This is a genomic window from Vagococcus silagei (genome assembly GCF_004795745.1).
GTDB classification, from domain to species: Bacteria; Bacillota; Bacilli; order Lactobacillales; family Vagococcaceae; genus Vagococcus; species Vagococcus silagei.
In genome coordinates, this window is sequence record NZ_SDGV01000018.1 from 1 (window position 1) to 57,671 (window position 57,671).

49 protein-coding genes and 1 other RNA gene (1 of these 50 running past the window's edge) are annotated in these 57,671 nt (G+C 36.0%); 17 read left to right on the plus strand and 33 right to left on the minus strand.

Annotation, left to right across the window (positions count from 1 at the left end):
• Positions 1-68: 68 nt before the first annotated feature.
• The 6 genes from ESZ54_RS08640 to gpsB all read right to left on the minus strand — a co-directional run bounded on the left by ESZ54_RS08640 (position 69) and on the right by gpsB (position 5,613).
• On the minus strand, positions 69-959 hold the full coding sequence (locus ESZ54_RS08640; RefSeq protein WP_239433786.1) for a fructose bisphosphate aldolase: 891 nt from the start codon (positions 957-959) through the stop codon (positions 69-71).
• A 190-nt stretch (positions 960-1,149) separates the two neighbouring features.
• Positions 1,150-2,016 (minus strand): ROK family protein, encoded by an 867-nt coding sequence (locus ESZ54_RS08645; RefSeq protein ID WP_136137278.1) that lies wholly within the window; start codon positions 2,014-2,016, stop codon positions 1,150-1,152.
• Positions 2,017-2,046: 30 nt separating this feature from the next.
• Complete coding sequence (locus ESZ54_RS08650) at positions 2,047-3,546, minus strand: carboxypeptidase M32 (RefSeq protein WP_136137279.1); 1,500 nt, start codon at positions 3,544-3,546, stop codon at positions 2,047-2,049.
• A gap of 1 nt (position 3,547) precedes the next feature.
• Complete coding sequence (locus ESZ54_RS08655) at positions 3,548-4,699, minus strand: THUMP domain-containing class I SAM-dependent RNA methyltransferase (protein ID WP_136137280.1); 1,152 nt, start codon at positions 4,697-4,699, stop codon at positions 3,548-3,550.
• 82 nt (positions 4,700-4,781) lie between these two features.
• An RNA gene (rnpB, locus tag ESZ54_RS08660) (RNase P RNA component class B) lies at positions 4,782-5,155 on the minus strand.
• A 29-nt stretch (positions 5,156-5,184) separates the two neighbouring features.
• A complete protein-coding gene (gene gpsB, locus ESZ54_RS08665) occupies positions 5,185-5,613 on the minus strand; it encodes a cell division regulator GpsB (RefSeq protein ID WP_136137281.1) in 429 nt (142 codons plus the stop codon).
• Between the two features lie 231 nt (positions 5,614-5,844).
• On the opposite strand from gpsB, the gene recU reads away from it, so the two are divergent.
• Together recU and ESZ54_RS08675 are read left to right on the plus strand one after the other, a co-directional pair.
• Positions 5,845-6,456, plus strand: coding sequence for a Holliday junction resolvase RecU (gene recU, locus ESZ54_RS08670; protein WP_420824363.1), 612 nt, complete (start codon positions 5,845-5,847; stop codon positions 6,454-6,456).
• A gap of 2 nt (positions 6,457-6,458) precedes the next feature.
• Positions 6,459-8,636: a PBP1A family penicillin-binding protein gene (locus ESZ54_RS08675; protein ID WP_136137283.1), complete on the plus strand. Its 2,178-nt coding sequence runs from the start codon at positions 6,459-6,461 to the stop codon at positions 8,634-8,636.
• A gap of 204 nt (positions 8,637-8,840) precedes the next feature.
• On the opposite strand, the gene ESZ54_RS08680 is transcribed toward ESZ54_RS08675, so the two are convergent.
• The gene (locus ESZ54_RS08680; protein ID WP_136137284.1) at positions 8,841-13,106 is read right to left on the minus strand and encodes a 2-hydroxyacyl-CoA dehydratase; all 4,266 of its coding nucleotides are present in this window, start codon (positions 13,104-13,106) and stop codon (positions 8,841-8,843) included.
• Between the two features lie 170 nt (positions 13,107-13,276).
• On the opposite strand from ESZ54_RS08680, the gene ESZ54_RS08685 reads away from it, so the two are divergent.
• Positions 13,277-13,888 (plus strand): TetR/AcrR family transcriptional regulator, encoded by a 612-nt coding sequence (locus ESZ54_RS08685; protein WP_204249537.1) that lies wholly within the window; start codon positions 13,277-13,279, stop codon positions 13,886-13,888.
• 61 nt (positions 13,889-13,949) lie between these two features.
• Here the strand turns inward: ESZ54_RS08685 and nth are convergent, their stop codons facing one another.
• The 8 genes from nth to ESZ54_RS08725 all read right to left on the minus strand — a co-directional run bounded on the left by nth (position 13,950) and on the right by ESZ54_RS08725 (position 20,965).
• On the minus strand, positions 13,950-14,603 hold the full coding sequence (gene nth, locus ESZ54_RS08690; protein WP_136137286.1) for an endonuclease III: 654 nt from the start codon (positions 14,601-14,603) through the stop codon (positions 13,950-13,952).
• Positions 14,604-14,623: 20 nt separating this feature from the next.
• Complete coding sequence (locus tag ESZ54_RS08695) at positions 14,624-15,316, minus strand: DnaD domain-containing protein (RefSeq protein ID WP_204249529.1); 693 nt, start codon at positions 15,314-15,316, stop codon at positions 14,624-14,626.
• Between the two features lie 90 nt (positions 15,317-15,406).
• Positions 15,407-16,036 (minus strand): uracil phosphoribosyltransferase, encoded by a 630-nt coding sequence (upp, locus tag ESZ54_RS08700; RefSeq protein WP_136137288.1) that lies wholly within the window; start codon positions 16,034-16,036, stop codon positions 15,407-15,409.
• A gap of 80 nt (positions 16,037-16,116) precedes the next feature.
• Positions 16,117-17,355 carry a serine hydroxymethyltransferase gene (glyA, locus tag ESZ54_RS08705; protein WP_136137289.1) on the minus strand — a complete coding sequence of 413 codons (1,239 nt, stop codon included), beginning with the start codon at positions 17,353-17,355 and terminating at the stop codon, positions 16,117-16,119.
• Positions 17,356-17,403: 48 nt separating this feature from the next.
• Positions 17,404-18,429, minus strand: a complete 1,026-nt coding sequence (locus tag ESZ54_RS08710) for an L-threonylcarbamoyladenylate synthase (RefSeq protein ID WP_204249530.1) — start codon at positions 18,427-18,429, stop codon at positions 17,404-17,406.
• Positions 18,430-18,444: 15 nt separating this feature from the next.
• Positions 18,445-19,287 (minus strand): peptide chain release factor N(5)-glutamine methyltransferase, encoded by an 843-nt coding sequence (prmC, locus tag ESZ54_RS08715; protein ID WP_136137291.1) that lies wholly within the window; start codon positions 19,285-19,287, stop codon positions 18,445-18,447.
• Positions 19,280-20,350 carry a peptide chain release factor 1 gene (prfA, locus tag ESZ54_RS08720; RefSeq protein ID WP_136137384.1) on the minus strand — a complete coding sequence of 357 codons (1,071 nt, stop codon included), beginning with the start codon at positions 20,348-20,350 and terminating at the stop codon, positions 19,280-19,282. Before prfA ends, prmC begins: the two co-directional genes overlap by 8 nt.
• A 33-nt stretch (positions 20,351-20,383) precedes the next feature.
• A complete protein-coding gene (locus tag ESZ54_RS08725; RefSeq protein ID WP_136137292.1) occupies positions 20,384-20,965 on the minus strand; it encodes a thymidine kinase in 582 nt (193 codons plus the stop codon).
• Positions 20,966-21,162: 197 nt separating this feature from the next.
• Between ESZ54_RS08725 and ESZ54_RS08730 the strand changes: the two genes are divergently transcribed.
• The gene (locus tag ESZ54_RS08730; RefSeq protein WP_136137293.1) at positions 21,163-21,774 is read left to right on the plus strand and encodes an FMN-dependent NADH-azoreductase; all 612 of its coding nucleotides are present in this window, start codon (positions 21,163-21,165) and stop codon (positions 21,772-21,774) included.
• 377 nt (positions 21,775-22,151) lie between these two features.
• On the opposite strand, the gene ESZ54_RS08735 is transcribed toward ESZ54_RS08730, so the two are convergent.
• A complete protein-coding gene (locus ESZ54_RS08735; protein ID WP_136137294.1) occupies positions 22,152-23,360 on the minus strand; it encodes an AI-2E family transporter in 1,209 nt (402 codons plus the stop codon).
• A gap of 11 nt (positions 23,361-23,371) precedes the next feature.
• A complete protein-coding gene (locus ESZ54_RS08740) occupies positions 23,372-23,725 on the minus strand; it encodes a PTS glucitol/sorbitol transporter subunit IIA (RefSeq protein WP_136137295.1) in 354 nt (117 codons plus the stop codon).
• A gap of 198 nt (positions 23,726-23,923) precedes the next feature.
• Between ESZ54_RS08740 and ESZ54_RS08745 the strand changes: the two genes are divergently transcribed.
• Together ESZ54_RS08745 and ESZ54_RS08750 are read left to right on the plus strand one after the other, a co-directional pair.
• Positions 23,924-24,958 (plus strand): lactonase family protein, encoded by a 1,035-nt coding sequence (locus tag ESZ54_RS08745; RefSeq protein WP_136137385.1) that lies wholly within the window; start codon positions 23,924-23,926, stop codon positions 24,956-24,958.
• A gap of 13 nt (positions 24,959-24,971) precedes the next feature.
• Positions 24,972-25,520 (plus strand): TIGR01440 family protein, encoded by a 549-nt coding sequence (locus tag ESZ54_RS08750; RefSeq protein ID WP_136137296.1) that lies wholly within the window; start codon positions 24,972-24,974, stop codon positions 25,518-25,520.
• A gap of 84 nt (positions 25,521-25,604) precedes the next feature.
• Here the strand turns inward: ESZ54_RS08750 and ESZ54_RS08755 are convergent, their stop codons facing one another.
• Positions 25,605-26,414: a LysR family transcriptional regulator gene (locus tag ESZ54_RS08755; protein ID WP_136137297.1), complete on the minus strand. Its 810-nt coding sequence runs from the start codon at positions 26,412-26,414 to the stop codon at positions 25,605-25,607.
• Between the two features lie 113 nt (positions 26,415-26,527).
• On the opposite strand from ESZ54_RS08755, the gene ESZ54_RS08760 reads away from it, so the two are divergent.
• Positions 26,528-27,544, plus strand: coding sequence for a YeiH family protein (locus ESZ54_RS08760; RefSeq protein WP_239433787.1), 1,017 nt, complete (start codon positions 26,528-26,530; stop codon positions 27,542-27,544).
• Positions 27,545-27,700: 156 nt separating this feature from the next.
• Here ESZ54_RS08760 and ESZ54_RS08765 read toward each other — a convergent pair whose 3' ends face one another.
• The 4 genes from ESZ54_RS08765 to ESZ54_RS08780 are packed head-to-tail and all read right to left on the minus strand — an operon-like array spanning position 27,701 to position 29,701.
• Positions 27,701-28,246, minus strand: a complete 546-nt coding sequence (locus ESZ54_RS08765; protein WP_136137299.1) for a cysteine hydrolase family protein — start codon at positions 28,244-28,246, stop codon at positions 27,701-27,703.
• A 12-nt stretch (positions 28,247-28,258) separates the two neighbouring features.
• Positions 28,259-28,948 carry a 5'-methylthioadenosine/adenosylhomocysteine nucleosidase gene (locus tag ESZ54_RS08770; protein ID WP_136137300.1) on the minus strand — a complete coding sequence of 230 codons (690 nt, stop codon included), beginning with the start codon at positions 28,946-28,948 and terminating at the stop codon, positions 28,259-28,261.
• Positions 28,949-28,961: 13 nt separating this feature from the next.
• A complete protein-coding gene (locus ESZ54_RS08775) occupies positions 28,962-29,144 on the minus strand; it encodes a hypothetical protein (RefSeq protein ID WP_136137301.1) in 183 nt (60 codons plus the stop codon).
• On the minus strand, positions 29,144-29,701 hold the full coding sequence (locus ESZ54_RS08780) for an NUDIX hydrolase (RefSeq protein WP_136137302.1): 558 nt from the start codon (positions 29,699-29,701) through the stop codon (positions 29,144-29,146). Before ESZ54_RS08780 ends, ESZ54_RS08775 begins: the two co-directional genes overlap by 1 nt.
• 178 nt (positions 29,702-29,879) lie before the next feature.
• On the opposite strand from ESZ54_RS08780, the gene ESZ54_RS08785 reads away from it, so the two are divergent.
• Positions 29,880-30,581 (plus strand): 5-bromo-4-chloroindolyl phosphate hydrolysis family protein, encoded by a 702-nt coding sequence (locus tag ESZ54_RS08785; RefSeq protein WP_136137303.1) that lies wholly within the window; start codon positions 29,880-29,882, stop codon positions 30,579-30,581.
• A complete protein-coding gene (locus ESZ54_RS08790) occupies positions 30,582-31,793 on the plus strand; it encodes a toxic anion resistance protein (RefSeq protein WP_136137304.1) in 1,212 nt (403 codons plus the stop codon). It begins immediately after the preceding gene.
• Positions 31,794-31,834: 41 nt separating this feature from the next.
• On the opposite strand, the gene dinB is transcribed toward ESZ54_RS08790, so the two are convergent.
• The 6 genes from dinB to lepB (ESZ54_RS08820) form a co-directional block, all read right to left on the minus strand.
• Positions 31,835-32,962 carry a DNA polymerase IV gene (gene dinB, locus ESZ54_RS08795; RefSeq protein WP_136137305.1) on the minus strand — a complete coding sequence of 376 codons (1,128 nt, stop codon included), beginning with the start codon at positions 32,960-32,962 and terminating at the stop codon, positions 31,835-31,837.
• A 240-nt stretch (positions 32,963-33,202) separates the two neighbouring features.
• Positions 33,203-33,994, minus strand: a complete 792-nt coding sequence (locus ESZ54_RS08800) for a DUF975 family protein (RefSeq protein ID WP_136137306.1) — start codon at positions 33,992-33,994, stop codon at positions 33,203-33,205.
• A 66-nt stretch (positions 33,995-34,060) separates the two neighbouring features.
• Entirely contained in the window at positions 34,061-37,822 is a 3,762-nt protein-coding gene (addA, locus tag ESZ54_RS08805; RefSeq protein ID WP_136137386.1) for a helicase-exonuclease AddAB subunit AddA, read from the minus strand.
• Positions 37,794-41,366 carry a PD-(D/E)XK nuclease family protein gene (locus ESZ54_RS08810; RefSeq protein ID WP_136137307.1) on the minus strand — a complete coding sequence of 1,191 codons (3,573 nt, stop codon included), beginning with the start codon at positions 41,364-41,366 and terminating at the stop codon, positions 37,794-37,796. Before ESZ54_RS08810 ends, addA begins: the two co-directional genes overlap by 29 nt.
• Before the next feature lie 114 nt (positions 41,367-41,480).
• Complete coding sequence (gene lepB / locus ESZ54_RS08815; RefSeq protein WP_136137308.1) at positions 41,481-42,050, minus strand: signal peptidase I; 570 nt, start codon at positions 42,048-42,050, stop codon at positions 41,481-41,483.
• Between the two features lie 89 nt (positions 42,051-42,139).
• The gene (gene lepB, locus ESZ54_RS08820) at positions 42,140-42,697 is read right to left on the minus strand and encodes a signal peptidase I (protein ID WP_136137309.1); all 558 of its coding nucleotides are present in this window, start codon (positions 42,695-42,697) and stop codon (positions 42,140-42,142) included.
• A 215-nt stretch (positions 42,698-42,912) separates the two neighbouring features.
• Here lepB (ESZ54_RS08820) and ESZ54_RS08825 point away from each other — a divergent pair, with 215 nt between their 5' ends.
• Entirely contained in the window at positions 42,913-44,223 is a 1,311-nt protein-coding gene (locus ESZ54_RS08825) for an APC family permease (RefSeq protein ID WP_275426551.1), read from the plus strand.
• 52 nt (positions 44,224-44,275) lie between these two features.
• On the opposite strand, the gene tkt is transcribed toward ESZ54_RS08825, so the two are convergent.
• Together tkt and ESZ54_RS08835 are read right to left on the minus strand one after the other, a co-directional pair.
• A complete protein-coding gene (gene tkt, locus ESZ54_RS08830) occupies positions 44,276-46,270 on the minus strand; it encodes a transketolase (RefSeq protein WP_136137311.1) in 1,995 nt (664 codons plus the stop codon).
• A gap of 99 nt (positions 46,271-46,369) precedes the next feature.
• Positions 46,370-46,612, minus strand: a complete 243-nt coding sequence (locus tag ESZ54_RS08835; protein ID WP_136137387.1) for a DUF896 family protein — start codon at positions 46,610-46,612, stop codon at positions 46,370-46,372.
• Positions 46,613-46,726: 114 nt separating this feature from the next.
• Here ESZ54_RS08835 and lexA point away from each other — a divergent pair, with 114 nt between their 5' ends.
• From lexA to ESZ54_RS08860, 6 genes are all read left to right on the plus strand, one after another.
• On the plus strand, positions 46,727-47,386 hold the full coding sequence (lexA, locus tag ESZ54_RS08840) for a transcriptional repressor LexA (RefSeq protein WP_420824362.1): 660 nt from the start codon (positions 46,727-46,729) through the stop codon (positions 47,384-47,386).
• A gap of 74 nt (positions 47,387-47,460) precedes the next feature.
• The gene (locus tag ESZ54_RS12575) at positions 47,461-47,637 is read left to right on the plus strand and encodes a hypothetical protein (RefSeq protein ID WP_204249531.1); all 177 of its coding nucleotides are present in this window, start codon (positions 47,461-47,463) and stop codon (positions 47,635-47,637) included.
• A gap of 75 nt (positions 47,638-47,712) precedes the next feature.
• Positions 47,713-48,738, plus strand: a complete 1,026-nt coding sequence (locus tag ESZ54_RS08845; protein WP_136137313.1) for a M42 family metallopeptidase — start codon at positions 47,713-47,715, stop codon at positions 48,736-48,738.
• A 338-nt stretch (positions 48,739-49,076) separates the two neighbouring features.
• Positions 49,077-49,694: a 50S ribosomal protein L25/general stress protein Ctc gene (locus tag ESZ54_RS08850; protein ID WP_136137314.1), complete on the plus strand. Its 618-nt coding sequence runs from the start codon at positions 49,077-49,079 to the stop codon at positions 49,692-49,694.
• A gap of 162 nt (positions 49,695-49,856) precedes the next feature.
• The gene (locus ESZ54_RS08855) at positions 49,857-51,023 is read left to right on the plus strand and encodes a hydroxymethylglutaryl-CoA synthase (protein WP_136137315.1); all 1,167 of its coding nucleotides are present in this window, start codon (positions 49,857-49,859) and stop codon (positions 51,021-51,023) included.
• Positions 51,024-51,032: 9 nt separating this feature from the next.
• Entirely contained in the window at positions 51,033-52,313 is a 1,281-nt protein-coding gene (locus tag ESZ54_RS08860; protein ID WP_239433788.1) for a hydroxymethylglutaryl-CoA reductase, degradative, read from the plus strand.
• 205 nt (positions 52,314-52,518) lie between these two features.
• On the opposite strand, the gene ESZ54_RS08865 is transcribed toward ESZ54_RS08860, so the two are convergent.
• Together ESZ54_RS08865 and ESZ54_RS08870 are read right to left on the minus strand one after the other, a co-directional pair.
• Positions 52,519-52,971 (minus strand): hypothetical protein, encoded by a 453-nt coding sequence (locus ESZ54_RS08865; protein ID WP_136137316.1) that lies wholly within the window; start codon positions 52,969-52,971, stop codon positions 52,519-52,521.
• 569 nt (positions 52,972-53,540) lie between these two features.
• Positions 53,541-53,987, minus strand: coding sequence for a hypothetical protein (locus tag ESZ54_RS08870; protein ID WP_136137317.1), 447 nt, complete (start codon positions 53,985-53,987; stop codon positions 53,541-53,543).
• A gap of 365 nt (positions 53,988-54,352) precedes the next feature.
• Here ESZ54_RS08870 and ESZ54_RS08875 point away from each other — a divergent pair, with 365 nt between their 5' ends.
• Entirely contained in the window at positions 54,353-54,658 is a 306-nt protein-coding gene (locus tag ESZ54_RS08875) for an IS30 family transposase (protein WP_136137318.1), read from the plus strand.
• 258 nt (positions 54,659-54,916) lie between these two features.
• Here ESZ54_RS08875 and ESZ54_RS08880 read toward each other — a convergent pair whose 3' ends face one another.
• Positions 54,917-57,671, minus strand: partial view of a SpaA isopeptide-forming pilin-related protein gene (locus ESZ54_RS08880; protein WP_136137319.1) — the 3' portion only. The gene runs 962 nt beyond the window's last position; only the last 2,755 of its 3,717 coding nucleotides appear in the window; the start codon falls outside the window, past its right edge; its stop codon occupies positions 54,917-54,919.

Genomic DNA, 57,671 nt, shown 5'->3' on the forward strand with positions numbered 1-57,671 from the left:
GTCCAGTTTGACAAAGAGCCTCAATTTGCTATCGGTTTTACAGTTTACAATTTATTATAATATTATTATTAAATGCGTGACGCCTCATCAATTTGATCAATCGCTTGATGAAGATATAAATCAAATTCAAAATCCGTCTCTTGATACGACAAATCTTCAAGTAAAGCACGTGAGAAACTAGCAATCATCCCATGATTTTCGGCTAATTTTTGATCGGCTTCAGTACGAGAGAATCCACCAGAAAGTGCAACTAATCGGACAACTTGTTCATAGTCCATTAGTTCACGATAATAATCTGGTTTGGAAGGTAGACTCAGTTTTAATAAAATTTTCACTTCTTTTGGTAGTACGTTTAATTCAGCAATAATAGCTTTTTTTAGGATTTCTTCTGCTTGCGCTTTATCCTTTGCATGAATATCAATTTCAGGTTCAATCGTTGGAACTAAACCTAAATGAAAGACTTTTTTAGCTAGTTCAAATTGTTGCGCGACAACAGCTTTGATACCTTCTTCATTAGCATGATGAATGAAGGAACGTTGTTTTGTACCAAAGACATGATGCTCTTTAGCATCTAGTACTTTTTCCTCAAGATTTGGAATATCTTTCATTAATTGCACACCATTTTCTTCTGGTAATAAACCTTCATCGATACTCAAAAATGGTAAGATATGTTTCTTTTGCCATAAATAGTCTGCAGTATAAAGACCTTCAATTTGACGTTTCATTGTATCTTCAAAAATAATAGCGCCTAAAATATGGTGCGAAGTAAATTCAGGACTCATTAAAATACGTTTACGCATGTCATGGATTAAATCATACATTTCTTCTTTACTATGATAAGTGCTATCCGGAATACCATAATCTCTTAACGTACTTGGTGTGCGTCCACCGCTTTGATCCAGAGCTGCAATAAATCCTTCGCCTGACGACATTCTTTCTAATTTCTTTTCATCTATCATTTAATGCACTCCCTTTTGTTTTTTTATTCACAATAGATTGTACTTTTATTATAGTACAATCTGAAATCAAATAAAACGATAGCTAGACATTATCTAGCATTTTTTATCAAAACATACCTTTTCGTGGCATATAATCTCAAAAAGACAACAAAATTTTTCAATGAAGAAAAACTTTCGTTGTCTTTTAATTTTATTTATGATAGGCATCGATTGCTAGTAACAAGCAACCCGTCAAACCAGCGTTATCACCTAAAGCGCATGGTAAAATATAGTCTTCAAGATTAGGCGTCACCACATAACCATTCAGCAAAGTCTTAAATCTAGCTCGAATAAGTGGAAATAGCTGTGTCTGTTTCATAACCCCTCCACCAAGAACAATTTTTTCAGGTGAAACAATTAATGTCATCGCAACTAGTGCTTGAGCCAAGTAATCAGCCTCAATCTCCCAAGCTTGATGTGTCGGATCTAAAATTTTGGCAGAATCACAATAACGCTTTCCAATTGCTGGTCCTGATGCCATCCCTTCAAGGCAATCAGCGTGATAAGGACAATTACCTTCAAAGTGATCATCCGGGTGGCGTTTAATGCCGATATGGCCTGCCTCCGGATGACTAAATCCTTCAATAATTTTATCTTGAATGATAATCCCAGCACCAATTCCAGTCCCCACTGTGATATAAACACAACTAGAACTACCAGCTGCTGCACCCTTTTTGATTTCACCAAAAGCGGCCGCATTCACATCTGTTGTCCAAGCATAGGTAATATCAAAATGTTGCTTCATCACATCTAGAAAAGCATAGTTAGCCCATGCCAATTTAGGTGTTGACGTAATTGAACCATATGTATCTGATTTTGGATTAATATCAATCGGGCCAAACGAGCCAATCCCAATTGCTTTTATCTCCGGATAACCTTCGAAAAACTGAATCACAGCTTTCATCGTTTCATCTGGTGTTGTCGTCGGAATGCTAATTCGTTCAATCAAAGATAGATTTTCATCACTCACTGCACAAACAAATTTTGTCCCACCTGCTTCAATTGCTCCAAAAATCATGGTTCACACGCTCCTATCAAGATTTATTTTTTATTTTACATCGTAAACGTTAAAATATAATTCTCTCATGTAATCAATTAAGTAACTTGGATTTAGATTTTCACCTGTTGCATCCATAATCAATTGACTTGGTTTTCTAGAACTACCATATTGGTGAATATGTTTTGTTAACCAATGTAAAATAGGTGAATAGTCATCTGATGCTAAGACTGCTTCGACATCAAATTCTTGGTTCATCACATGATGTAATTGAGCAGCATACATATAACCTAAAGCATATGATGGGAAGTAACCAAAACTACCGCCAGACCAATGCACATCTTGTAAGATACCCACAAGATCATTTTCAGGTCGAATGCCTAAGTATTCTTCGTATTTATCATTCCAAATCTCAGCTAAATTATCTAATGCCACACCTTCGTTGAAAATCATTTTTTCAATTTCATAACGAATAATAATATGTAATGGGTAAGTTAATGTATCAGCTTGAATACGAATTAAGCTTGATTGTGTTTTCTTCAAGCCATTGTAGAATGTTTCAAAATTGACATCAGCAAATATGTCACCAGTAATTTCTTGTAAAACAGGATATTGTTTTTTCCAGAATGAACGGCTGCTACCCACGATAATTTCATTAAATAATGATTGCGATTCATGAATACCCATTGAAACACCACCAGATAATGGTGTGTAATCATATTTGGCATCAATATTTTGTTCATACATACCGTGTCCAGCTTCATGAATTGTACCCAATGTCGCCACGATAAAGTCGTCTTCAATCCAGTTTGTAGTAATACGCGCATCATTACGGTTAAGATCTAACATAAATGGATGGACAGTTTCATCTAAACGACCTCGTTTAAAGTCATAACCTAAATCAGTCACAACACGACGTACAAATTCTTCTTGTTGTGCTTGTGACACATGACGATGTAAGAATGATGTATCAGGTTCAGTCCCTTTTTCAGCTAACTCTGCACGGATTTCCATAATACCGTCTTTCACTTGGCCGAAGACTTCATCTAAAATTTCAGTTGTCATCCCTGGTTCATAAAGATTTAATAACACATCGTAAGGTGTTTTTTCATCCTTACGCCATAAAGGAATGAATTCTTTATTGAAAGCAATAATTTCTTCTAAAGTTTTCTTGAAGACACCATAATCTTTTTGTTGACGTGCATCGACCCAAATACTATGTGCTTCAGAAGTTAAACGTGAATATGCTTGGAAGCGATCCACAGGAATATTATTGTTTAAATCATATTCTTCTTTAACTTTTTTATAAACTTCTTGACCAAATTCAGATAATTCCGCTGGGTTTTCTTCAAAATAATCTAAGAAAGCTTTCATTTTTTCATTCGTGCCTTTTTCAAAGGCCATCCCTGCTAAATAACTTGATACTTCAGCACGGTAGCCAGCCGCTTCTTCAGGCATACCTGTTTGGCTATCCCATTCTGCTAAACCAACTGCCTCGTTGATTAGTGAAATTTCTTTTAAATACGCTAAAAACTCTTGCTCTTTTGTCATTTTAATCTTCCTTTCGTGGTTGACGTGGTAGGCGTTTGCCCCAATATTGGAATAGATCCGTACGGAGAGACCCATTATAAAGTTTACGTTTTTTCGTTGCTTTACTACCATAGTGAGTTTCGAATGATAAATCACTGGTTAAAATATATTTACTCCAAGTATCTAACGGTTTATAAATTTTACCCATCTGTTTGTACAAACGTTGAACGCCTTCTTCATCTCCCAAACGTTCACCATATGGAGGATTGGCAACAATCACACCATATTCTTTAGTTGTTGTAAAGTCAATTAAGTTCATTTGTTTAAATGTAATTGCATCTCCCAAGCCAGCTTCTTCCGCATTTGCTTGCGCAATGGCAATCATCTTAGGATCAAGATCAGTTCCCATGATGTCTAATTCAATGTCATAATCCGCTTTTTCTTCAGCTTCAGCACGTACTGTTTTTGATAATTCTTTATCAAACCAGCTCCATGTTTCAATTAAGAATTCGCGATTAAAGCCTGGGGCTAAATTACGACCAATCATAGCTGCTTCAATACAAAATGTTCCTGACCCACAAACCGGATCATAGAACGGACGATCTTTACGCCAATTTGTTAAAGAAATAATCGCAGCAGCCATATTTTCTTTAAGTGGCGCGCCACCTTTTTCTAAACGGTAACCACGTTTAAATAAACTTGGACCTGTCGTATTTAATGTTAAGGTTACTTTATCTTTTAAAATCGCCACTTCAATTGGATATAAAGCGCCTGATTCAGGCAAGCGTCCGTAACGAGAATAGTACTCACTAAGTCTCGACACAATCGCTTTTTTGGTAATTGCTTGACAATCCGGAACACTATATAGTGTTGACTTAATTGATTTTCCTGATACTGGAAACTCGGCATCCATTGGTAAAAACTTTTCCCAAGGTAATGCTTTCGTTTGTTCAAATAAATCTTCAAATGTTTTCGCTTCAAATTCACCAACAATAATTTTAATTTTATCCGCAGTTCGTAACCATAAGTTTGTTGTTAAAATTGTACGCATATCACCTTTAAACAAAGCTTTACCGTTTTCAACTTGGCAATCAATTCCTAGGTCACGTAACTCTTTACCGACTAACGCCTCAATACCACTTGCAGCAGTGGCTACTAACTTATATTCTTCCATGCTTCGATTCCTTTACATTTTATTATTCTTAAAAAAAAAACCTTCCAAAAAAATTGGAAGGAAATCCTGAAATAATATAGTTTTCTGTAAGCCATGTTCTGTCTTGTTATTTCTTTCAGGAAAAATAACAAGGATAACCATCTGTCTACAGAATACTCTGTCCCTTCTCATAAGTTCATTTCCCTGAGAAAGGTGCCCCTACCATAAGTTTGGGTTGCTCGCTCGAGGGGTTTACCCGTTCCACTAATTTTATTTCTAAAATTACTTCGTCACTGTGGCACTTTTCAAGACTACTTGAGCATGACGCACGCGCTTTAGCTCTTTTGTCTGCCGTTACCTTCTACAAGGTACCTTAACTTATTGTTTCGTTAAGCACGATCACTACACGCATCTCAGCCTGTGCGAGCATGGACTTTCCTCAACATCACCGAAGCGATACTGCGATTATCCGAAAACTATATTATTAACTTGTTTATTCTACTTGATTAAAAGCGTTTTGTCATCTCTAAATCATCTTTTTCATCTAAAACTTTTTGAGCTGCTTCATTTAGTGTCGTACGTGCTTTACGACTCACTTCAGATTCAACTACACTCTCTTCTTCAAGTTTGTTTCCGAAAACATGTTTTTCAAGATTTGATAGACGTTTTAGAATATCAAAGTTTGTAATTGCATTTGATTTTGGTGCTTCTTGTTTCATGCGAGATAGTGTCGCTTGATTTTGTGTTAATTGATCCACTTTATTAACAAGACGTTGATTTTCTTCTTTTAATGAAATGATTTCTTGATTATATTGTTCGTAATCTTTAATCACGTTATCTAAAAATTCGTCAACCTCTACTGGATCATAGCCACGCATTTTTGATTTAAATTCTTTTTGTAAAATGTCTTTTGCTGCATATGTTAGTTTAGCCAATGCTTACACCCATCCTTTAATTGTCATTTTTAATTGAAGTTTTATTGAAGTTTTTCTTGACTCTCATACTTCCCTACATTACACTATAATCATTTTTTGAACGATTGACAATCATTTTATGAAAATAAAATCAAATCTTCACAATTTCATATAAAAACCTAAAGAAATCTTTTATTTCCTTTTCAATATAATTCAAGTTTTGATATAATGTGGGATAGGAGTGTGATTAACCTGACTATAAATTATCCGCAAGGAAGTAACTCCTCATTTTCAAGTTCAAAGAGACCGGCTAACGCTAAGCCAAAAACTTTTGCGAATCGTGGCATGTCACTTGAAGAGGATATTAATCAAAGTAATTTATACTATCTTTCTAAAAAAATAGCGGTCATTCATAAAAAGCCTACCCCTGTACAAATTGTTAAGGTTCATTACCCAAAACGAAGTGCGGCTGTCATTACAGAAGCCTACTTTAAAGAAGCCTCAACAACAGACTACAACGGCATTTATCGTGGTCACTATTTAGATTTTGAAGCAAAAGAAACAAAAAACAAAACATCTCTTCCTTTGACAAACTTTCATGATCACCAAATTCTTCATATGAAAGCCTGTCTTGAACAACAAGGAATTGTGTTTATCTTAATTCGTTTTTCTTCATTACAAGAAACTTACCTTTTGCCGGCATCAATTGTGATTGATTATTGGGATAACCAAATCAAAAACAAAAAGAAATCTATCCCCCATTCGGTGATTCAAGAAAGTGGATATGAAATCCAACCTGGACTATTTCCCAGAATCCCTTATTTAGAAATAATAGATAAATATATTTTAAAAGGAGACTCTTAGCTATGAAGAAACAGGATTCCAATCGTAATGGTGGAACTAAAAGAAAGCGAAAAAGAAAATTTAAGATTATTTTCGCTCTCATATTAATTTTATTTTTTGTTCCGCTCATGTTAGGAACTGGTGTTTTTCTATACTATATTAAAGACACACCTGAACTTGAATTTTCTAAATTAGAAGATACGTTATCTTCTGACATTTATGATATGAATGGAAAATTCATTATGACAGTTGGTGCTAAAAAAAGAGAAACAATCCCACCAAATCAAATTCCGCCAGTTTTAAAAGATGCGATTCTTTCAATCGAAGATCGACGTTTTGAAAAACATATCGGTGTTGACCCAATTCGGATAGTTGGGGCTGCCCTTTCAAACTTAAAGGGCAATCATACCCAAGGTGGGAGTACTCTAACGCAACAATTGATCAAACTCTCGTACTTCTCACATCGTAAAGAAGATCAGAACTATAAACGAAAAGCTCAAGAAGCATGGTTAGCGATTAAATTAGAAAAAAATAAATCAAAAGATGAAATTTTAACCTACTACATCAACCGTGTGTATATGGCAAACGGAATCTACGGCATGAAGACTGCAGCAGCAACATACTATAATAAAGATTTTAACAAACTTAGTTTAGCGCAATATGCGTTACTTGCAGGACTGCCTCAAGCGCCAAATGACTACGATCCATATGCACATCCAGATATGGCTAAAACGAGACGAGATTTAGTTTTAAGAGAGATGCATGAAAACAAAAAGATTACGGATAAGCAATATAATGAAGCAACTGCTGTTCCAATCGAAGATGGACTAGTACCACTCAAGAATGATGATTTAACGAATAAACAAATTGTTTCAGATTATTACCTCAACGAAGCAATTAAAGAAGTTCAAGAAAGAACTAAAAAAGATGTTTATACTGATGGATTAGATATCTATACAAATATTGATATCGACGCACAAAAATACTTATACGGTTTAGTGAATAATGATAATTCTGCGATTAACTTCCCAGATAGTAAATTCCAAACTTCTGCTACCTTAATTGATGTAAAAACAGGTTACGTTCGTGCTCAGATTGGAGGGCGTAAACTTGGGAATAATCAGAAAAAATGGAATCGTGCCGTTGAATCAAAACGTGATATCGGATCAACTGCAAAACCTCTTGTCGCCTATGGACCGTTAATTGAAGAATCAAGTTATGGTTCTGGTCAGATTTTTGTCGATGAACCTTACTTTTATAAGAGTAGTAAAAAACCTGTTTACAACTATGATAAATCTTATCGTGGTGCTCTCACAATGCGTGAATCATTAATTGACTCGCGTAATATTCCTGCACTAAAAGCTTTAGATGAAGTTGGAACAGATAAAGCAAAACATTTCATCTCAAACTTAGGACTTAAAAATGATGTTTATGAAGGAACAGCGATCGGTTTCCAAGCTTCAACTGAAAGTTTGGCCGCAGCATACTCTTCTCTTGCAAATGGTGGGGTTTACTACCGTCCTTCTTATATCAATAAAGTTGTTTATTCTGATGGTGTTGAAGAAAAATTTGAACCTCAGGGAAAACGTGCGATGAAAGAATCAACAGCATATATTATTACTGACATGTTGAAAGATGTCATTCGTCGTGGTACGGGGATACCAGCTAGTATTCCAAACTTAATTCAAGCTGGTAAAACAGGTACTTCTAACTATTCAGATGATGATGTTGATAAAATTAAAGGAATCGGAAGTCCTGACATCTCATTCGCTGGTTATACACCAAAATATTCATTAGCAATTTGGACCGGATATGATGAATACTTCCAAGCAATACCTGTTTACGATCAACAACTTGCAATGGATATTTATAAAAACTTCATGGCTTATCTTTACCAAAGTAAGAATCTTGAAATAACTGACTGGAAGATGCCAAATGACGTTGTCAGATATGGTACTGAGGTTTATGTCAAAGGCCATACAAACACACAATATAAATATCAAACTTATGAATATACAACTGAATATTACGAGGAAGACGATGAACCGTCATCTTCTGAAGTAACACCTGCTACAAAATCAAAAGAATCAACAGTAAAACCACCAGTCAGTGAAACAAAACCACCTGAAAATTCTAATGATGGTGGACAAACTGAAACACCATCTACTGATGACTCTGAAAATGAAGACAATTCAGAGTAATAACAAAAAAGACAGACTTAAAAGTCTGTCTTTTTTGTTACTAGATTGATGGATTTTCGGAGGTTGAGTTGACAATTAAACTAATTTTGTTATTCAGACAAAAAACGTCTGCATACCTGTTTCATCTTTTTATTGAGTTCAAAACTCTCACTATGACACCCGCTCTTATGGAGCTTCGTGAGCAGGCTTTCGGCACTAAACGACTCATCGCTTGACGCAAACGGCGTCACCTTTTTCTTCCCCCATTTTTTTCTCTGCTGTTGCTAACAAAAGACGAATTCGGTTTAATTGATTGACGATTGAGACTCCTGGATCATAATCAATGGCAGCAATATTAGCGCCTGGGTATTGATGGCGGAGTTCTTTCATCACACCTTTTCCAACGACGTGATTTGGTAAACAGCCAAATGGTTGTAAACAAATAATGTTTGGTACATCATTTTTTAAGAGATCAATCATCTCACCAGTTAAGAACCAACCCTCACCTGTGTGGTTACCAATCGATAGAATTTTACTCGCATCTTCTGCTAAACGATCAATTGGCGTGATACCGGTAAAACGCTTCGAAGCTTTTAAGGCTTCATTCATTGGTTTTTCACAACGTTCAATTAACTTAATTGCAAATTCAGCAATCCATTTTGATTTTTTACTAAAGCCTAAGTTTTCGTATTTCCAAATTGAGTTATACAGTGAATAATTCATAAAGCCAGCAATCCCAGGTACGACTGCCTCAGCTCCCTCACTTTCCAAAATACTAATCACATCATTATTGGCGATGGGTGAGTATTTTACAAGAATTTCACCCACTACCCCAACTTTGGGTTTTTTAACATCGTGAATTGCAATATTATCAAAATCATTGACAATTTGATACATATTTTTCTTGAATAGTCTAAAGGACCCAACCTCAATACTATGTGCAATTTTTTTAAGCCACTCATCATGTAGCTCGTTTACCGAACCAGGTACTACCTCATAAGGTCGCGTACGATAAACAACTTTTTCAAATAAGTCGCCATACAGAAAAGCAATCGCTACTTTCTTTAATAATGGAATACTCATCTTAAAGCCTGGATTTGATTCGACACCTTGGTTACCAAGTGAAATGGAAACCACTGGAATTTTATCAAAACCAGCATCAGTTAATGCTTTACGTAAAAGCGGAATGTAGTTTGTCGCACGACAGCCTCCACCTGTTTGTGTCATCAAAACACTAGTATTTTCTAAATCATATTTACCTGACTGTAAAGCTTCAATCAGTTGTCCAATTGAAATAATAGCCGGATAACAAGCATCGTTATTTACAAATTTCAAACCAACATCAATCGCTTTTTTATCTTCACTCGGCAAACAAACAACATCATAGCCACTTGCTTTAAGAGCTACATCTACCAAGCCTTCTTGATGAATTGGGCTTAACATTGGTAATAACAATGTGTGTCGTTTTCGCATCTCTTTGGTAAAGACAATTTTTTCAGGTTCTTCAAATTTTAGTTCCGGTAAGACATTTGTTTTTTCACGTTCACGAATGGCAGCGTTCAGTGATCTTAAACGAATTCTTGCTGCACCTAAATTGGAACCTTCATCAATTTTTAGAACTGTGTAAATTCGACCATATTGACGCATAATTTCTTCAACTTGATCGGTTGTGACAGCATCTAAACCACAACCAAATGAGTTAAGTTGTACCAACTCTAAATTTGGTACCTTTGCCACAACACGCGCAGCAGCGTACAGTCTTGAGTGATAGACCCACTGATTAACCACACGTAAATTTTCGACATCACCAAGATGACAGATACTATCTTCCGTCAAGACATGGAAACCTTCTTGGGTAATGATATTAGCAATCCCATGATTAACTTCCGGGTCAATATGGTATGGTCGACCAGATAAAACAACTGCTTTTTGATTGTCACGTTGGATTTGAGCAAAAATTTTCTCGCCACGCTTTTGTAAATCTTCTTTAAATTTGTCCATTTCGGCAAAACCATGTTGTACAGCTTTCGAAATATCTTCGTCACTGAAATCAAAATCAGAAAAACACGTTTTTAATTGATTCACGACCGAAGCAGTATCCGCCAGATTCAAATACGGATTACGATAATCGACTTTTCCCTCACGAATATCATCCATATTATTTTTAATCACATCAGAATAACTTTGAACAATCGGACAGTTGAAGTGATTATCGGCATTCGTATCTTCAACTCGTTCAAAAACAACCCCTGGATAAAAAATTATTCCAACTTGTTCTTTAATTAAGGCTGCAATATGTCCATGCACCAATTTTGCCGGATAACAAACCGTATCGCTCGGAATGGTCTCAATGCCACTTTCATAGAGTTCTTTATCTGAATTTGGAGATAAAACAACACTAAAACCCAAGTCAGTGAAAACTGTATGCCATAATGGATAATTTTCGTACATATTTAAAACTCTCGGAATACCTATAGTTCCGTTTGGCGCTTCTGCTGCTTTAAGTGAGCGATACTTAAAGAGTTTGCGATACTTGTAATCCACTAAATTTTCACGACGATCTTCTTTAGCAATTTTTTGTTGCGCTCCGCGTTCACAACGATTTCCGGTAATAAATTTTCGACCATCTGAAAATAACGTAATCGTCAATAAACAATTATTTTTACAAAGTTTACAATGCGTAAATTCTTTTTCAGATTGCAAATTATCCATCTCATTCAAGCTTAACATGTCACTATTCGTTTGATCTAAAGAGTATTCTTCACGCGCAATCAAACCCGCCCCATATGCTCCCATCAAACCTGAAATAGTTGGACGAATCACTTCACGACCACTTATCAACTCAAAAGCGCGCAAGACTGATTCATTATAAAAAGTCCCACCCTGACAAACAATCGTTTCACCTAAATCATCGGCTTGTTTTAATTTAATTACTTTATACAGCGCATTTTTAATCACAGAATATGCCAATCCAGCAGAAATATCACCTGGCGTTGCGCCCTCCTTTTGAACCTGACGGACTTTCGAATTCATAAAAACTGTACAACGTGAACCTAAATCAACTGGTGTTGCTGACTCAAGTGCTGCTTGAGCAAAATCTTCGATATTATAATTTAGACTTTTAGCAAATGTTTCAATAAATGAACCACAGCCAGATGAACAAGCTTCATTTAATTGAATCGAAGAAAGTGCACCATTTTCAATCGTCATGGCCTTCATATCTTGGCCACCAATATCAAGAATAAAATCAACTTCTGGTGCGAAATAACTTGCTGCCTTGTAATGTGCCACTGTTTCAACTTCACCAATATCGACTTTTAACGCATGTTTAATTAAATGCTCCCCATAACCAGTGACAGCAGTCTTTGCAATATAACAGTTTTTTGGAAGTTGGGCATAAATATCTTTCAATATTCTAACAGTTGTTTCCAAAGGTTGACCTTCATTATTACCATAAAATTGATACAAGAGTTGCGCCTCATCTCCAATCACAGCAACTTTTGTTGTCGTTGAGCCCGCGTCAATCCCAATAAAAATTGGACCTTCGTATGATTTAAAATCAGCTTCAACAATTGTCGCGCGTTGATGACGATCACGAAATTCTGCCAACTCCACTTCATCTTTAAAAAGCGGTGGCAATGTATCGCTCATACCTAACGATTTTTTAGGTGAGGACTGTAAGATTTCAATTAAATCATCCAGTGCAATTGCACCTTCACGCTTAATCGAGAGTGCCGCACCAAATGCGACGAAAAGTTGCGGATTTTCTGGAAAAATGACTTGATCCTCATTTAAGTCCAATGTTTCAATAAAACGTAAACGCAGCTCACTCATAAAGTACAGTGGGCCACCGAGTAAGGCAACATTACCTTTAATTTTACGCCCTGCTGCTAATCCAGCAATTGTTTGATTCACAACTGCTTGAAAAACACTCGCTGCGATATCTTCTTTCCTAGCTCCTTCGTTAAGAAGAGGTTGTACATCTGTTTTGGCGAAGACTCCACAACGTGAAGCAATCGGATAAATGGTATGCTGATTTTTGGCTAATTCATTTAAGCCAATAGAATCAGTTTTAAGTAAACTTGCCATTTGATCGATAAAAGCACCCGTTCCACCAGCACAACTCCCATTCATGCGTTGTTCTAATGAACCTTCAAAAAAGGTGATTTTAGCATCTTCACCACCAAGTTCAATTGCAACATCCGTTTCAGGAATTAAGACTTCAACTGCCTTGGTTCCAGCAATCACTTCTTGGATAAACGGCATCTCTAAAAGTTCAGAAAGACCCATTCCTCCTGAACCAGAAATCATAAAATACAACGTCGCTTGTTTCGGCAACACTTCCTTCAATGTTAATAAAACATCCAATGTTGCCTTTTTTACATCAGAAAAGTGACGTTCATAAGTTGAAAATAATAATTTGTTTTCTGGATCCAACGCCACACACTTAACTGTCGTTGAACCGACATCAATTCCTACACGAATATTCATTTTAGTTTTCATTCCTTTTTAACTAACCAACACCTTGTTGATTATCTAACATGATGTTTGATATACTATATAGTATATTCTAAGCGACATTAAATAATTTTCAATCATCAAAATATGGTCATTTGTGATATAAACAACAAATCAAAGGAAAATGTTGCCTATTAAGGAGAATTTTCATGAAAAAAACTGATATCCGTGTTATTCGGACTAAAAAAATGATTATTGAAGCTTTTTTATCGTTAGTAAACGAAAAAGGATATGAGGCTGTTACGATTCAAGACATTGCAGATAAAGCCATGATTAATCGTGCGACATTTTATGCTCATTTCAAGGATAAACCTGACTTGTATGATTACGTCATGGAATATGCGGTCTCGAATTTAAGTGGTATTTTAGATGCTAATAAACTTAACAAATCAAAATTTATCGAATTAAAATCAATTGAAAAATCGCTCACCAGTATTTTTCAGCTCATTAAAGAAGAACAAAACTTTTTCTGTATGTTAACCGAAGGGAGTTCAAGCGAAATTTTTCGTAAAAAATTATCTGATGTCCTTTCGACCATGTACGAAGAAACATTTTCAAAACTAAGAATTACCGAAAACGATATCGAGGTACCCATCAGTTTTATTATTGAATACATGACCAGTATCTTCATTGGTACTGTTCATTGGTGGGTGACCACAGACTCGGACTTTGATGCGAATCATATGGCACGACTTGTCATTAAACTTGTCGGTAACGGTCATTTAACAGTTCTCGGTATTGATATTATTCAATAGCAAAAAAACCAACAACTTTTGTATACACGTTTCTGAGCGTCTCATACAAAAATTGTTGGTTTTAATTTGCTTGTTTTTTTAAGCGCTGTTGACCTTCTAAACATAATTCAATCAATGGACAAGTTGTACATTTTGGTGACCGGGCGACACAATGATAGCGACCAAAAAGAATCATGGTGTGATGCGCTAAGACCCATTCTTCTTTTGGAATTTTCTTCATCAATTCAGTCTCAACTTCTTGCAAAGTTGCTGATTTTTTACAAATTCTAAGGCGTTTACTAATCCGCTCGACATGCGTGTCCACTGCAATTGCTGGTACGTTAAACAAGTCACCTGCAACAACATTTGCCGTTTTTTGACCTACGCCTGGTAATTTCATTAGTTCTTTAATTGTTGTCGGCACTTGTCCTTGATATGTTGTATCAATTTCCTGTGCTGTTTTCTTAATATTTTTGGCTTTAGTTTTATACAAACCAATCGTGCGAATTAAGTCCCGAATATCAGCTTCATCGGCCTGGGCTAAAGCATGCGGAGTTGAGTAAGCCTCAAACAGATTTGGCGTTGCCTTATTAACAGATGCATCTGTTGCTTGAGCACTTAACATCACAGCAACCAAGTATTGAAAAGGTGTTTCTGCTCTTAACTCGCCTTCCGCATCGGGATACATTTCCTTCATTAATTCAAGTGCTTCCAAAGTTTTCTTTTTCGATAACATTGTTAAACTCCTCTCACTGCTTATTCTGAATCAAGCCAATTATAAAGTGGGATATGCGGTAACACTTCTTCAGTCTCCTCGACTTCATTCTTTTTATTTTGACGAACTTTTTGATAGCGTTGCACATCTTGCTTAGACTTCAAGTTTTTTCTTTCCCAATCAAGTAAAATCCGATCGATATAGGTAAAGCTATAAGCCTGATTTAAGACTGCTTCTCTTAAAGCAAGCTGAATTATCTCTGGTGAATATTGATCCTCATTAAGCCATTTTTGTATTTCCTCATACTGAACTGGAGATAAAGCTCGACCAAATTCAGACTCAAATGATTTAAAAAGATCGGCAACTGTTGCTTCACTCTCTTGTGTTTTTTTCTTTTTAGCAACTTGTTCTAGATAAATACTCAACGTCTCATAAATAACATTTAAATTATACCAGTCTTCTGCTTGCCCTTCTTTATTCGTCACCGTTTCAATTTTAATAATTTTCTTCGCAATCAACGACTCAATTAACGGAAAAACTTGCTCAAGAGGGTAAGCTAAATTTTTGGCTAATTTACTCAACTCTGGAAAGGCATTTCCTTTTTGTTGATATTTCAAAAGTTGTAAATACACCAGTAATTCAGCATCCGTCATGCCAATTTTTTTATAGTAATCTAAAACTAAATTCGATAATGATGTTTGCCCTTTGGCAAGATATTGTTGTAAATCCAACATACTTATAAACCTACCTTTCATGAGGTATTACTTCTAAAAAAACGTATAAAATCACATTCAAATGAATCGATTTTATACGTCTTAACAGTCTTATTTTGTTCCGAACAGTCTATCTCCAGCGTCGCCTAGACCTGGTACGATATAGCCATCTTCATTTAATTTTTCATCTAAGCCAGCAACATAGATATCAACATCTGGATGTGCTTCTTGTAAGATTTTAATTCCTTCTGGAGCAGCAACTAAACAAACAAATTTAATGTTTGTTGCGCCACGTTTTTTAAGTAAATCAATGGCCATGATTGCAGAACCACCAGTTGCTAACATTGGATCGACAACTAATAATTGACGTTCCGCAATGTCTGCTGGTAATTTAACAAAATACTCAACTGGTTCTAACGTATCGTGATCACGATATAATCCAACGTGTCCTACTTTAGCAGCTGGAATCAATTCTAAAATTCCATCCACCATTCCTAAACCGGCACGTAAGATTGGAATAATCGCAACTTTTTTCCCAGATAATGTTTTTTGAATCGTAGGTCCCATTGGTGTTTCGATTTCAACATCTTCTAAAGGCATATCTCTTGAAACTTCATATGCCATTAAACTTGCAATCTCATCTACTACTTCTCTAAAAACCTTTGTCCCGCAGTTCTTGTCTCTAATGATTGTTAATTTGTGTTGAATTAACGGATGATCGATGACTTGAAATTTTCCCATGATATGTCTCTCCTTTAATTTTTATTCCAATCTATTGTATCCGAAAAAAGAAGGTTTGACTAGTCAAACCTTAAAGAATTTTATTTATAGAGCGGATATTTTTTAGTTAAGAAGGTTACTTTATCTTTCACTTTTGCTAACTCGTCATCATTCGCACGATTAATCAATGCTTCAGCAATTAATTTAGCAACAAGTTCAGCATCTTCTTCTTTAAACCCACGTGTTGTAATGGCTGGTGTACCGATACGGATACCACTTGTTTTAAATGGACTTAAACTTTCAAATGGAATAGTATTTTTATTTACCGTAATCTTAATAGTATCCAAAACTTTTTCAGCTTCTTTACCCGTCATCTCAAGTCCACTAACATCAATCAATAATAAATGATTGTCTGTGTCTCCACTAATTAAACGTAAACCTGGCGTTTGATTAATGACACGTGCCATAGCTTTAGCATTTTTAATAACTTGTTGTGAGTATAGTTTAAAATCTGCTTGTAACGCTTCATTGAACGCAACAGCTTTACCTGCAATCACATGTTCTAACGGTCCACCTTGAATACCTGGGAAAATATTACTATTGATTTTCTTAGCTAGCGTTTCGTCATTAGTTAAAATTAACCCACCACGAGGGCCACGAAGTGTTTTATGTGTTGTTGATGTGACAATATCTGCATAATCCATTGGGTTTTGATGTAATCCTGTTGCAACAAGACCCGCAATATGTGCCATATCAACCATAAATTTAGCACCAATACTATCAGCGATTTCTTTAAATTTCTTAAAGTCAATCTCACGAGAATAGGCACTAGCACCAGCAATAATTAAAGCAGGTTTATGTTTACGAGCTAGAATACTTACGACGTCATAGTCAATCACTTCAGTAACTGGGTCAACCCCATACGCAATAAAGTTGTATGTTTTACCACTGAAATTGACAGGAGAACCATGCGTTAAGTGACCACCAGCAGTTAAATCCATACCTAGAATGGTATCCCCTGGTTCGACTAAAGATAAATAAGCAGCTGTATTAGCTTGTGAACCTGAATGCGGTTGCACATTTGCATATTTAGCATTGAACAATTTACACGCACGATCAATAGCTAAATTCTCAACAACATCGACAAATTCACAGCCACCATAATAACGACGACTTGGATAACCTTCAGCATACTTGTTCGTCAACACGCTGCCTTGAGCTGCCATTACAGCTTCTGAAACAAAATTCTCAGAGGCAATCAATTCGATATTGTCTTCTTGACGTTTCTTTTCATTTGCAACTGCTTCCCATAACACTGGGTCTAACTTTTTATAATCCATACTCAACACTCCTCACATTATTTTTACCATTGTATCATAAAAAATAACTTAATGAGGGATAGTTTCAAAATATTGTTTGCCTGCTGCTTTTTCTAACCGATTCATATAGGCCAATTCAACATCTTGATTATCATAAGCTTCAACTAAAATTAAATCAACGTCAGCTTCGTCAAGCGCTCTTAGCCCAGCAAAAAGCTGACGCATCGCTTCATCAATTTCGCCTGTTTCCGATAACATAAAACTTGCAGAAAATTGATTTTTAAATTGATTAATCCGGATTTTGTTAGCTAGTAAACCAATTTTTTTATTTTGATATGCCTTAATCGCTTCAGCCCAGTCACCATCACGAACCATTAAAACAGGGGTATCAGGTGAGTAATGCTTATATTTCATACCAGGCGCTTTCGGTGTTTCATTTTCACCAACTAAATGCTGATCAAAGGCAACTGTACCAATCACTGCTTCAAGTTGATTTTTGGTTACTGCCCCTGGTCTTAAAATCAACGGAATACCATCTGGTTCAGATAAATCAATCACAGTTGATTCAATCCCAACTTGACTCATGCCACCATCTAAAATACCACAAATTTTACCTGCTAAATCATGATGCACGTGTTCAGCCATAGTCGGGCTTGGTTTACCTGATGAGTTCGCACTTGGACCAACTAGAACTGTTCCCGATTTTTCAATCAATTCAAGCGTTAATGGGTGATTTGGCATTCTAAAAGCTACCGTATCAAGGCCACCAGTAACAGATTTAGACAATTGACCATTCACTTTAATTTTTAAAATAATAGTTAAAGGACCAGGCCAAAAATAAGTCATTAATTTTAAGGCTTTTTCAGGAATTTCATCAACAAAAGGACGTACACCCTCCACTGAGGCAACATGGACAATTAAAGGATTGTCACTCGGACGACCTTTGGCTAAATAGACTTGCTTAACAGCCTCTTCATTGGTTGCATCTGCCCCCAATCCGTAGACTGTTTCCGTTGGAAAAGCAATCAATTGGCCTCTTTTAAGTTGTTCAGCTGCGAATGCTATTTCATTTTCAGTTAATATTTTTGTTTTCATTATTAAAACTTCTTTCTAAATCACTTTTACAATGCGGTTATTTTGATTTAAGTCTTTAATGACACTGACATTTTTATCTGGAAAGACCTCGTTAAAAATTGCGGAGACAGAGGCTCCTTGTTGGTAACCTATTTCCAGAAAAATTTTACCATTCGGTTTGAGACGGTCTTTTGCTTCAAGTGCGATTCTTTTATAAATGGCTAAACCATTATCTTCAGCAAATAAAGCCGACAATGGTTCGTACTGTTTTACACTCTCATCCATAACATCACGTTCTGATTCTGCGATATATGGTGGATTGGACACAATCACGTCAAATTGCGGCGCCGGATCAAAAGCTTGCAGGACATCGCTGTTTTTGAAGTCGACAGTCGCGTCAAGATTTCGTGCATTTGACGCGGCAACAACTAATGCCTCTTCTGAAATATCTACAGCGTTAACTTGCCAATTCGGACGCGCAAGTTTTAACGAGATGGCGATAATGCCACTACCTGTTCCAATATCAATGACCTTCGACACCTCAGTGCCACAATCTTCCAAACAAGCCATCACTAATTCTTCAGTTTCTGGTCTAGGGATCAAAGTCGCTGGCGTCACACTAAAGCGTTCGCCTAAAAATTCAGTTGAACCAATAATATACTGGGGTGGTTTATTTGCGATAACTTCATTTAAATCTGATTCAAATTGTTGCAAAATTTCTTGAGGCATCACTTCTTTAAAGTGCACCAACAAGTCAGTCTTACTCCAATTTAAACGTTCGAGTAATAAATACTCCGCGATATATTTTTCCTTACCAGACTCCTCTAAAAAAGAAGAAGCCCAATGAAGGACTTCAAAATACGTTTTGGTCTTAACCATTTAATTTATCCAATTGAGCTGTTTGGTCATACATCACCAAAGCATCAACAATTTCATCTAATTTCCCAGCTAAAATTTGATCTAATTTTTGAATTGTTAAACCAATACGGTGATCTGTCACGCGGTTTTGCGGATAATTGTAAGTACGAATTCGTTCCGAGCGATCGCCAGTACCGACAGCTGATTTACGGTTTGCATCATATTCACTTTGATTTTCTTGTAACATTTGGTCAAAGACACGTGCACGTAAAACTTTCATCGCTTTATCACGGTTTTTAAGTTGTGAACGTTCATCTTGCATCGCGACAGCAATTCCAGTTGGCAAGTGAGTCAAACGAACGGCAGATGCTGTTTTATTGACATGTTGTCCACCAGCGCCACTCGCATGATAAATATCAACACGAATATCTTTATCTTCTAATTCTAATTCAACTTCTTCAGCTTCAGGTAAAACAACCACTGTTGCAGTTGACGTATGGACACGGCCTTGCGATTCTGTTGAAGGAACACGTTGCACACGATGAGCGCCACTTTCATATTTTAATTTAGAAAAGACACTGTCGCCTTGGATCATAATCGTTACTTCTTTATAACCACCAATATCAGTAATGTTAGCGTCCATCACTTCAAATTTCCAACCTTGAGCTGTCGCGTAAGCTTGGTACATTTCAAAAAGGTCGCCCGCAAATAATGCTGCTTCATCGCCACCTGCTGCACCACGAATTTCCATAATAATGTTTTTGTCATCATTAGGGTCTTTTGGTAATAATAAAATTTTAATTGTTTCTTCTAGTTCTTCTTTTTCTTTTTTAAAGTCTGATAATTCTTCTTTAGCCATTTCTTGTAATTCATCATCAAGTTTTTCAGATAATAGCTCCTCAGTTTCAGCAATACCTTCGATAACTGCTTTATAACGACGATAAGTTTCAACCGTTTCACGCGTACCTGCTTCTTCTTTTGATAACTCCATGAAACGTTTCGTATCAGAAATTACTTCTGGGTCACTTAATAGTTCCCCTAATTCTTCATAGCGATCTTCAACCGCTTGTAATTGATCATACATCATTTAATAAATCTTCCTTTCACTCTGTTCCCTCTAGTTAGTTTCATCTAATGGTGGATTGAGGTAATGCTTACGACAAACGGGGAAATAAGATTCATTTCCGCCAATTTGAATTTGCTCGCCTGAATAAACAGGTGTACCATCTGAAACTCTTAAATTCATTGTCGCTTTTTTATGACAGAACCAACAAATTGTTTTTAGTTCTTCTAATTTATCTGCATAAAGTAATAAATATTTTGAACCTTCAAAAAGTTCATTTTTAAAATCATTTTTCAAACCAAACGCCATTACGGGAATTGATAACTCGTCAACAACACGCGCGAGTTCAAGTACATGGTGTTTTTCTAAAAATTGAGACTCATCGACTAAAACACAATACGGTTTTTTAGGAATATCTGCAATTATTTTGTAAATATCCGTTTCACTAAAAATTGGTGTCGCTTCACGGCGGAGACCAATCCGACTTGAAACAACCCCAATATCATCGCGAGTATCGATACCGCTTGTTAAGATGACTACTGACTTATTTTGTTCTTCATAGTTATGAGCGACTTTTAAAATTTCAATCGTTTTTCCACTATTCATTGCGCCGTACTTAAAAAATAATTGGGCCATTTCACATTACTCCTCTATATTCTTCTATGATAGTATACTTTAATTATCAAAAAAAATCATCCTGTTACTTCCGTAAATTTCATATTAAGCCTAATTTTTCTAAAATATTCTGTTTTTACTTTACTTTTCAATCCTTCATACGATATTATAGTTTTGCTTATTTTTAATAAGTAAAATAAAACTAAGGTGGAGTCATTATGTCAAAAACACTTGTAATAAAAGCACACCCATTAACAAAAGAACAGTCTAAATCAGTAGCTGTTTTAGATACATTTTTAAATGAATATAAAAGTCTGAATTCAGAAGAAGAGATTCAACTTGTTGATTTATATAGTGATTTTACTCCTGAAATCGATGCAGAGATGATGTCAGGCTGGCAAAAACTTGCATCAGGAACTGAATTATCTGACGTAGAAGCCAAAAAAGTAAATCGATTTTCAGAATTAACAGCACAATTTTTAGCAGCCGATAAAATCATTATTGCCAATCCATTATGGAACTTACAAGTACCAACACGTTTGAAAGCATGGATTGACACAATTAATGTCGCTGGAAAAACATTTGCCTATACAGAAGAAGGACCAAAAGGATTGACTAGTGGTAAAAAACTAATGCACATCCAATCAAATGGAGGCACATACGGCGGACAAGATCCAGCAGCCCAATACATCAAAATGGTCTTCAACTTTATCGGCGTCGAAAACGTTCAACACCTAGCAGTCGAAGGCATCGACTACAACCCAGACCAAAAAGAAACAATCCTAAAAGAAGCACATAGTAAAGCAAAAGAATTAGCAAGAGAATTTTAAAAAAAGGTGATTTTTGGAGCGCTTTGAGGTGAGTCGCAAGACGAGCTTGCGAATAAATTGGTTTTTAATTTAATCGCAAGATTGGCTTGTGACCGAACCTCAGCGCCAAAAATCCCGATAGCCAGGTGATTTTCTGTGCGCTTTGGAGCGACCAATAAGGCGAGCATGGAAAAAAACTGATTTTTAGTTTATTTCCATGATTGACTTATTGCCGAGCTCCAGCACAGAAAATCCCGTCTATCTCAAATGATACAGTAGGCACTTTGAGCTAAGCAGTAAGACAATCCTGATAATTTGACGCTTTTTGTCAAAATATATCGTAAAAAAAGAACAAAATCCAAAAAGATTTTGTTCTTTTATTTTTTATTAATTTATCTTTATTCTTTCTTTTCCATTGTCTCTGATGTCGTTTCAAGTTTAGGCGGTTCCACAACCGCCACAGGTTCCTCTTCATATAATCCAGAGACCTCTTTATACCATTCAAACAAATGGGTAATAATAACTTTCATTGCAGCATATCCAGGAATACCCAAGATCACACCGACAACACCAAACAATTTACCTGCTGTTAATAACACAAAAATAATTGTGATCGGATGCATCTTCATTTGACTACCTAAAACTAACGGCGACACAAAGCGACCTTCAATCGTTTGCTCTAAAATGAAGACTATAATAACAGCAATTAACATTTTAGGACCACTAACCATTGCTAAAATAACCGCTGGAATGGTTGCTAATGCAGAACCAATATAAGGAATCAAGTTTAAGAAACCAGCAAGAATTCCCAAGGTCACACTATAATCCAAACCAATCACAGAGAAACCAATGATAAACATAATTGCTACTGCCACCGCAACGTTCACTTGTCCACGAACGTATGATGATAACTGTTTGTTAATATCTGCTAAAACAGTTACCGTTGGTTTTCTCATTTTGGTCGGTAAAAATTGAGTCATGTATGGTACTAATTCTTTGCCATCTTTTAATAAATAAAAAAGAATAAACGGAACCGTTACGACAGTTAACACAACACTCGCAACTGCACCAACAAAGCTACCAATACCTTTAAATGCATTCTTCGATAAACTTTTAGTCAATGAACTAATTGATGCAAAGAACTCATTCAAGCTTTTCTCTAAAGGCTCACCAATTTTATCAAAAATTGGTAAATTCAAAACATCTGAAATTTTAGCTTCAATAATTCTCCAATAGGTTGGCCAATTATTCAGGAAACTTTTCGTTTGATATTCAATTTTAGGGACAAGAATAACAACGCCCCAAGTCAAGAGTCCAATAATCGCAACAAACAAAATGGTAATACCCCAAACACGTTTAATCCCATATTTCTCCATTAAATTCACAATTGGGTTAAAAATGTAATACATTAATCCAGAAATAATGATTGGTAAACCGACAATTCCAACAAATTGCACAATCGGTTGGAAAAGATAGGATACTTTTGTAAACAGTAACACAATTAAAAGTACCAATAAAAGAATTAATAAAGATGACACCACTTGATTATTAATCATCAAATGGTTTAACCACGCCGCTCGTTTTTTATTTTTTACTTTATTATTCATAATATGCCTCCTTACTGATATTTAATCAGGGTGCCAGCTTTAATTGTGGGCACTTCATAAGGTTCCACATAAAGAGCATTCACTAACCTGTCTTCAGTTGGAATTGGACCAAAGACAACTGAAACGTGTCCCATCTCGTCCAAGAATTTATTCGTCACTTCGCCCACTTTTTTGATAGAATAATTTTGGTCATCAAATGAAATTGTTTGACCTTCTTTTAGATTAAATGAGCGTGCACCAGAAAATTTTTGGATGACACAATGTTTTCCAAGGCCTTCAGTCACTGACTCATCAAATAATATAATTAATGATTCTTCATTGTTTAATGCTTCTGATCCAATTTCTTTTACTACTGATTCAATCATGATAAATCTCCTTTAAAAATTTAGTATATTTCTCATTATAGCACAACTTTACCAAAGTCCTTCATCACAACATATGATAACTAGAATAATTATTTAAATCGCCATGATTATTTTCACAATAATCAATCGCTCCTTTTTATTTTCAAGATGGGATATGCTATACTTCTGATGAAATAACTATTTGAAAGGGTGAACCAATTGTTAGAAAAAATAACTTTAGGTACATATACAAGACGAGAGAGTAAAGGTATTTACGAAATATATTTAAATACTGAAACAAAAGAACTCCAAAATTTATCCTTACGAATCGACGAACAAAATCCGACTTATCTTGATACACTTGATAATCGCTTTTTATATAGTGTGACACAGCAAGGCTCTGAAGGTGGTGTAGCAAGTTACAAAATAAATGAAGATCAATCTTTAACATTTATCAATCGTGTAACGGAAGCGGGTGCTCCTCCTTGTTACGTGGCGGTTGACACAAAACGTCAACTAGTTTTTGCAGCCAACTATCATCAAGGCATTCTTTATGTTTATAAGATTTCCGCAGATGGATCTATCAAACAAACTGATAAAATTCAGCATCAAAATGCTGGGCCACATGAAAATCAAGACGGACCTCACGCTCATTATCTTGATTTAACACCCGATAATCGCGTTGTTGCATGTAATTTAGGAAATGACACTGTCTACACATATGATGTTTCAAATGACGGTCAATTAACCCAAGTTGCCGAATTTAAAACAGCTCCCGGAGCCGGTCCAAGACATATTGCCTTTCACCCTAACCTAACAACAGCCTATCTTTTTGCTGAGTTATCAAGTGAAATTATTGTCTTGAACTACGCAAAGGAAACAGGAACATTTACAGCAATTCAATCAATCAAAACAATTCCTGCAACGCATACTGAATTTAATAGTGGTGCGGCGATTCGCGTGAGTAAAGATGGACGTTTTGTTTATGCTTCAAATCGAGGCCACAATTCCATTATCAGCTATACGGTGTCAGAAGAAGATCAAACATTGACACACCTCCAACAATTATCGGTTGAAGGTGATTTCCCAAGAGATTTCAATTTGAACCTAGAAGAAACTTTTGTTGTTGTTGCAAATCAGAATTCTGACAATCTAACTTTATTCTCAAGAGACACAATATCAGGTTTACTAACATTACAACAAAAAGACATATACGCTCCAGAAGTCGTCTGCGTAAAATTCAATATCAAGTAAAGAGGCGAAAACAATGACTTTTAATCAAGAAATAAAAACCACGTTAACAAACACATTAAACGAAGTAATTGAAAAAGCACATTTAAAAGAGCATGATATTTTTGTTTTGGGTTGTAGCTCAAGTGAAGTCATGGGTGCCACTATAGGTGAAGGAACCAATCAGGAAATGGGCGAGCTAATTGTCGCAACTTGTCTTGACGTTTTAACGCCACTTCAAATTCATCTTGCTGTTCAAGGGTGCGAACACATTAATCGTGCCTTAACGATTGAACGAAAAATAGCTGAGACACTTTCCTTCGAACAAGTCACCGTTAAACCGGTCATCACAGCAGGCGGTGCAGCCGCAACAGCCGCTTATAAATTAATGGAGGATCCTGTTGAATTAGAACATATTGTCGCTAAAGGTGGCTTGGATATCGGAGATACCAGTATTGGCATGCATATCAAGCATGTTCAAATTCCAATCAAACTTTCAAATCGTACACTAGGCAGTGCGCATCTTTCAGCCCTTGGTACACGTCCAAAACTGGTTGGTGGTCCTCGAGCCAACTATCAATTTTAATCAAAAAACCGTTTCTCCTAAAAACAGAAACGGTTTTTTTGATTAATTATGCCAAAATAGGTTCACAGCTTAAAAAATATTTTCCTACCAAATTTGCTTAATCCTTTCAATCAACTCGTCATAAACACTCGCTGTTAAATGACTCCCTTTCACGGCAAAACACGGTCGCAAATACTCCTCACCAAGTGTAGTAAAAGGAACACCTTTAGGTAAAGCTTTTTTTGAAATGATACTCGTACCTAATCCTTCAGCTAAGAGTCTCACAATAACTTCATTATTTTTGATAAGCATGCGTTTAGGGTTCAAATTATGATCTGTTAAAAAATAATCCATATAGTGATAAACGCCTGATGTTTCCTCACGACTTAACCAAACATCTGAATCAATTGGACCTGCAATTACTAATTCATCTTTTAGTAATTCAATCCGCTCTGACGTTCCTGTAACTAATGGTTTTTCAATAAAGCCTAAGTGATAATTGTGTTTTTCAACACCTTCTAAGACTTCTTCCGAATTCAACATTTCAACTTCAAAGCTTAGCATGGGGAATTCAGCAATCATCACATTCAAAATTGTTGGTAGATAATAAACGGCAAAAGTATGAGACGCACCAATGCGACAAGGTAAAATATTACCTGTTTGACCACGCACCAAGTGAAGCGTCTCTTCCCAGTCATCAGCTAAATTTAAGACACGACCGTATAATACTTCGGCAGTTTTTGTTGGTGTCATCTCTTGCTTACCGGTTCGAACAAAAAGCACACAATCCAACTCTTCTTCCAACTGTTTGAGTTGATTAGACACAGCAGGCTGAGAAATATACAGCTTTTCAGCAGCTAAAGAAAAATTACGTAATTCATAACACATCCGAAATGTTTTTAACCATTTAAACATTCTTCATCGCCTCTAACTATAACTTTTTCTTATAGTATATATTCTAACTATTTATTTTTCAAATGTAATCTAATGAGCTATACTTAGTTTATTCTATTTTAGGAAGTGTTAGTGTGAAAATTATCGTTAGAGAAATTTTACCAGGATTAATTTTATCATTCTTGGTAGCAGTTGTTAGCAAAATTATTGCCATTTGGTTACCTTCAATCGGCGCCGCGACTATCGCGATTTTATTAGGTATTCTACTAGGCAACACTTTTTGTCAAAGTTCCATCTTAAATAAAGGAACAAAATTTTCAGAAAGTCATTTATTAGAATGGTCAATCGTTCTTTTAGGATTCACTGTAACTTTTCAAACCATCTCAAAAATGGGAATTAATGGTTTCTTATTCATTGTCTTACAAATGACAACCACAATCATTGGTGTCTATTTTATTGGACAAAAGATGGCCTTTTCTAAAACAACTTCATTATTAATGGCCGGCGGTAATGCCGTCTGTGGCTCTTCTGCGATTGCAGCGATTGCACCTGAGATTCGTGCCAATGATGAAGAAAAAGGGCAAATTATTACCTTAGTCAACTTACTTGGTACCATCCTGATGTTGACACTCCCGTTCCTAGCAACCTTCTTGTATCCCGAACAAGCACTTACACAAAGTGCGATGATTGGTGGAACACTCCAATCCGTTGGACAAGTTGTAGCAAGTGCCAGTATGGTGAGTGGAGAAGTCGTCAAATGGTCAACACTTTTCAAAATTATGCGAATCATGATGATTGTTGTCGTTGTATTTGCTTTTGGAAAATTTGCAGATAAAAAAATCCCTCAATCAGAAGAAACTGTTTTCCATGGTCATGAGACTAAAAAGATAAAATTACCACTTCCATGGTATATTATTGGTTTCTTAATCAGTTGTTTAATCAACAGTTTCATCACTTTGATGCCGCAAATTGCAGAATATGCTCATTTGATTAGTACATGGTTTGAAATCACAGCCCTAGCCGCAATCGGACTAAGACTAAACTTCAAACGCTTCTTCGCCGAAGGTCTCCGCTTCCTAGTCTACGCCATCCTAGTCGGCGTCCTACAAGTGGTATTAGTAGTACTGTGGATATTCGTATTTAAAATCTAGGTGGTGACGCAGGCGCTTTGAGCTGAGCAGTAAGGTGAGCATGATAATTTGGCGGTTTGTGTCAAAATATCAGGATTGGCTTAGTGTCGAATCCCAGCTCACAAAACCCCATCATAATATGAAAAAAGAAGACCTCACAGTCTTCTTTTTTCATATTTATCTCACTTCAGCACCCAAGCAATTCTTAAAATGTCCCAATGCCCATTTATGTCCTACTAGATCAAAACTTTGGACGGCCTTTTCATGAACCACAATTTCATAACCTAAATTATAGGCATCAATTGCTGTATGTAAAACACAAATATCAGTACACACACCAGTTAAATGAATTTTATAAATCTTACGCTCACGCAAACGGACATCTAAATCCGTCCCACTAAATGCAGAATAATGACGTTTATCAATCCAATACACATTGTCACGCGATTGTGACGCCTCATAAACAGTCTTAAGTGAGCCATATAATTCGCGACCCATGCTACCGTTTAAGTTATGTGGTGGAAACAATTTATTCTCCGGATGATATTGATCCGTAGCATCATGACCATCAATTGCAAACACCACAAAATCATCATTTTCAATAAACTCTTTTGTTAATTGAACCAGATCATCTTCGATACTTTGACCCTCAGTCCCTGTTGTTAATTTCCCATCCGTTGCAACAAAATCATATGTATAGTCAATTGAAATTAGGGCTTCCACAGCAATGTCCTCCTATAATTTTTCTAAAAGTTTAATCACAAGATTGGCCGATTGTTTACCTGCTGCTTCGATAAATTCGTCAAAGTTAACACTGGCTTCCTCATCACCTACATCACTAATCGCACGGATCACTAAGAACGGACGTTCAAAACGATAAGCAACGTGCGCTATCGCAGCCCCTTCCATCTCGTTAGCAAGCACATCCTTAAAATGCCCCTTTATTTCAGCAATCTGTTCTTGACTATGGACAAAAGTATCACCTGATACGATTAGACCACGATGGCTAGTCATGCCAGCTTCACGCGCGACACTTGCTGTTAATTGCGCTAATGTTTCGTCAGCTTCATAATAAAGCGGCATTTGTGCCATTTGACCGTATGCATAACCAAAGGCTGTCACATCTGCATCTGAATATGCTAAGCGGTCTGAAATCACTAAGTCGCCAATTTTTAACCCTTCACCAATACCACCAGCAGAACCTGTATTAATCACAATATCAACATCATAATGGCTGATTAATAAAGTTGTTGTCACAGCAGCCAAAACTTTTCCAATCCCAGACTGAGTGACAACTACTTCACGATTCCCAATCTTACCACTATAAAAACTAGCTCCTGCTTCTTGCCATTCTTTTAAATCAGTAATCTTCTCTTTTAATAAGACTACTTCTTGCGCCATTGCGCCAATAATTCCAACTTTCATCTACATTCCCCTTTTATAAATTCAAGACAGCATACGCCATAATTGCAAGTAAAATTGCAACGACAATAATCGCTGTGTTTAACCATTTATTTCTTTTTTTAGTTTTTTGAAATTCTTTCACACGACTTCGCGTTAAAATTTGATCTTGTGAAGTAGTGTCGTGTTCCTCTTTTTTAACTTTTTCTTTTCTAATCATTATTTTTGTCCCTCTATTCTCTGCTGCCAGTATAGCATTGCATAAATTGTTTTTGCATCACAAATTTCACCTGTCGCCATTTTTTCTTCTGCTTCAGAAAAACTAAGTTCCACAATTTCTAAAAACTCATCATCATCTTGTGGTAAGGGATTATCAACTTGGTGAAAATCTTTTGCTTCATACAAATATAATTTTTCATTTGAAATACCAGGAGACGTAATAAAAGAAGTGATCAAATTCATCTCTTGACTTTGGTAGCCAGTTTCTTCTTCAAATTCTCGTTCGGCTACTTTTTGATAATCCTCTTCACCCTCTTCAATCTTACCAGCCGGAATCTCTAAAATCGATTTTTCAAGTGCTTTTCTAAATTGACGCACCAAAACAATTTTTTCTTCTTTTGTAACAGCAAAGATACCAACTGCTCCGCGATGAAAAACTAATTCACGAAACGCTTCTCGACCATCTGGCAATTCAACTTTATCGCGGACTAAATGAACAACCGCTCCATCATATATTACGTCACGTGAAATTGTTTTTTCTTCAAATTTTTCTGTCATTTTTATGCTCCTTTTGCGACCCATATGTTAAGATAATAATACAGTGAATAGTTTAGCTTTTCAATAATATTAACGACTTATAAAGAAATCAACCTTTCGACTGATATCGTACTCAGCGAATTATGGTAATATTATTTCGTAGAGTTAATTCAAACATTCATGATATAGGAGTGAAACTATGACAAATAATAAAAAAATAAAATTAAAACGAGTTTCAAAATGGATCATTGCCATCTGTACGATTCTTTTAGGTTTGATTTTCGTTTCAGCTGATGATTTTTTCGTTGGTATCGCTGGTATTGCCCTTGGCATTGCAATCGTGACAGGTGTTTTTGTACTTCTCTCACGATCTGATCAAAGAGAGATTGCTGATTCAGGTTTGCCACAGCTGACAGCTGAAAAAGAAGATCACTACTATCAACTTGGCATGGATAAAGAAGAAGTTGTTTTCTTCCGTAAAACAATGGCTGATGCCAAAAACCAAATTGTTAAACTTGAACATAATATGAAAGCTACTTCAAAACTTAAATCAATTGATTTAAGACTACAAACAGTCACTGCTGCTAAAGCAATGTTTAAAGAATTAGTTCAAGATCCAAAAAAATTACATTTAGCTGACCAATTTCTTTATAGTCATCTGCCAAATATCACTGATTTAAGTACTAAATACTTAGAAATTAATCAACATGATATTAAATCAAAACAGACTTACCAAGCTTTAGAACAATGTGCTTTAGCAATTGAACAAGTTTCTAATCTCCTTGTTAATGATTACAACAAATTTGTTCAAGAAGACCTAGAAGACTTAGAAGTTGAAATTTCACTTGCTGAACAAAATGCACGTTTACAAAAATCAAGTCAACCTAAAGGAGAAGAGTAAATGAACGATGAATTAAATCCATTAGATAGCAATCCAAAACCTATTGAACCCATCGCTGAGAACAGTACTTTAGATGATCTATTAAGCAATCCGTTCGACATGCCTGACTTACCAAACGCAACTGTGGTCAATGATATATCAGCAACTCCGGCGGCTGATATGCCTAAAATGCTTGATAAATTACCAGAAGAACGGCAACAACAGGCCCACGCTTTAGCTGATAAAATTGATGTCAATGATAGTCAATCTGTTTTAAGCTATGGTGCCAATGCCCAACAAAAATTAAGTGAATTTTCTCATTCAATGTTAAACCAAGTACAAGCGCAAGATGTTGGTCCGATGGGAGATGCCTTAACAAACTTAATGTATCGCTTGAACGAAGCAAATCCTAGTGAACTAGCGGCCCAAGAATCAAATATCTTTAAACGCATGTTTGGTAAAGTAAAACAATCAATCTATGAAATTACAGCTAAGTACCAAAAAATTGGTGCTGAAATTGATAAAATTGCCGTCCGTCTAGATAAAGAAAAAGATGGTTTGCTAAAAGATAACGTCATGTTAGAAGAACTCTACCATCAAAATAAAGACTACTTTGATGCATTAAATGTCTATATTGCAGCTGGTGAAATTAAAATTGAAGAATTACAAACACAAACGATTCCTGAAGCGATTAAAAAAGCTCAAGAATCGGGCGACCAAATGGACGCTCAAACTGTAAATGATTTAAATCAATTTGTCGATCGTCTTGAAAAACGAACACATGATTTAAAATTAGCACGTCAAATCACCATTCAACAAGCGCCACAAATTCGTTTGATTCAAAATACAAACCAAGCCTTGGCTGAAAAAATTCAAACATCAATCAATACTGCCATTCCATTATGGAAAAACCAAGTAGCGATTGCATTAACATTATTACGTCAAAAAGACGCTGTAACGGCGCAACGTCAAGTTTCTGAAACAACGAATGATCTACTTGCGAAAAACTCTGAAATGCTGAAAATTTCAGCGATTGAAACCGCCCGTGAGAATGAACGTGGTGTTGTCGATGTTGAAACACTTCAAAAAACACAAAATGATTTAATCGAAACCATTCAAGAAACACTACAAATTCAAAAAGAAGGTAAAGAAAAACGCCGCAATGCTGAATTAGAGTTGGTGTCAATGGAAGACGAATTAAAACAAAAACTTTTAGAATTAACCCAACAATAAACACTTTGAGGATGACTCGCCAACAAACGCGTGTCATCCTCTTATTTTTTATCTTGTTCCCACAAAGGTAACTTAATTAATTCAAAAGTTTTAGGTGCTAAATTGGTAACGGTAATGCCCAACAAACGAATCCCCTTATCTTTCAGTTCTTCGAAGCTAAACCATAATTCGTGTGCATGAAAAAGTAAGTCCTCACTCGCATCAACATAGTCAGGCAAAGTAATCCGTTTGGTGAAGGTTTCATAATCTTTATCACGAACTTTTAAAACGACAGTCATACCATGTAATTGATTTTTATTTAACGAACGTGAGACACTTTGGGCGAGGCTTCTCAGCTCAACTTTTACTTCCTCTGTCGAATAAAGAGGTTTGCCGTAAGTATTCTCTCTCCCTACTGATTTCGGTTCACGCTCAACTTTTACAGGTGCATTATGAATGCCTCTGACTTTACGATATAAAGAATAACCCATTTTGCCAAATTCACGGATTAGTTCCATCTCATTTTTTTCAGCCAAATCTTTACCCGTATAGATTCCTAGTTCATGCATGCGTGGTACAGTTTTTTTACCAACACCATGAAATTTCTCAATTGGAAGATCCTCTAAAAAACCAGGTGCTTCACCAGGTAGGATTGTCGTTAAGCCACTTGGTTTTTGATAATCTGAGGCTAACTTAGCTAAAAATTTATTATAACTAACCCCTGCTGAACAAGTTAAATGCAACTCCTGCCAAATATCAAGTTGAATCATGCGGGCAACACGAATCGCACTTTTGGCACCAATTTTATTTTCAGTAACATCTAGATAGGCTTCATCTAAAGCAAGTGGTTCAATGATATCCGTATAACGATGGAATATCGCATGAATTTGTTTTGAGATGTCAGCATAGTGTTCTCTTCTACCTGAGACAAAATTAGCATTGGGACACCTTTCATAAGCTTCACGCGCACTCATTGCCGAATGAATACCAAATTTACGGGCTTCATAATTGGCAGTTGTTACCACGCCACGTCCACCCGTATCATGTGGATGTTTTGCAATAACTAATGGATGACCTTTAAGTTCAGGATGATCACGTTCTTCAACAGATGCATAAAAAGCATCCATATCAATATGAATGATTTTTCTCGAGGTATCGTTTTTTAGAGGAAATACCAAATCTTGTGTCATACGAACTATCCTTTCTATACGAACATCTGTACCCCTACTATATCAAAAAAGACAAAAAAAAACCACCAAAGCCGTCGCTCTAGTGGAAATGAAGGTTGTTTCTACTTTCTCTCGATAGGAGTTAAGTATAAAAAACCAATTCGGGATAATTGGTATGCCCGTATTATACAGTAGGATTCTTAAATTCATTGGGTTTTATCGTATCAAAACGATAAAAAAAGAATGAGAATCATCTCATTCTTAAAAGTTTGTCCATTCGCCATCTTCTTCAACAACAGCTTCTGCTTCTTCATCTTTTAAATAACGACCTTTAGATAAATCTTCATAGAAAGCAGCTTTTGTTGCAGCTTGATATGGAATTAGATAAATATAAAGTAAACCTAATGTAAATGGTGCTAAAATATGCCAACCAATAAAAGTTAGGTCCAGCCAAAATAGACGACCTTTATGTCCATTCATCAGTTCACGACTTTCAGTAATGAAAGATGTCACACCCATACTTTTTGTATCTTCATGTGTCGATAAATCTTTATAAATAAAGTTCGATTGTGAATATGAATAAGTCTTCACTATTCCGGGAATAAGAAATAGCATTGACCATAATCCAATGAAGATATTCATTACTAAGTTAATTAAGAAAACAGGTACGAAATCATTTCCATTAAATAAACGGAATGCATCTTTGACTTCTAATGGTCCTTTGTCTTCACGACGAATCACATCTAAGAATGTAAATGAAATCCCAATCGTAATAATTGACCAAACCACACTAATGATTGGCGACACAATGTAGCTAAAAGTTGGGCTAAATCCATCATACCCAGCAGCATAAGCATCATCAAAATATTCACCGCCACCATTTTCATACATAAAATATCCAAAAGCTCCTAAAACTATAAACATTAAGATTACACCTAATGTTGCTAAAACGGATATTAAGACAGGAACTAAACTCAATTTGATGGCTTCGCCCCATCGACCTGCTAACGAATCTTTAGCAGTTCTTTTTAGTTCGCTTGACGTTTTATACATAAAGCACTCCTCCTTTTTTAGTTATTTTAGCACTATTATAAGCGGATTTCTAGTTTTTTCAGAAAATTATACATCTAAAATAGTATTTGTGTTCAATAACACTAATTTTGTTTGCACAACATCTTGCTTTGTTGCATTTTGTAAAGCGATTTTGTATAAATTTAATTGGCCTAAATAACGCTGTTTGATCACCGATAGGTTTGCCTCATCATTTGGATCTTTCACAAAATCAGTTTTAAAATCATACAAAACCAAACCTTGATCTGTCTCAAAATATCCATCAATAATCCCATGAACCAGTAATTGATCATCAGATTTTTCTGGATAATCTTTAAATATTTCACTCGCATGCATTAAGAGCGAAAAGGGTTGTTCTCGTTTCAAGCTTGAGGCATGCATTACAAGATCTTGACCAAAATCAGATTCGATAAATTGAACCAACTGATCAATCGAAACACGCGCTGCAACTTTTTCTTCAATCAGCCCTTTAGTCACTAATTCATCTCGAAGCGAGATAAAATCAGCTGCTGTTGGTGTCTTATCAAAAGAAATCAGCTGCATCATTAAATGTGTGGCACTCCCAATTTCAGTTGGTAGAACGCCGGTTTTCCCTGTCATGAATTTAGGTGTTGCGAATTCTTCTTCAACATATCGATAACCACTTGTTCGAACCTGTTTTGTTAAATCTAACCACTCTAACTTTTGTGTATCAGGGTCTTCAAACATCCGTTTAATTTCTGAAACTGATTGATAACTCGTTGTTTTAGTTGCTTGATCATATGGATATTCAAAACTTAAAACATCCGTCACTTCCTTTAGCAAAGCAACATTCGGATCAAGAGATACTTTTATTTCTGACATAGTTTGAGGGCTTTCGGCTTCAAACGCATCCATCGCTAAGACAGCTGCTTCATCAAAGAAGTTTAATGAAATTGGCGCCTGCCACTTTTCCAGACTCAAGATCGGATCAACTTCAATCTCAGGAAAGGCTTTTTGAATGTCTGGCACGCGCATCAAAGTCATCCCAATCCAACCCATTAAACTTTGGTGGCTCAATTTCGTTGCAACAGGTAACTCTGTTTTAGAACTGGTTAAATTTGTTTGCCACTTTTCAAATGCTTTCGCACGACTCTTATACGAGCCCACTAAAAACAGTTTTTGCTCAGCACGCGTAAAGGCGACGTAAAGTTTTCGCATTTCTTCGGCTAACATTTTTTTACGTTTAGCTTCACGAATAATAATGAAGGGCAACGTTTCCGACTTCACGCGTGTTTCTTCATCCAAGTATTTGATTCCTGCACCTAAACTCTCATCAAAAATATAAGGATTGGTGCGAATATCTTGTAAGTTAAATTGTTTCGCTAAATCAAGGACGAATACAACCGGAAACTCTAGTCCCTTACTAGCATGAATTGTCATCACACGCACTGCGTTTTCCACGACCTCGCTAACAGGTTCCGCTAAGTCCTTATCTTTGGCTTGCATCTTTTCAATCAGACGGACAAATTGGAATAAACCTTTAAAACTCATTTCTTCATACGCTTCAGCTCGTTCATACAGAGCATGTAAATTTGCTTGTCGTTGTTTACCTGATGGCATCCCACTAACGTAATCAAGTAAGTCAGTTTCTTCATAAATTGTCCAAATCAAACGCACTAACTCCTCACGACGAGCTAGCTCACGCCAACGATTAAATTGCGTGTAAAAGTTTTTTACTTTTTCAAAACAAGCATCAACCTGTGTCTCTTTAGTCACAAACGCTTCAAGTGCATCATAATAATAATCTTGTGGCGCAAATTCACGAATTCGGACTAAATCATTCTCTTTTAGACCGACAATTGGCGAGCGTAAAACTGATACCAACGGGATATCTTGATACGGATTATCAATCACCTGAAGTAACGCCACCATAATCCGAATTTCCGTTGCTTGAAAATAATTTTGCGTGTCATTAATTGCTAGCGGGATATCCAACTCCTTAAAGACATCTAAAATAACCAGATTATTCTTTTTCGTTGGTGTAAGTAAAACGATATCCGAATACTGAATCGCACGATTTTGACCTGATTTCTTGTCATAAAGCGGAAATTCCTTCGCAACCAGTTCTTTAATTTTTTTACCAACTAATAGTAATTCACCTTGAGTTTTATCGTCAATAACAAAGTCGATATTCTCATCATATTCCGCTTCGCCTTGATCATCAGTCTGACTTTCATAAATCATAATTTCAGTTTGATGTTCCGCACTTTCAGGATAATCTTGGTAGCCAGCTACCAACTGCGCACTTTCATCATAAGCAATTTGGCCTAGTTTCTCGTCCATTAATTGTTCAAAGACTAAATTGGTAAAGTCCAATACTGTTTGTCTTGAACGGAAATTTTCCGCTAAAATAATTCGACGTCCATCATCTTCCGTTTTGTATTGTTCATATTTTTCAATGAACAAAGTCGGATCAGCCAAACGGAACGCATAAATTGATTGCTTCACATCGCCAACCATGAACAAATTACCTTCATTTGTTGCTGGCTGACGTAGCCAGTATAAAATATTTTCTTGCAGGCGATTGATATCTTGATACTCATCGACTAATACTTCACTAAATTTGCCTCGATAATAATCAGAAGCAATTGAAGCCTCCCATTCACCTGCTGTAAATCGTCTCAAGATGTTTAATGTTAGGTGTTCTAAATCATTAAAATCAACAACATTTTTCTTTTCTTTTTCAGCACGAAAAGCAACTAAAAATTGTTTGGTAACTATGACCATTTCTTCCATCAACGGATAAGAGTCATCCATTAATTGAATCATTTCATCCGGTGATAAACTAAAATGGGTTTTTGCAAATTTAGTTAATTGTTTCTTCACACTATCTCGGACTGCTTTGACGTCCTCATAAATTTCCATTATGTCTTCAGTACTATTTTTTTTCGTTGGTCCTTTAATACGGTCGAATTGAAAACCGTGTAATGCTTGATAAAAAGCATCTAGTTCATCCACTTCTAGTAAACGGACTAACTCTCTTAATAATGCAACTTCATTTTGTAAAATTGGCACCGTCTTTTCAAAATCAGGCTCACCTTCAATTAAAGACAATTGAGCCGCTAAACTATCAGTCATCTGATACAAAGAACCTAATAAATCAGGTTTGAAATAATGTTGATAAAGCTCTAAATCACTCAATGTTTTACCTTCGACAGCATACATCTCACTTAACGAATCTAACCAAACCAATGGCTCTGGATTAGCCATTGCAAATTGATGGAGTGAAAAAATCAAATAAGTTAAGCCATTATCATTGCGATCATTCGAAAAATTTTCCGCTAAGCGGTAGAAAGATTCTTGTCTCTCAGCAAATAAGTCTTCGCGTAGTTTATCCCAAACGTCTTCCTTAAGTAACAGATTTTCAGTCTCGTCTGTTAACAAACGAAAAACAGGGTCAATATCAATTAAATAGTAATACTTGCGAATCACTTGTAAACAAAAGGCGTGCAGCGTGCTGATATGTGCCGTTGGTAGCAAACTCAATTGACGCACAAAATGTTGCATTTCTCCTTGTGTCAAATCATCTTCGTTGATTGTTTTTTGAACGGCCACTTGAATCCTTTGCTTCATTTCTTTGGCAGCTGCTTCGGTATAAGTCACAATTAGCAACTCATCGACATTCACACCTGCTTTAATTTTTTGAATGACACGTTCGACCAGCACGGTTGTCTTACCAGAGCCGGCAGAGGCTGAAATTAAGATATTCGTGCCTTCATCGCAAACTGCTTGCCACTGTTTATCAGTAAAATGGCTATCTTTAGGCTTTGTTAGCTGGACCATGGTCATCCTCCTCACTTTGTTTTTCACCTATTACTTCTTCTTTTGTTACTTTATTTAATCGATGGTATTGATTATCCTTTAACATGACATCAAATTGACAAACGCTACGATAAGGACAATAGGTACACGCCACACGTTGTTGGTCCTTATAAGCCGGATTTAATTTGGTTGAACCACTAAAGATAGCTTCACCAGCTTCTCTAAATTTATTTTCATTATCTTTTAGAAGCCAATCAAGTTCCTCATTAGAATAATAATTAGTTGAACGTATAGCCTCTGATTTCAATTTTTTATATGGATAAACAAGCGAAGAGTCACCTGGTTCCACACTACGATCTAATTGTGTCACCATTGATTCGTCATCAACTAGTAATCCATCTAGTCGAAATTCTTTCAGCATCTCGTCTGCCAAGACTTCTTCATCTTTAGCAGTCACACCTGTTAAAACAGGGTTTTGAACATGTAGATAAAAAGCCCCTGCCGCTTTGGCATCTGCATTTTTAACTAGTTTTTCAGCATTACGTAAGGCCACATTCAAATAAGTGATCATTTGTAAGGCAAGACCGTAATAGGCATCGACAAAATTAAACTGATGCTTACTAGATTTATAATCGATTACTGATAAATAATCATCTTGACCAACTTTCATCGCATCTATGCGGTCAATTTTTCCGCGCACTTTTAATTTTTTCTGATTTTGTAAATCAAAATTAAAACCAGCAATGCCGATTTTTTCCCAAGCTTCACCGAATAACAATTCCGTTTGAATGGTCGTCATCCCACTACGCTCACTTTGACGTCGTAACGACCAACTCACACGGTGAATTGTTTTCTCCAATTGATACTTAATATAAGCCATACGCGCACTAGTATCTAAAATGCTAAATCGATGATCGTCCAAAGTGGTTCTCAAAACACGATCGGCTAATTCTTTAACTTCAGCCTCACTTAAGTCTGAAAGCTGTAATTTCGATTGAATGAGTGATTTGAAGAAAGCATCTAACACTTCATGATAAAAATCCCCTGCAGCTGCTGGTGACAATTCATATACACTTCGTTCTTTCAAATGTAAACCATGTTGTAGAAAATAACGATATTGACAATTATAAAAGCCTTCAATCGTTGAAATCGAAGCATGAAGCGTATCGCCATAAAGTGCTTCAACAGATGCTTCATTTAGGTTTTCTGGCGTATTCAGATACGTTAAACTGTCTAAAACGCGGGCTGTTCTTAACGGTAAGAACTTATGCAAACGTTTCTCTAACTGTTGCCAGAGCCATGATAATGGTAAATTTTCTTCCACCAGTCGCTGTTTCAGACTAATAAAATCCCGTAATACCATCTCATTCGTTGAGAAATGGGCCAGCTGGTCTAATGATTTTAGACTTGGAGCAGTAGACCATTCTTCAATTTCTAACCCTAATTTTTGCGTTAAAAGTGTTAAATAATGCGAAGCTTTCAAATCCTTAACTTGATCAATTTGACGTGGATATGTCAATAAAACTTGATCTGTTGCGGATAATAATGCCAAATAAAAAACATAGGGTTCACGTAGATAATCAGTTCGTGCATCCTTTTTTAGAAATTTATCAGCCATTAAATAATCCCGAAAAACAGAACGCTCTTCATCAGAAAGAAGCGACTTATTCTCAACTTTTTGGGGAAATTGTTGATCAGTCACACCAATGATAATGGTGACTTTCTTTTTCTCTGCCTGAACAAAGTCAATAGATGAGACCATCAGTTGATCAACAGTTGCAGGTACCTTTCGGAATGTCACCCCCTCAAGTCCACTTAAAAGCGTTTGTTCAAAGCTCTCAAAATCAAAGGTTTGCTCGCCCAATAACTCGACAAACTCGTCCAATAAATTCATCAATTCTTGCCAAATATGTTCATGGTTCTTAGCTGCCACTAAGTCGCCAGCTTCAATCGCTTGATTTCTCATTTGCCGTAATTGATAAGAGACACCTGAACTTTCCAAAAATGAGTAAAAAAGTTGACAGGCTTCTGCATAAGTTATTGCTTTTTCAAAGTTACTAAAAAACACTGGAATTTGCGTCCGAATATCTCGTCTAACTTCATTAGATACTCTTTGCATCATCGCATCATGCGAGGACTCATCCTCATCAATCGCGTGATACGTATAATATTTCCAGTCCTCTTCTCTTAACCAATCATAACCTTTAAATCCACTGGCTAATACCACATTTTCTGTATAATCAACAGCTTTTCGATAATCTTGTTGTGCTTGTTCCCATTCTGCCAAGCTTTGACTTTCATCGACATCAGGATTAAATAATTCCGTTCTCAAAAAACGCATCAGATCATGATGATGATAATAGTTACTTTTCAAACGAAAGAGTGTTGTCACCCATTCAATTAACGGATGATGCTTCATTTGACTTTCTTCATTCAAGTAGAAAGGAATATCATTGCGCTTAAACACCGGCTCAATAATTTTTTGATATTTAGGTAGGTCACGTGTCAGCACTAAAATATCGCGATAACGATAATTTTTAGTTGCTACCAATTGCCGAATATATTTAGCAACTCGAACAACCTCACCATATGGATCTTCACAAGCACGAATCAGCAAATGTTCCTTTTCAAGTGGATATGTATCATGGGTAACGGTTAATTTCTGACTGTCCTGCCATGCTTCATCTATTTTCAATAAGTTTTCCGTTGTTTCAGTTTGTAGCAACACATCTGACATCACTGGCACACGATTTTGTGTTGCTAAGGTATATAACTCAAAATAAACCTTTCCAGGATGATAAAATAAATCAAAAGGTTCTGGTGGATTTAGCGGATAAGCTTGATTTAAAACCAAACTCACTTTCATCTCACCACCAACTTTAGCAAGGACTTCTAATAATTGTTTCTCAACAGCTGTTAAACTTGAAAAACCTGAGATGATAAACATCACATTTTTTAAATTTTTAGTGCTTAAATAGCTGGCTAACCGTAATTTAATATCCTCTGTTTCACCATTAGCAGAAGCTATTTCTTCCAAGTACGCACGGTAAATTAAATTAAGTTCTGCAAGTTTTTCAACTGCGTCAGATTCTTTTTGATCCACACGTAACTGCGTCACAACATGTTCAAAATCCAGGACAGTAATATCTCCCAACTGGAACTCGTCAAATATTTCGATAAGTTGTTGAATGAATCCTGCTTTATTTAATTCATAGCGATATATTTGGATGTCATCCTCACAAGTTAATAATGCTTGTTTCAAGAGCATTTGCTTACCTGCATCAGATAGTTGTCTTTTTTGATAATCTTCCGTATATTGCATAAAATACCATGCTAAACGCGAAAATGAAAATACCTGAAGACGAGTGCTCGCGATATTTGCAAACTGACTTGTTGTTTCAGAATGTCGTAGTTGATTCAGAACACTTACTTCCGTTTCAAATTTAACGTGGTTAGGCACAACATAAAACACTTCATGCTCGGAAGATGCTACTAACCAATTCTGTGCGTATTCCAATATACACCCGGCATGATTTTCCTTTGCAGAACCGATAATAAACTGGATACTCATTTTTTCGCCTCATTTCTTTCATGATAATTGTAGCTTTAGTTTAACACAAATCAAGACAAGACTTTTCAAAATGAAGCCAAAAAAAGAGTTCGCCACAAGACGAACTCTATTTGTTTATTTAACTGTACCAAACTTACTGAACGGCCAAAATGAGAATTTCGCTTCACCAATCAGGTCTGATTCATTAATAAAACCAACTGCTGGATTGCGACTATCATTTGAATTTTGACGATTGTCCCCCATCACAAAAAAGGTTCCTTCTGGCACTTTCATTTGCCCACTCACTTCTTCCATTTGAAAATCTTTAGTTACTGGAAATCCTTCTGGCAACATGACTTCGTCATCTTCAGAAAGTTTTTTTGTTTCATTCAAGTAAGGTTCTTTCACTTCTTTTTTATTTACCAGTAATTTATCATCTTTAAATTCAATTGTATCTCCTGGTACACCAATCACGCGTTTCACATATTTTTTATTGGGTTGATCCGGTGCCGGGAACGTTACTACATCAGCACGTTCAATTTTTGATCGTTTCAAAACTATCATGCGTTCTCCGTCGACTAAACTTGGATTCATTGAATCCCCTCTAACAGTTACCGGTGTAAAAACAAAAACACGTAATGTCACAAGCACTAATGCAAGACAAACATACCAAATCAGGTCTTTCATCCATGGTTTCAAATTCATTATGTTCTTCCCTCCATCCATCAATTACAAAACAAAAGTTGCGTTACCTAAAAACGACTTAATTAATGCTCGCAACTCTTAAAACTATCCTATTTAACTAAGCCCATCTTATTAATTGGCCAAAACGAAATCCAAACATCTCCTAAAACAGTCTCTTCGTCTATAAAGCCAATCATGCGGCTATCTTTCGAATTTTGTCGATTATCTCCCATGACAAAAAAGTGACCTTCTGGAACCTTTTCACTACCTGTTACCTCCGACATTTTAAAGTCTTTGGTCATTGGTAAACCTTCAGGTAATAACGGTGAACCTGCATCTTCTTTAATTTCTTTCAAGTATGGTTCATCATATTTTTTGCCATTTATTTTTAACTGATCATTCTCAAATTCAATTGTATCTCCTGGCATGCCAATCACGCGCTTAATATATTTCTTCCCGGGATCATCAGGTGCTGGAAAGGTAATAATATCAAACCGTTTAATTTTACTTTGTTTTAAACTGATGACACGTTCGCGATCCACCAAAGTCGGATTCATTGAATCTCCTGAAACGATCACAGACGTAAAAACAAAGACTTGTAAGAGGATTAAAACAATTACTAATCCCACATACCACAAGACATCTTTCATCCATGGTTTAGTATTCATATTTAATTTTCACCTTCAATTCATAATAGATTAATTCTACCATATCGATTAATTTCTGAACAGTTTATCTTATTTTATTCTATAAATTAAAATAATTTCTTCATGAATTGAGTTTAGTTGAAAAAAGTGAACGGAAATACGTCTATTTTATGTTATAGTTCTCTATAGATTACTTTTTAGAAAGGAGAATTTTTATCGAACAGAAAAAATATGGCTTGTGGACCGCAACTTCAATGATTGTCGGCATCTGCGTGGGGTCGGGGATATTTTTTAAAGTTGATGATATCCTAAAATATACTGGAGGCAGTGTTAAACTAGGGGTCCTTGTTTTTATCATTGGTGCCTTTAGTATCATCTTTGGTAGTCTTTCACTAACCAATCTTGAAGCCATGACTGATAATACAGGTGGCATGGTTGCGTACTTTGAAGATTTCTTTAATAAAAAAATCGCCAGTGGCTTCGGATGGTACCAAACCTTCCTCTATTTTCCAACAGTTATTGCGGTTGTTTCTTGGGTTTCTGGCATTTATACAATTTTATTGTTTGAACTTCCCAATACGCTCAATTGGCAAATTGCTATCGGCTTAGTTTATCTCTTAACTTTTTATGCCATTAATATTCTCTCAAAAACAATTGGTGGCCATTTTCAAGTGGTCTCATCAATCATTAAACTAATTCCATTGTTAGGTGTCGGCATCGTAGCATTCTTTTGGCATCAAGCTGCGCCAAGTGTACCGCAAGATATTCCGATTCAACATACTTCTAACGTTGGGTTTGGCTGGTTAGCAGCCCTTGCTCCAATGGCCTTCTCATTTGATGGTTGGCCAATAGCACTAAGTATTTCAAATGAAGTTAAAGATAGTAAAAAAACAATGCCAAAAGCACTTATTTTAGGGCCTCTCATCGTCTTAATTGTCTATCTTTCTTACTTTTTAGGCATGACACACATCCTTGGTTCTGAATATATTCTTTCAGTTGGTGATGGTGCCGTGACAAAAATTGGTGAACTTCTCTTAGGTCGCAGTGGTGAAAAAATTCTACTTTTCTTTGTCTTGATTTCAGTTTTAGGTGTCGTTAATGGTGTTATTTTAGCTCATTTAAGAATGCCAAAAGCACTCATGACAAAACAAATGTTGCCCGTTAAACAATCAAAAACTAAAAATCCAAAAGCTTTCGAGTTACATTCGGCTTTAATTAGTTTTTTAGTTACCATTAGCTGGTATGTGATTCATTATTTCACGCAAAAATTTGGTATTTTGCCAATGGGTGATATTAGCGAAATTGCTGTTGTATTCGGTTATTGTTTCTACATTACTCTTTATATTAAAGTCTTTAAAATGTATCGTAACCAAGAAATTCATCATCGTTTCACAGGTCAAATTGCACCTGTTCTTGCTGTCTTTGGTGGATTAATTATTGTTTTAGGTGGATTCACAACGAGTCCGATTGGTTTACTCTTTTCATTTGCGATTTGTTCTCTGATTTACTTTGCAGGAATTAAGAGTTACCAAAAATTAAATGCGTAAAAAAAAATGCTGAAGCGAAAATTTTCGCTCAGCATTTTTTATTTGTTTAATATTATAATGATTTAAATGTTTTAACAACATTTTCAACAGTGAAACCATAGTTTTCGATAACAGTATTTCCTGGTGCACTTGCACCAAATGTATCGATCCCCATTGCTTTTCCGTCAATACCAACGTAACGTTCCCAACCAAATGTTGCGCCCATTTCAATTGATACACGTTTTCTAACAGCTTTAGGTAAAACACTTTCTTGATAAGCTGCATCTTGTTTGTCGAATAACATTGTTGATGGCATTGAAACGACAGACACATCAATACCCTCTTTTTTCAATTCTTTTTGAGCTTCCATTGCTAAGTTCACTTCAGAACCAGTTGCTATTAAGATACCGTCAGCTGCGCTACCTGCTGCAGGTGATAATACATAAGCACCTTTTTCAAGTGAAGCATATGCTTTTTCTTTTGTTCCTTCTAAAACAGGAAGATTTTGTCTAGATAAAGCTAAAACAGTTGGCGTTTCAGTTGCAGTTGCAGCTAATTTCCATGCTGCTGACACTTCATTACCGTCAGCTGGACGAATTAAGTTAACATTTGGTAAGCCACGTAAGCTTGATAATTGTTCAATCGGTTCATGTGTAGGTCCATCTTCACCAACAGCAATTGAATCATGCGTTAAGACATAAGTCACTGGTGCATTTTGAATCGCAGCTAAACGAATGGCAGCTTTCAAGTAATCCACGAAAACGAAGAATGTTGCGCCATAAACTTTAGTACCACCATGTAAAGCAATACCGTTCATTGCAGCAGCCATACCAAATTCACGAACACCAAACCAGATGTTTCGTCCTTCGTATTGACCAGGTTCAAAGTCTTTTTCTGCAGCCATCATTGTGTTGTTTGAAGAAGATAAGTCAGCTGATCCACCCCAAAGATTAGGCACGTTAGCACCTAAAGCTTGGATTGCTTCTTTACTTGTAATACGACTTGCAGCACTTTCGCCAACTTCGTAAGACGGTAAAACTTCTTCTAGATCAACAGTAATTTCTTGATTGAAGCTTGCTTTGAATTGTTTTGCTAATTCAGGATAAGTTTTTTCATATTCAGCAAACACTTCATTCCACGCGTTTTCAGCTTGTTGTCCTTCTTTAATCATTGTTTCTTGGAAACGAGCCGCAACTTCTTCAGGAACAGTGAAATCAGGATATTCCCATCCGTAAACTGATTTCGCATGTTTGATTCCGTCAGCACCTAATGGCGCACCGTGAACTTTGTTTGTACCTTCGTTTGGCGCACCAAAACCGATAACAGTTTTGATTTCGATGATTGTTGGTTTATTAGTTTCAGCTTTTGCTTCATCAATAGCTTTAGAAATAGCTTCTAAATCATTACCATCTTTAACTAAAATATGTTGCCAACCAGTTGCTTCGAAACGCCCTTTAACGCTTTCGCTAAAGGCTTTGTCTAAAGGTCCATCTAAAGAAATATCATTTGAATCGTATAATACGATTAATTTGTCTAATTTCAAGTGACCAGCTAAGCTGACAGCTTCTTGAGAAATACCTTCCATTAAGTCACCATCGCCACAAAGAGCATATGTATAGTGGTCAACAATTTTTAAATTGTCTTTATTATAAGTTGCAGCAAGATGCGCTTCTGCCATTGCAAAACCAACACTCATTGCAATTCCTTGTCCAAGAGGACCTGTTGTTGCTTCAACACCATCAGTATGTCCCACTTCAGGGTGACCTGGTGTTAAGCTATCCCATTGACGGAATTGTTTTAATTCTGACATTGGTAAGTTATAGCCTGATAAGTGAAGTAAACTATATAACATAGAAGAACCATGTCCTGCAGAAAGAATGAAACGATCGCGGTCAACCCAATTTCTACCAGTTGATGGATTTACTTTCAAGTGTTTTGTCCATAAAGCATAAGCCATTGGTGCAGCACCTAATGGTAACCCTGGGTGTCCTGAGTTTGCTTTTTGAATCATATCCAAACTTAATGTACGTACTGTATTAACTCCTAATTGATCTGTTTTATCAAACATATAAAAGCCTCCTGTTTTTAGGTTTTTTTTACCTTTATTCATATTCTACTCACTTTATTTGCCTTTTGCAAGGCTTTTCATCAAAATAACGATACTTTTTTAACGCCCATGAATTCCTTTTTCTTTTTGGATTTCTTTTAATTTATCAGGGGTTACATCCGTACCATCATCATCGACAACTTTCATTCCTTCTATATGATGACGCATCCCACTTCTAAAGTTTTTTAGATACTCTTCACGTAATTTTTTTTGTTCGTCTTGCTCAGATAAAGTTAAACCTTCACTAGTTTTAGCTTTTTTTGCAAGCGCATTAATTCGTTGCAATTTCTCTTTAGATAACATCATTAATTGCCTCCTAAATGGTCTTGAGCTAAGAATAACGCATCTACGCATAAAAAACAATTTTTTTATAAAAATGCGAACAAATGTTTGATATTGACTTTTTAGTATGCTATTATGATTTTAAATAAAGTGATTCTAAGGAGGGCAAGATTCTTGGCAAAGAGACTATCTACAAGACAAATTGAAATCTTAAGTTGCATCCATCATCATGTAACAGATAAAGGCTATCCACCTACTGTGAGAGAAATCTGTGAAACTGTCAATTTATCATCAACATCGACAGTCCATGGACACCTTGCAAGATTAGAAAAGAAAGGCCTCATTCAGAGAGATCCAACTAAACCAAGGGCCTTAGAATTATCGCAAGAAGCGCTGGATATTATTGGCGTCAAACCTAATGTAATTCCATTACTAGGTGTGGTAACGGCTGGTGAACCTATTCTAGCTGTTGAAGATGCCTCTGATTTTTTCCCAATACCACCCCACTTAAAATATGAAGAGAATTCACTCTTTATGTTGACAATTCGTGGTGAAAGTATGATTAATGCAGGGATTTTTGATGGTGATCATGTCATTGTTCGTAAACAATCAACAGCAAATAATGGCGATATTATTATTGCTATGACTGATGAAAATGAAGCAACCTGTAAACGATTCTTCAAAGAAAAATCATTCTATCGCTTACAACCTGAAAACGATTCAATGGAACCTATTATCTTAAATAATGTTAGCATTTTAGGTAAAGTTGTTAGTTTATATCGAAGTAAAATATAGAGCTCACTGCTTTATATTTTTTTACTCAAGAAAAGAACGTACGTTCGCATCTGTTTAAATTAGGAGGACTTTTTATGTATACTGTAAGATTATCAGCACTATTATTAATTGTTTTGACACTTGGGATTTTACTTGGTTTCTTAGGCTGGAAAGTTGCTTTAACTGTTCTTGTTCCATTAATTTTTGTTTGGTTAATGAACTGGGATGAAAAATCATACCTTAAACAACAACACGAACATCATTACTATTAAATCGCCACTTGTGTTTTCACTTAAAATCTTCTAATCTTAACTTACTCAAAGTAAATATAAAGGAGATTCTATAGTATGAAAACAACAGTTCAACTTCTCGAAGAATTAACAAATATCCCCTCCCCAACTGGAGATACACAATCCATTATCTCTCACCTTGGAAGCATTCTTGACGAACAGCATATTCCAAATCATAAAACAAATAAAGGCGGCCTGATGGTAACCATGCCAGGCGAAAATGATAACGAACATCGTTTTATCACAGCACACATTGACACATTAGGTGCAATGGTGCGGGCCATTAAACCAGATGGCCGTCTTAAAATTGATTTAATTGGTGGTTTTAATTTTAACGCGATTGAAGGCGAATATTGTACTATCCATTCAGAAAACAAATCTTTTACCGGTACGATCATGATGCACCAAACCAGTGTTCACGTTTATCGTGATGCAGGAACAGCTAAAAGAAACCAAGAAAATATTGAAATTCGACTTGATGAAAAAACGTCTTCTATAGAAGAAACTCGTGCTCTTGGTATTGAAGTTGGTGATTTTGTTAGTTTTGATCCTCGGACTGAAATTACTTCTAGCGGTTTTATTAAATCTCGTCATTTGGATGATAAAGTTTCTGCCGCAATCTTACTGCAATTTTTAATCCAACATAAAGAAGAAAAACTACCTGTCACAACACATTTCTTCTTCTCTAATAATGAGGAGATTGGTTATGGTGGAAATTCAAACATCGATCCTCGTGTGGTTGAATATGTTGCCGTTGATATGGGAGCCATGGGTGATGACCAACAGACAGACGAATATACTGTCAGTATTTGTGTCAAAGATGCAAGCGGTCCTTATCACTTAGGTTTAAGAAAACATCTTAAAGCACTTTGCGATACTCATGATATTCCGTACCAACTTGATATCTATCCGTTTTACGGTAGTGATGCTTCTGCGGCAATGAAAGCTGGTGCAGATGTAAAACATGGTTTGTTTGGAGCTGGAATTGAATCAAGCCATGCGTTAGAACGTACTCATCAAGAATCGGTTGATGCTACTGAGAAACTTGTAACCCACTATCTATTCAGTCCACTAAGTGAATAAACGCGAAGTAATTCATACTTACCGTTTTATTTGACCTTTTATGAACTAACGGGTATAGTAGATGTATAAGCTTATATTATAGTGTAGGGTTTTCCCTATGATGAGCAGGCAAAAGTAGATTGCTTAAGTTTTATTTTCTACTGCATGAATGAAATGATTCGCTCACTTCAGTTATGTGCCGCGCTTTTTAATCTAAGTTTATGTTCGTCAGTTTCATTTGTCTGACATTCAGATGAAACTGCAGCAAGCTAATCGGAATGCTCAATCACACGATTAAAACTGCTAAAGTAAATAAACGAACTGAATTAAGAACTTATTCTGAAGGAGGAAGATTATTTATGTCAGTAGTATTAAAAGTAGAAGAAAGAGCGACTAGACCAAGATCTATTCGTAGAAGTTTAAGAGAGGCTGGACAAGTTCCTGCAGCAATCAACGGAAATGGATTATCACATATCTCAATTTCTTTAGATGCAGCTGAGTTAGAAAAAGCAATTCGCGAAAACGGATTAAACGCTGTTTATAACTTAGAACTTAACGGAAAAAAAATAAGTACATTATTACATACTTATGAATTAGACACATTTTCAAAAGCTTGGATTCATGCAGAGTTCTTAGCTGTTGATATGAACGAAGAACAAGAAGTTGAAGCTGATTTAGTTCTTGAAGGCTTACCTAAAGGTGTTAAAGCTGGTGGAATTATCGAGCAAAACTTATACACTGTTATCGTTTCTGCAACACCTGATAAATTACCAGAACGTGTTGAAGTTGATGTAACAGCGCTAGAAATTGGTGACTCATTAACAGTTAAAGATATTCCTGCAAGTGCAGACTTTACAATTATCACAGATGTCGAAGAACAAATCTGTGCGGTTGTTGAAGCTAAAGCTGTTGTTGAACCTGAAGAAGCTGGCGAAGCAGCTGAACCAGAAGTAATCAATGCTAAACCAGCAGAATAATTAAAAGCAATGGTAGGGACTGACGTTTTCGTCGGTCTCTCTTTTTTTATCCCACACTTTCTCGACTGTTAAATCTTTAATAAGATTCTACAGAAATTAGAAATCACGAGATAGCATGTGTTAGACTGTTAAAGTCGTATAAAAATATAGAGGAGACTTTTCATGACAGGAATAGATAAAATAAATTACTACACTCCCAACACTTATGTCGATTTAGTAGAACTTGCTGAAGCAAGAGGTATTGATCCCGATAAATTTACAATTGGTATAGGTCAATCTAAAATGGCTGTCCCAACACTAACACAAGATGCTGTAGCAATGGCAGCCAATGCTGCTCTCCCCCTCCTAACTGAAAATGAACGTGAGACAATTGACATGGTGATTGTCGGTACCGAGTCAGGTATCGATCAATCGAAATCAATCGCTACTTTTGTCCATCAATTGCTGGATATTCACCCCTTTGCTAAAGCAATTGAAATCAAACAGGCATGCTACGGCGCGACTGCAGGATTGATGATGGCACGTGATTACGTCAGCCAACATCCCAACCGCAAAGCTTTAGTAATTGCAACTGATATTGCCAAATATGGCCTCGCAACAGGGGGCGAAGTCACACAAGGTGCTGGAGCGGTTGCAATGATTGTTGCAAGTGAGCCACGCATTCTAGAACTTCACGATGATAACGTCGCCATGAGTGACAACATCTTTGATTTTTGGCGTCCCAATTATTCAGAAATGGCATTTGTTGACGGAAAATTTTCAAATGAGGCCTATATGACTTTCTTTGAAAAAATTTGGACAGAATATACAAAGAGAACGACTCATTCTTTTGAAAATTTTGCGGCATTGTGTTTCCACTTGCCTTATACCAAAATGGGGAAAAAAGCACTTCTACCACTTCTCGACACACAAGAGGATGCAATCAAAACACGTTTACTCGCAAGATATGATGAAAGTACCGCATACACACGCGAGATTGGCAATATTTACACCGGTTCACTCTACTTAAGCTTATTAGCGTTACTTAACCGTTCAAATGCACTCACGTCAGGAGATATAATTGGATTATTCAGCTATGGCTCAGGGGCAGTTGGCGAATTTTTCACTGGAACACTTGTTGCAGGATATGAAAAACAATTACGTCAAAACGAAAACGAAGCACTTTTAGAAAACCGTACGAAATTAACCATTAACCAATATGAATCAATTTTCAAACAATCACTACCAAAAAATGGTTCTAACGTTACCTTAAAACAAGATTTAGACAATGGTCACTTCTACCTGAGCCAAATCACAAACCATATGCGACAATACAGCCATAACAAGTGAGGTAAAATTTTGAATAAAATATTTGACCAATATTATAAAAAAACGCGATCAGAACGTTTGATGATTCTTAAAGAACAACATTTAATGGACGATACTGAACTTGCCTATTTTGAAAATAATACCCAAATGACACCAGAAGTTGCAGATGCTTTAATTGAAAACCAAATCACGCAGTTTACTTTACCAGAAGGTCTTGCGCTCAATTTCAAAATCAATCAGCGTGATTGTATTATTCCAATGGTCACTGAAGAACCTTCCGTAATTGCTGCTGCAAGCCATGCAGCAAAAGTTTTTTCGGAAGAAGGATTCACGTCTAAAACCAACATCATAGGAATGATTGGTCAAATTATCCTTCCAGACGTCTGTCAGCCAGAAGAAATCATTGACAAATTAAAGGCAAACGAAGAAACAATCAAACAAACAGCCGCCTTAGCCCATCCTTCAATCGTCAAAAGAGGTGGCGGTTTACAAAATATTGACTATCGAACGATTTCAGATTCTGAAACAGGAATGGTATTTGTTACCCTTCATCTGATTATTGATACAAAGGACGCAATGGGCGCGAATATTGTCAATACGATTCTTGAAGGTGTCAAGCCACTCATCGAAAGCTTGACCATGATGACTCCATTAATGAGCATCCTAAGCAATTTCAATACCACGTCGTGCGTCACAGCAACTTGCCAAGTCAAAATCGAGAAGCTACCCAACAAGTCTGCATTTTCCAATTTAGAACTTGCCGAGCGAATTGTTGCTGCTGATCGATATGCGAAACTGGATCCTTATCGTGCGGCAACACATAATAAAGGCATCATGAATGGTATTGATGCCGTGATTATCGCAACAGGCAACGACCCACGCGCAGTTGAAGCTGGTATTCATGCCTATGCTAGTCGAAATGGGCAGTATCAAGGCTTAACCTCTTGGACAATTAAGGATGACATGCTAAAAGGAGAGATCACACTCCCATTAGCGCTTGGTACGGTTGGTGGCGCAATTTCTGTCTTGCCGCATGCCAAAGCAAATCTAAATTTGATGCAAGTCACTCACGCCGATGAACTTGCTGAAATCATTGCGGCCGTCGGACTCGCACAAAACTTTGCAGCCCTTAAAGCTCTCGTTAGCGAAGGCATTCAAAAAGGACATATGAGCCTTCATGCCAGTTCGCTCGCCATCCAAGTTGGAGCAGTTGGTGAGGAGATAGAACGCCTCACTGAACAATTGAAGACTGCTGAAAAAATGAATAGACAAGTTGCGCTAGAGATGTTAGCTCGCATTCGGAAAAGTTAATTCAAAATAAACGTCCACTTCTGATAGAACAATGTAGTGGACGCTTTGCTTTTTGGCATCAAATGTCACTGATTGACAGCAATTCTTACTCGCTATTGTAAGACTCAAGATTAATCGTTTCTTTGTAGCTATTTGTATAGAATATTTTTTATCGAGACAGTTTCTTTTCTGATAGAATTTATATTAGTAAGGCACCTATAACTAGTTAAACAGTACTACCTAAAATTCCAGTACCATCGATTGATAAGCCAACAATAAGTGGTAATATTGAAAATAAAGTGAGTAATCCAAATGTAAGAATAAATATATTCCCATATATTATTCGCTGTTTTAAATATTTGACCATCAGTAAGTCAAATATTCCAATGACAAAAAATAATACGTAAATTAATAGGACAATTGAATATGATATCACAAAAATACTCTCTGGTGAAGATTCAAGAAAACCTTTAGGCATTCCAATACCAAGAGCAAATAGCAGAATTCCAAAAACGAAAAATGCTATCAAAGTCCCCCCTAATCGTGTCATAAATCCCATTGAATATACATCACCTTCACGTTTAAGAATTGATTTTCTAACGATTTTTCTACTCTCTTCAAAACCGGATTGAAACAATTTTTTATCGATAATAAACACTTCCTTTAAACCAGTTTTCACTACTTAATACTTTTTAGTATGACTTTTTTGCGACATCATTTCTTTTGATTTTTTCTCTGCATTTTTTTATTCAACTTTAGCAAAAAGTTTAGTCCCATTCCTGCAGATATAATAAAAAAAATGATATAAACCAGGATTAGAAAGCCTTGATGTTTAACGTATTTCATTAATTCTAGCGGAAAAATGATGAGCATGAAAACAAAAAATAATTGTATAAGAAAATAAAACTTTATAACTTGATCTACACGTTCCTTTGTCAATATTTTCTCGTATGAATCATTATACTCACTGTGGTTAATACCATACTTTTTCATTTTCTCAAATCCACAAATCGCAATATAATAAATTAAGACTACTTCGTAACTTTTAAATAAATAATTAAACACACTGATATTTCCCACCTTAAAAATATAACTAATTATTATTGGTATACTCAAAACAAATATATGACATACAAAGTATTTAAATGTATTTTTCATGTTTTTCTCCTAATTTAATCCTATTTATGTATAAACCAATGCTTAGATTCCAAAATATCTCCTATTTAATTTTTTTCATCTGTTAGTTCCTTATTCTTTATGATATCCATCAATAACTACATTTTGCCTTGTTCTTAGAAGAAAATTTATACCCAAGGCAAAGGTTGTGATAAATGACGTAACATATAAAATTATTAAAATCCTTTGTTTATCAACATATTTTATTAAATTTAATGGAATAACTATTAATGTTAATGGGAAAAATAGTTGCATTATAGATGTATGCTTAATGTATATGTCGACACGAGATTTAGTTAATGTTTTCTCATATGGATCTTTGTATTCACTACGATTAAAAGCAGCCTCTTTCATTTTCTCCAATCCATAAATTGGTATGTAAAAAAATAAAACTCCTTCAAAAACCCCAATAAAATATTTAAACTCATAAGTATTACCTAATTGAAAAGTCAAATTGATAGCAATTGGTATACAGAACACTAGTACGTGACAAAGACTATATTTTAATAAATTTTTCATAATATTCTCCTAATTCAATCCAATTTTTGGATATCTAACTTTTATTTTTCCACCTGCAAAAAATGCAATGTTAATCTCCTCGGTTTTAGTATAAAGTCCTACGTGAGGTAAAAGTTGTAAATGCTTAGTTTCTGTTATTTCTTGACCAAATCCAGCCTGAATTGGATTTGAGTCAATATCTTGGACACATTTTAGTAGAATTTTTTGTGAATGAAATTCAACAAGGGATGACTAGTCAACTCAATTCAGTCAACAAAAACAAAATGGAAAAATATTTTGATATCAACACACATAATATTTTGCTGACGTTGCCGAGTATAAATATAATAAAAATCATCGGAATTTTGGACGCCGGATAAACATGGATAGATTTTCCTGAAAGGCTAAATCGATATGAACTCATATTAAAGGAGGATGGAAAGAATCCGGATGCGATAGGAAAAGCACTTTTTGGTTTAATGAAAGAATTAAGCCATAATTTTTCGAAAATCTTTCAGTCCATCACATCTGATAATGGGATAGAATTTCCAGGTTTAACCAGTCTCTTTCAAAATGAATTGGCGGTCTATTTCACACATCCTTACTCATCTTGGGAACGTGGGACCAACGAAAATCATCATCGAATGATCCATCGTTTCATTCCTAAAGGGACAAAAAATCAGTACAGTTAGCGTATCAAACATGAAATATATCCAACAATGGATAAACAGTTTACCAAGAAAGGTGATGGGCTACGCAACACCTTATGAGTCTGTTATTAATGAAATCTGTAAATTAAAATTGGACTTAACGCAATTTGACATTGAGCCTCTTACCGGGTGACGTCACTCACACGCTAACTCAATGTCAAATCGCACGATATATTTAATAGGAATTTCAAATAACGTTAGACATTTTACAGTTGGCTAACTTGTACTTGAAATTTTCGTTTATTTTTCAGGTGTAAAAGAACCAAAATCATTCATTAAGTTATGCCAACTATAAAAGTTTGGACTCTGTTTCAACTCAATCGATGGTTTGATAAAGTACGTTATCCAATACTCTTCCGATTGATTAAAATCAAGAATAACATCGTTATTATTTAATTTCGTTGTATTTCCTGAATAATGTTCCATTCCTAGATTATTATCTGTATTCGTCACAATCGAACCAACTAATTGATAGTATTCCGGAAGTCGATATTTTGCGGTTATCTTATCTTCAGAAACATTTACAATTCTACTCGTAAAAAGATCTTGTTTTATTTCAGCAGGCTTATCGAAAATACTTGAATTCGCAATAATCGAGAACTCTTCTGAACCTGACGATGATACAAAATCGACATACCCTTTTTTAGGAATGACAACTTCAACATTAGGTGTCAGTACTGACTGTCTGACATGAATTACTTTAACCATTTGTTTTTCAAGGTTTTTAAAAGTAACTGTTTGAATACCACTACCTGAGATAGTGATTTCCCGAAGAGCTGTTTCAACAATTTCATAGCCTTCTGGTGCTTTGGTTTCTCGTAAAAAATATGTACCCGGCTCGTATTTTTTAGTTAATACTTCACCTTTATTATCAGTAACCAATGTTTCAAGTACTGTCAACGTTGTTCCTTGCTTCTTACCAAATTCGAAGGTTGCACCTGGTAAACGTTTTGCCTGATCACTTTGATCAACTTTAATCAGTTTAATTTGTCCTAGAATTTTACTATTTTCAAATTGAAGTTTTGCTGTTTCAGAGGCTTTGACTTCAATCGTTTTTGATACTGGATTATCTTTCTCATAACCAGCAGGGGCCTTTACTTCAGTCACTGTGTATTTTCCTGGTGTTAAGTTTGTCAATTCAATGCGTCCATCTTTATTGGTTGCTTTATTTGGACTAATTGGTGTTGGTACCCCATTATTATCCATGATAACGGAAAATTCCGCATTTTCTAATCCCTTCTTAGGCTCGTCCCTATCAACTTTTAGAATGGTTAAATTGCCAACTAAACGCTTATTAGTTACTTTAACTTCAACAGTCTGTCCATCGACTATTGTTACCGGATAAACGGATTTATTTAATTCATATCCATTTGGGGCCTTTGTTTCATGTAGGTAATACTTCCCAATCGGTAATTCATTTGAAATAATTTCACCATTGGTATTCGTAACAAGATTATCTTGTACAGTTGTTCCCCCAGTTTCAGTCGTTGTTAATTTAAAAGTTGCACCGGCTAAAAATTTAGTTGGTGTTGCTTCGTCAACTTTTACTATTTTTACTTTCCCTTTTTTGATTCTTGTATTTTCAAATTGCAAGGAAACGGATTGACTAGGTAAAACTTCAATTTGTTTTGATGCCGGATTAGCCTTATCATAGCCAGTTGGCGCTTTAACTTCGGTTACCGTATATTTTCCGGGTTTCAATTGCGTAAGAGAAATCAGACCATTCGCATCTGTTGTTTTATTTGGAATTGCTGGGGTTGTAATGCCATCATTGACTCTTACAATTGAAAATTCTGCACCGGCTAATTTTTTTGTGGGTACTTCTTTATCAACTTTAATAATATTTAAACTCCCAGGTTTAATATTATTAGTAACCGTCACCTCTGAAATTTTACCTTCCACAATATCTACTGGAAACATCGTAGAATTCAAATCATAACCTGGTGGGGCATTTGTTTCTTGAACATAATATCTTCCAAGTGGTAGGTCGCGAGAAAGTACCTCTCCATTTGCATTTGTTTTTAACGTATCCTCGACTGTTTGGCCGTTTGTCTGCGCTGAGAGAATTCTAAAAATGGCATTTGGTAGTCGTTTCTGTTTATTGTCATTGTCCACTTTTATAATTTTTGCCTTACCAGTTTTTCGTTTGTTTTTAAAAGTGAAGGTTTTTGTTTCACCACCACTTACATACCCATTTTGTGATGGAGTTGTTGCATTTTCATACCCTGAGGGAGGTGTAACTTCAGTCACAAGATAAGTATCATCTCGTAAACCACCCAAAGTAAACTCTCCTTGCGCATTTGTGATCGCTTTATCCGGACCTGCCAGGACCTCACCATTCATTCTTGTAATTTTAAATTTTGCACCGGCTAATTTTGCACCTGTAGCTCCATCTTCTTTAACAATTTTAATCGAATTGGGCAATCCATTAAACACTTCAACCCTGTGAACGCCACCTGGTCTATATATATTTATCATTGTTTTTGTTTTTTCTGGAAGAACATATCCCGGTGGAGCTTTAGTTTCGATAACATTGTACATCCCCATCTCCAGTAAAGGAGACAAATAGATTCCTTGAGCATTTGTAGTTGCGTTTGAAACAACTTTCTGATTGGTTTTTAAATCAACGATATCAAACACTGCGCCTGCTAATGGCTTTTTATTCAATCCGTATTTAAATATTTCAATTTTACCGAGATACTCGTCTACCTGTACATTGGCGTAATCTTCAATTTTTCCAACTGAATTTATATTTCGTCCTGATACAGACGCAACATTCTTATAGATTCCTGGTTTTGCATCATCATTGACAGCCGCTCGAATTTTAAATGTGTACGTATCATCAACATTATGAATAAAACCTGACCCCTTTCCATAATTCATATAGCCTCTTGTTTGCATAGCATCCCAATGAAGTTTTGCTAACGGAGTCTTAGTACCATCTGGATTATAAAGTTCCCAACTCACAAATCTTAACCCAGGAGGCAAAACATCC

Excerpts from the sequence above, each read along its gene's own strand:
- ESZ54_RS08640 (WP_239433786.1), bottom strand. The coding sequence starts at position 959 with ATGATAGATGAAAAGAAATTAGAAAGAATGTCGTCAGGCGAAGGATTT.
- ESZ54_RS08645 (WP_136137278.1), bottom strand. The coding sequence starts at position 2,016 with ATGATTTTTGGAGCAATTGAAGCAGGTGGGACAAAATTTGTTTGTGCA.
- ESZ54_RS08650 (WP_136137279.1), bottom strand. The coding sequence starts at position 3,546 with ATGACAAAAGAGCAAGAGTTTTTAGCGTATTTAAAAGAAATTTCACTA.
- ESZ54_RS08655 (WP_136137280.1), bottom strand. The coding sequence starts at position 4,699 with ATGGAAGAATATAAGTTAGTAGCCACTGCTGCAAGTGGTATTGAGGCG.
- ESZ54_RS08675 (WP_136137283.1), top strand. The coding sequence starts at position 6,459 with ATGAAGAAACAGGATTCCAATCGTAATGGTGGAACTAAAAGAAAGCGA.
- ESZ54_RS08680 (WP_136137284.1), bottom strand. The coding sequence starts at position 13,106 with ATGAATATTCGTGTAGGAATTGATGTCGGTTCAACGACAGTTAAGTGT.
- nth (WP_136137286.1), bottom strand. The coding sequence starts at position 14,603 with ATGTTATCGAAAAAGAAAACTTTGGAAGCACTTGAATTAATGAAGGAA.
- ESZ54_RS08695 (WP_204249529.1), bottom strand. The coding sequence starts at position 15,316 with ATGTTGGATTTACAACAATATCTTGCCAAAGGGCAAACATCATTATCG.
- upp (WP_136137288.1), bottom strand. The coding sequence starts at position 16,036 with ATGGGAAAATTTCAAGTCATCGATCATCCGTTAATTCAACACAAATTA.
- glyA (WP_136137289.1), bottom strand. The coding sequence starts at position 17,355 with ATGGATTATAAAAAGTTAGACCCAGTGTTATGGGAAGCAGTTGCAAAT.
- ESZ54_RS08710 (WP_204249530.1), bottom strand. The coding sequence starts at position 18,429 with ATGAAAACAAAAATATTAACTGAAAATGAAATAGCATTCGCAGCTGAA.
- prmC (WP_136137291.1), bottom strand. The coding sequence starts at position 19,287 with ATGGTTAAGACCAAAACGTATTTTGAAGTCCTTCATTGGGCTTCTTCT.
- prfA (WP_136137384.1), bottom strand. The coding sequence starts at position 20,350 with ATGTATGATCAATTACAAGCGGTTGAAGATCGCTATGAAGAATTAGGG.
- ESZ54_RS08725 (WP_136137292.1), bottom strand. The coding sequence starts at position 20,965 with ATGGCCCAATTATTTTTTAAGTACGGCGCAATGAATAGTGGAAAAACG.
- ESZ54_RS08730 (WP_136137293.1), top strand. The coding sequence starts at position 21,163 with ATGTCAAAAACACTTGTAATAAAAGCACACCCATTAACAAAAGAACAG.
- ESZ54_RS08735 (WP_136137294.1), bottom strand. The coding sequence starts at position 23,360 with ATGAATAATAAAGTAAAAAATAAAAAACGAGCGGCGTGGTTAAACCAT.
- ESZ54_RS08740 (WP_136137295.1), bottom strand. The coding sequence starts at position 23,725 with ATGATTGAATCAGTAGTAAAAGAAATTGGATCAGAAGCATTAAACAAT.
- ESZ54_RS08750 (WP_136137296.1), top strand. The coding sequence starts at position 24,972 with ATGACTTTTAATCAAGAAATAAAAACCACGTTAACAAACACATTAAAC.
- ESZ54_RS08755 (WP_136137297.1), bottom strand. The coding sequence starts at position 26,414 with ATGTTTAAATGGTTAAAAACATTTCGGATGTGTTATGAATTACGTAAT.
- ESZ54_RS08770 (WP_136137300.1), bottom strand. The coding sequence starts at position 28,948 with ATGAAAGTTGGAATTATTGGCGCAATGGCGCAAGAAGTAGTCTTATTA.
- ESZ54_RS08775 (WP_136137301.1), bottom strand. The coding sequence starts at position 29,144 with ATGATTAGAAAAGAAAAAGTTAAAAAAGAGGAACACGACACTACTTCA.
- ESZ54_RS08780 (WP_136137302.1), bottom strand. The coding sequence starts at position 29,701 with ATGACAGAAAAATTTGAAGAAAAAACAATTTCACGTGACGTAATATAT.
- ESZ54_RS08785 (WP_136137303.1), top strand. The coding sequence starts at position 29,880 with ATGACAAATAATAAAAAAATAAAATTAAAACGAGTTTCAAAATGGATC.
- ESZ54_RS08790 (WP_136137304.1), top strand. The coding sequence starts at position 30,582 with ATGAACGATGAATTAAATCCATTAGATAGCAATCCAAAACCTATTGAA.
- dinB (WP_136137305.1), bottom strand. The coding sequence starts at position 32,962 with ATGACACAAGATTTGGTATTTCCTCTAAAAAACGATACCTCGAGAAAA.
- ESZ54_RS08800 (WP_136137306.1), bottom strand. The coding sequence starts at position 33,994 with ATGTATAAAACGTCAAGCGAACTAAAAAGAACTGCTAAAGATTCGTTA.
- addA (WP_136137386.1), bottom strand. The coding sequence starts at position 37,822 with ATGACCATGGTCCAGCTAACAAAGCCTAAAGATAGCCATTTTACTGAT.
- ESZ54_RS08810 (WP_136137307.1), bottom strand. The coding sequence starts at position 41,366 with ATGAGTATCCAGTTTATTATCGGTTCTGCAAAGGAAAATCATGCCGGG.
- lepB (WP_136137308.1), bottom strand. The coding sequence starts at position 42,050 with ATGAATTTGAAACCATGGATGAAAGACCTGATTTGGTATGTTTGTCTT.
- lepB (WP_136137309.1), bottom strand. The coding sequence starts at position 42,697 with ATGAATACTAAACCATGGATGAAAGATGTCTTGTGGTATGTGGGATTA.
- tkt (WP_136137311.1), bottom strand. The coding sequence starts at position 46,270 with ATGTTTGATAAAACAGATCAATTAGGAGTTAATACAGTACGTACATTA.
- ESZ54_RS08835 (WP_136137387.1), bottom strand. The coding sequence starts at position 46,612 with ATGTTATCTAAAGAGAAATTGCAACGAATTAATGCGCTTGCAAAAAAA.
- lexA (WP_420824362.1), top strand. The coding sequence starts at position 46,727 with ATGATTTTAAATAAAGTGATTCTAAGGAGGGCAAGATTCTTGGCAAAG.
- ESZ54_RS12575 (WP_204249531.1), top strand. The coding sequence starts at position 47,461 with ATGTATACTGTAAGATTATCAGCACTATTATTAATTGTTTTGACACTT.
- ESZ54_RS08845 (WP_136137313.1), top strand. The coding sequence starts at position 47,713 with ATGAAAACAACAGTTCAACTTCTCGAAGAATTAACAAATATCCCCTCC.
- ESZ54_RS08850 (WP_136137314.1), top strand. The coding sequence starts at position 49,077 with ATGTCAGTAGTATTAAAAGTAGAAGAAAGAGCGACTAGACCAAGATCT.
- ESZ54_RS08855 (WP_136137315.1), top strand. The coding sequence starts at position 49,857 with ATGACAGGAATAGATAAAATAAATTACTACACTCCCAACACTTATGTC.
- ESZ54_RS08870 (WP_136137317.1), bottom strand. The coding sequence starts at position 53,987 with ATGAAAAATTTATTAAAATATAGTCTTTGTCACGTACTAGTGTTCTGT.